The 57671-nt window shown below is 73.1% G+C and carries 48 protein-coding genes (1 of these 48 running past the window's edge); 26 read left to right on the top strand and 22 right to left on the bottom strand.

All coding sequences use genetic code 11. From position 1 onward, the window contains the following. Positions 1-544, bottom strand: partial view of a DUF4129 domain-containing protein gene (locus tag ACYVGN_RS09470; RefSeq protein WP_134745387.1) — the 5' portion only. It extends 113 nt beyond the left edge of the window; the window shows 544 of its 657 coding nt (coding positions 1-544); it begins with the start codon at positions 542-544; its stop codon lies off the left edge, out of view. Next, on the bottom strand, positions 541-1839 hold the full coding sequence (locus ACYVGN_RS09465; protein ID WP_460790355.1) for a glycerophosphoryl diester phosphodiesterase membrane domain-containing protein: 1299 nt from the start codon (positions 1837-1839) through the stop codon (positions 541-543). Before ACYVGN_RS09465 ends, ACYVGN_RS09470 begins: the two co-directional genes overlap by 4 nt. Positions 1840-2027: 188 nt before the next feature. Between ACYVGN_RS09465 and mtrA the strand changes: the two genes are divergently transcribed. The 5 genes from mtrA to hpf all read left to right on the top strand — a co-directional run bounded on the left by mtrA (position 2028) and on the right by hpf (position 7870). Next, on the top strand, positions 2028-2723 hold the full coding sequence (mtrA, locus tag ACYVGN_RS09460; protein WP_134745389.1) for an MtrAB system response regulator MtrA: 696 nt from the start codon (positions 2028-2030) through the stop codon (positions 2721-2723). A gap of 2 nt (positions 2724-2725) precedes the next feature. After that, positions 2726-4534 carry an MtrAB system histidine kinase MtrB gene (gene mtrB, locus ACYVGN_RS09455; protein WP_460790353.1) on the top strand — a complete coding sequence of 603 codons (1809 nt, stop codon included), beginning with the start codon at positions 2726-2728 and terminating at the stop codon, positions 4532-4534. Further along, complete coding sequence (locus tag ACYVGN_RS09450) at positions 4531-6252, top strand: LpqB family beta-propeller domain-containing protein (protein WP_460790351.1); 1722 nt, start codon at positions 4531-4533, stop codon at positions 6250-6252. The genes mtrB and ACYVGN_RS09450 overlap by 4 nt, the downstream gene beginning before the upstream one ends. Before the next feature lie 90 nt (positions 6253-6342). After that, a complete protein-coding gene (locus ACYVGN_RS09445; protein ID WP_460790349.1) occupies positions 6343-7050 on the top strand; it encodes a ComF family protein in 708 nt (235 codons plus the stop codon). Between the two features lie 154 nt (positions 7051-7204). Further along, a complete protein-coding gene (hpf, locus tag ACYVGN_RS09440) occupies positions 7205-7870 on the top strand; it encodes a ribosome hibernation-promoting factor, HPF/YfiA family (RefSeq protein WP_134745393.1) in 666 nt (221 codons plus the stop codon). Positions 7871-7937: 67 nt separating this feature from the next. Here hpf and ACYVGN_RS09435 read toward each other — a convergent pair whose 3' ends face one another. The 3 genes from ACYVGN_RS09435 to ACYVGN_RS09425 all read right to left on the bottom strand — a co-directional run bounded on the left by ACYVGN_RS09435 (position 7938) and on the right by ACYVGN_RS09425 (position 10690). After that, positions 7938-9293, bottom strand: coding sequence for a hypothetical protein (locus ACYVGN_RS09435; RefSeq protein WP_460790347.1), 1356 nt, complete (start codon positions 9291-9293; stop codon positions 7938-7940). A gap of 44 nt (positions 9294-9337) precedes the next feature. Continuing rightward, positions 9338-9991 (bottom strand): hypothetical protein, encoded by a 654-nt coding sequence (locus ACYVGN_RS09430; protein WP_460790346.1) that lies wholly within the window; start codon positions 9989-9991, stop codon positions 9338-9340. A gap of 102 nt (positions 9992-10093) precedes the next feature. Next, complete coding sequence (locus ACYVGN_RS09425; RefSeq protein WP_134745397.1) at positions 10094-10690, bottom strand: PadR family transcriptional regulator; 597 nt, start codon at positions 10688-10690, stop codon at positions 10094-10096. A gap of 165 nt (positions 10691-10855) precedes the next feature. Between ACYVGN_RS09425 and ACYVGN_RS09420 the strand changes: the two genes are divergently transcribed. Genes ACYVGN_RS09420 through ACYVGN_RS09410 form a run of 3 tightly spaced genes read left to right on the top strand, consistent with a single transcriptional unit; the run spans position 10856 to position 14545 of the window. Then, a complete protein-coding gene (locus ACYVGN_RS09420; RefSeq protein WP_460790344.1) occupies positions 10856-11449 on the top strand; it encodes an RNA polymerase sigma factor in 594 nt (197 codons plus the stop codon). Further along, entirely contained in the window at positions 11424-13565 is a 2142-nt protein-coding gene (locus ACYVGN_RS09415) for a hypothetical protein (RefSeq protein ID WP_460790343.1), read from the top strand. Before ACYVGN_RS09420 ends, ACYVGN_RS09415 begins: the two co-directional genes overlap by 26 nt. Before the next feature lie 35 nt (positions 13566-13600). Continuing rightward, complete coding sequence (locus ACYVGN_RS09410; RefSeq protein WP_460790341.1) at positions 13601-14545, top strand: phosphodiesterase; 945 nt, start codon at positions 13601-13603, stop codon at positions 14543-14545. Here ACYVGN_RS09410 and ACYVGN_RS09405 read toward each other — a convergent pair whose 3' ends face one another. Beyond that, positions 14546-16012, bottom strand: coding sequence for a stealth conserved region 3 domain-containing protein (locus tag ACYVGN_RS09405; protein ID WP_460790339.1), 1467 nt, complete (start codon positions 16010-16012; stop codon positions 14546-14548). 404 nt (positions 16013-16416) lie between these two features. Here ACYVGN_RS09405 and secA point away from each other — a divergent pair, with 404 nt between their 5' ends. Together secA and ACYVGN_RS09395 are read left to right on the top strand one after the other, a co-directional pair. Further along, positions 16417-19221 (top strand): preprotein translocase subunit SecA, encoded by a 2805-nt coding sequence (gene secA, locus ACYVGN_RS09400; protein ID WP_460790337.1) that lies wholly within the window; start codon positions 16417-16419, stop codon positions 19219-19221. A gap of 82 nt (positions 19222-19303) precedes the next feature. Further along, a complete protein-coding gene (locus tag ACYVGN_RS09395; protein WP_460790336.1) occupies positions 19304-20563 on the top strand; it encodes a pyridoxal phosphate-dependent aminotransferase in 1260 nt (419 codons plus the stop codon). 20 nt (positions 20564-20583) lie between these two features. Here the strand turns inward: ACYVGN_RS09395 and ACYVGN_RS09390 are convergent, their stop codons facing one another. Further along, positions 20584-21045 (bottom strand): Rv3235 family protein, encoded by a 462-nt coding sequence (locus ACYVGN_RS09390; protein WP_460790334.1) that lies wholly within the window; start codon positions 21043-21045, stop codon positions 20584-20586. A gap of 155 nt (positions 21046-21200) precedes the next feature. Between ACYVGN_RS09390 and ACYVGN_RS09385 the strand changes: the two genes are divergently transcribed. Beyond that, complete coding sequence (locus tag ACYVGN_RS09385; protein WP_134745404.1) at positions 21201-21806, top strand: hypothetical protein; 606 nt, start codon at positions 21201-21203, stop codon at positions 21804-21806. A 33-nt stretch (positions 21807-21839) separates the two neighbouring features. Here the strand turns inward: ACYVGN_RS09385 and ACYVGN_RS09380 are convergent, their stop codons facing one another. Then, on the bottom strand, positions 21840-22100 hold the full coding sequence (locus ACYVGN_RS09380; RefSeq protein WP_055990163.1) for a helix-turn-helix domain-containing protein: 261 nt from the start codon (positions 22098-22100) through the stop codon (positions 21840-21842). A gap of 98 nt (positions 22101-22198) precedes the next feature. Here ACYVGN_RS09380 and ACYVGN_RS09375 point away from each other — a divergent pair, with 98 nt between their 5' ends. From ACYVGN_RS09375 to ACYVGN_RS09365, 3 genes are read left to right on the top strand one after another with little or no spacing between them, the layout of a single operon-like run. After that, the gene (locus ACYVGN_RS09375; protein WP_460790331.1) at positions 22199-22954 is read left to right on the top strand and encodes a hypothetical protein; all 756 of its coding nucleotides are present in this window, start codon (positions 22199-22201) and stop codon (positions 22952-22954) included. Beyond that, complete coding sequence (locus tag ACYVGN_RS09370) at positions 22951-24243, top strand: AAA family ATPase (protein ID WP_460790329.1); 1293 nt, start codon at positions 22951-22953, stop codon at positions 24241-24243. The genes ACYVGN_RS09375 and ACYVGN_RS09370 overlap by 4 nt, the downstream gene beginning before the upstream one ends. Positions 24244-24252: 9 nt before the next feature. Further along, positions 24253-25773: a sensor histidine kinase gene (locus ACYVGN_RS09365; RefSeq protein ID WP_055990158.1), complete on the top strand. Its 1521-nt coding sequence runs from the start codon at positions 24253-24255 to the stop codon at positions 25771-25773. Positions 25774-25857: 84 nt separating this feature from the next. On the opposite strand, the gene ACYVGN_RS09360 is transcribed toward ACYVGN_RS09365, so the two are convergent. Beyond that, on the bottom strand, positions 25858-26106 hold the full coding sequence (locus ACYVGN_RS09360) for a WhiB family transcriptional regulator (RefSeq protein WP_029152980.1): 249 nt from the start codon (positions 26104-26106) through the stop codon (positions 25858-25860). Positions 26107-26349: 243 nt separating this feature from the next. Here ACYVGN_RS09360 and ACYVGN_RS09355 point away from each other — a divergent pair, with 243 nt between their 5' ends. Next, a complete protein-coding gene (locus ACYVGN_RS09355) occupies positions 26350-26742 on the top strand; it encodes a histidine kinase (RefSeq protein ID WP_460790326.1) in 393 nt (130 codons plus the stop codon). 283 nt (positions 26743-27025) lie between these two features. Next, entirely contained in the window at positions 27026-28336 is a 1311-nt protein-coding gene (locus ACYVGN_RS09350) for an HNH endonuclease signature motif containing protein (protein WP_460790324.1), read from the top strand. Between the two features lie 12 nt (positions 28337-28348). Here ACYVGN_RS09350 and ACYVGN_RS09345 read toward each other — a convergent pair whose 3' ends face one another. Next, positions 28349-29104, bottom strand: coding sequence for an EI24 domain-containing protein (locus tag ACYVGN_RS09345; RefSeq protein WP_230667858.1), 756 nt, complete (start codon positions 29102-29104; stop codon positions 28349-28351). Between the two features lie 139 nt (positions 29105-29243). Here ACYVGN_RS09345 and ACYVGN_RS09340 point away from each other — a divergent pair, with 139 nt between their 5' ends. Together ACYVGN_RS09340 and ACYVGN_RS09335 are read left to right on the top strand one after the other, a co-directional pair. Then, entirely contained in the window at positions 29244-31772 is a 2529-nt protein-coding gene (locus ACYVGN_RS09340) for an ATP-dependent Clp protease ATP-binding subunit (RefSeq protein ID WP_460790321.1), read from the top strand. 98 nt (positions 31773-31870) lie between these two features. Continuing rightward, on the top strand, positions 31871-32284 hold the full coding sequence (locus tag ACYVGN_RS09335; RefSeq protein WP_134746378.1) for a VOC family protein: 414 nt from the start codon (positions 31871-31873) through the stop codon (positions 32282-32284). 17 nt (positions 32285-32301) lie between these two features. Here the strand turns inward: ACYVGN_RS09335 and ACYVGN_RS09330 are convergent, their stop codons facing one another. Beyond that, positions 32302-33345, bottom strand: coding sequence for a winged helix DNA-binding domain-containing protein (locus ACYVGN_RS09330; RefSeq protein WP_460790319.1), 1044 nt, complete (start codon positions 33343-33345; stop codon positions 32302-32304). Positions 33346-33391: 46 nt separating this feature from the next. On the opposite strand from ACYVGN_RS09330, the gene ACYVGN_RS09325 reads away from it, so the two are divergent. Beyond that, positions 33392-34183: an LLM class flavin-dependent oxidoreductase gene (locus ACYVGN_RS09325; protein WP_055990137.1), complete on the top strand. Its 792-nt coding sequence runs from the start codon at positions 33392-33394 to the stop codon at positions 34181-34183. Between the two features lie 37 nt (positions 34184-34220). On the opposite strand, the gene xylB is transcribed toward ACYVGN_RS09325, so the two are convergent. The 5 genes from xylB to ACYVGN_RS09300 all read right to left on the bottom strand — a co-directional run bounded on the left by xylB (position 34221) and on the right by ACYVGN_RS09300 (position 40028). Next, on the bottom strand, positions 34221-35636 hold the full coding sequence (gene xylB, locus ACYVGN_RS09320; RefSeq protein ID WP_460790317.1) for a xylulokinase: 1416 nt from the start codon (positions 35634-35636) through the stop codon (positions 34221-34223). Positions 35637-35744: 108 nt separating this feature from the next. After that, the gene (xylA, locus tag ACYVGN_RS09315) at positions 35745-36935 is read right to left on the bottom strand and encodes a xylose isomerase (RefSeq protein ID WP_460790316.1); all 1191 of its coding nucleotides are present in this window, start codon (positions 36933-36935) and stop codon (positions 35745-35747) included. Between the two features lie 81 nt (positions 36936-37016). Beyond that, positions 37017-37763 carry a sulfite exporter TauE/SafE family protein gene (locus tag ACYVGN_RS09310; RefSeq protein ID WP_460790314.1) on the bottom strand — a complete coding sequence of 249 codons (747 nt, stop codon included), beginning with the start codon at positions 37761-37763 and terminating at the stop codon, positions 37017-37019. A 50-nt stretch (positions 37764-37813) separates the two neighbouring features. Then, complete coding sequence (locus ACYVGN_RS09305; RefSeq protein WP_460790312.1) at positions 37814-39001, bottom strand: endo-1,4-beta-xylanase; 1188 nt, start codon at positions 38999-39001, stop codon at positions 37814-37816. 1 nt (position 39002) lies between these two features. Continuing rightward, complete coding sequence (locus ACYVGN_RS09300; RefSeq protein WP_460790311.1) at positions 39003-40028, bottom strand: LacI family DNA-binding transcriptional regulator; 1026 nt, start codon at positions 40026-40028, stop codon at positions 39003-39005. Between the two features lie 148 nt (positions 40029-40176). On the opposite strand from ACYVGN_RS09300, the gene ACYVGN_RS09295 reads away from it, so the two are divergent. From ACYVGN_RS09295 to ACYVGN_RS09275, 5 genes are all read left to right on the top strand, one after another. Beyond that, positions 40177-41472: an ABC transporter substrate-binding protein gene (locus tag ACYVGN_RS09295; protein ID WP_460790309.1), complete on the top strand. Its 1296-nt coding sequence runs from the start codon at positions 40177-40179 to the stop codon at positions 41470-41472. Positions 41473-41476: 4 nt separating this feature from the next. Next, complete coding sequence (locus ACYVGN_RS09290; protein ID WP_460790308.1) at positions 41477-42493, top strand: carbohydrate ABC transporter permease; 1017 nt, start codon at positions 41477-41479, stop codon at positions 42491-42493. Continuing rightward, complete coding sequence (locus ACYVGN_RS09285; RefSeq protein ID WP_460790306.1) at positions 42490-43368, top strand: carbohydrate ABC transporter permease; 879 nt, start codon at positions 42490-42492, stop codon at positions 43366-43368. The genes ACYVGN_RS09290 and ACYVGN_RS09285 overlap by 4 nt, the downstream gene beginning before the upstream one ends. Continuing rightward, on the top strand, positions 43365-45812 hold the full coding sequence (locus ACYVGN_RS09280; RefSeq protein WP_460790304.1) for a beta-xylosidase/alpha-l-arabinosidase: 2448 nt from the start codon (positions 43365-43367) through the stop codon (positions 45810-45812). Before ACYVGN_RS09285 ends, ACYVGN_RS09280 begins: the two co-directional genes overlap by 4 nt. A 102-nt stretch (positions 45813-45914) precedes the next feature. Continuing rightward, positions 45915-47096, top strand: a complete 1182-nt coding sequence (locus tag ACYVGN_RS09275) for an ROK family transcriptional regulator (RefSeq protein WP_460790302.1) — start codon at positions 45915-45917, stop codon at positions 47094-47096. 10 nt (positions 47097-47106) lie between these two features. Here ACYVGN_RS09275 and ACYVGN_RS09270 read toward each other — a convergent pair whose 3' ends face one another. Both ACYVGN_RS09270 and ACYVGN_RS09265 read right to left on the bottom strand, forming a co-directional pair. After that, on the bottom strand, positions 47107-48546 hold the full coding sequence (locus ACYVGN_RS09270; protein ID WP_460790300.1) for an aldehyde dehydrogenase (NADP(+)): 1440 nt from the start codon (positions 48544-48546) through the stop codon (positions 47107-47109). 31 nt (positions 48547-48577) lie between these two features. Further along, positions 48578-49609 (bottom strand): LacI family DNA-binding transcriptional regulator, encoded by a 1032-nt coding sequence (locus ACYVGN_RS09265; protein ID WP_460790298.1) that lies wholly within the window; start codon positions 49607-49609, stop codon positions 48578-48580. A 139-nt stretch (positions 49610-49748) separates the two neighbouring features. Between ACYVGN_RS09265 and ACYVGN_RS09260 the strand changes: the two genes are divergently transcribed. Beyond that, complete coding sequence (locus ACYVGN_RS09260; protein WP_460790296.1) at positions 49749-50711, top strand: acetylxylan esterase; 963 nt, start codon at positions 49749-49751, stop codon at positions 50709-50711. Positions 50712-50729: 18 nt separating this feature from the next. Here the strand turns inward: ACYVGN_RS09260 and ACYVGN_RS09255 are convergent, their stop codons facing one another. From ACYVGN_RS09255 to ACYVGN_RS09240, 4 genes are all read right to left on the bottom strand, one after another. Next, positions 50730-51695, bottom strand: coding sequence for an NYN domain-containing protein (locus tag ACYVGN_RS09255; protein ID WP_055990099.1), 966 nt, complete (start codon positions 51693-51695; stop codon positions 50730-50732). Between the two features lie 25 nt (positions 51696-51720). Next, entirely contained in the window at positions 51721-52734 is a 1014-nt protein-coding gene (locus ACYVGN_RS09250; protein WP_460790294.1) for a Gfo/Idh/MocA family protein, read from the bottom strand. An 87-nt stretch (positions 52735-52821) separates the two neighbouring features. Next, positions 52822-53763 carry an NADP-dependent oxidoreductase gene (locus ACYVGN_RS09245; protein ID WP_460790292.1) on the bottom strand — a complete coding sequence of 314 codons (942 nt, stop codon included), beginning with the start codon at positions 53761-53763 and terminating at the stop codon, positions 52822-52824. A gap of 75 nt (positions 53764-53838) precedes the next feature. Further along, a complete protein-coding gene (locus ACYVGN_RS09240) occupies positions 53839-56049 on the bottom strand; it encodes an NADP-dependent isocitrate dehydrogenase (RefSeq protein WP_460790290.1) in 2211 nt (736 codons plus the stop codon). Between the two features lie 93 nt (positions 56050-56142). On the opposite strand from ACYVGN_RS09240, the gene ACYVGN_RS09235 reads away from it, so the two are divergent. Next, the gene (locus ACYVGN_RS09235) at positions 56143-57342 is read left to right on the top strand and encodes an aminotransferase-like domain-containing protein (RefSeq protein ID WP_460790289.1); all 1200 of its coding nucleotides are present in this window, start codon (positions 56143-56145) and stop codon (positions 57340-57342) included. The last annotated feature ends 329 nt before the right edge of the window (positions 57343-57671 follow it).

Here is a 57671-nt window from a genome sequence, read left to right as displayed (position 1 = left end):
CGAAGGCGCGCGCGGCGTCGTGCAGCGCGGCCTCCTCAGGCGGGAACGCCGGGACGGCGCGCCGCGCCAGTCCCTGCGCGGTCGTGCCGGGCGGCGCCTCGAGGACCCCGCGCTCCTCGAGGCCTCGGGCCAGTGCGCGGAAGCGGACGACGACCGCGGCATCCCATTCGCCCGCGGCAGCATGCGAGGCCGCGGCCGCGCGCAGCTCGGCCGCCGACCGGGACTCCGCCTCGCCGAACAGCAGCGCGGAGCGCTCGGCGGTGCGGTGCGCCAGGCGCGGACGGCCCCAGATCAGGACGGCGGCCACCACGAGCCCGATCGCGAGCACGACCGCCGCGACAGCGAGCACCGGGCTCCACTCGAGGTCGCCGCGCGGCGTCAGCAGGTCGGTGAAGAAGTCGGCGATCGTCCGCGCGATGCGGTCGATGAGCGTCGGCTCCGCCGCGTCGTACGCGGGATCCGCCAGCTCACGCTCGGCCCACTCGCGCGCCTCGTCGCGGTCGGGATCCAGACCGCCGGGCACGGGAGCCGCGAGCGCCGTCACGAGCCTCCCGCCCCGGGCGGCGGGGGCGGCGCCGGCCAGGCCGGCCCGGGCGCGGCCGGCGGATTCCCCTGCACGGGCGGATACGCGGCCGGCGGGTGCGGCTGCGCCGGCGGATACGCCGCCGGCGGGTACCCCTGCGTCGGCGGGTGCTGCGCTGCCGGGTACCCCTGCGTCGGCGGGTGCTGCTGCGGCGGGTATGGCTGCCCGGGCGGGTACGCGCCCGGATGATAGGTCGCGCGCGGCGGCGCCACGTGCGACGGGTCGTAGGCCCAGGGGTCCGGGAGCGCGGTCGCGCCCAGCTCGCGCTGCTCGATGTACGCCTGCAGCCGCAGGTCGAGCCCCTCACGCCGCATCCGGGCGTCGACGTACATGAGCGCGCCGCCCGTCGCGACCACGATCGTGCCGATCGCCGACACGAGCACCTGGAGCGCGGCGCTCACGACGGCGACCGCGACAGCGATGCCGATCGCGGGGCCGGGATCGGCCGCGCTCGCGCCGAACGGCATCACGATCGCCGGCAGGAAGGACGACGCGATCTGCAGCGGGAAGCCGACGACGCTCGAGGCGACCCCGACCAGGAGATTGGTCAGGATCATGACGCCGAACGTGGGCCAGAAGCGCCCGCGCGTCAGGACCCAGGAGCGCCGGATGCCCGTGATCGGGCCGACCGCCTCGAGGACGATCGCGGACGGGACCAGATACAGCTTCGTGCCGAGCCACGCCCACAGCGGGAACAGCGCCAGCAGCAGCGGGATCGCGAGCATCATGAGGCCCCACTGCTCGGTGGCCGCCCCCGCGACCATGGGCACCGCGACGACGAGCGCGATGACCGCCCCGGCGAGCAGCTGCAGCGCGAACCAGCCGGCGAGGCGCCAGAACGCGGGGCGCACGACGGCCCAGAGCTGGCGCAGCGTGGCGCGCTCCCCGACGACGGCGCGGGAGACCTCCGCCACGACCACGCCCTGCACGATCACGCTGACGGCGCTCAGGGCGAGCGAGGTCAGGATCGTCACGACCACCGTGATGGCGGTCGACCCGGCGAAGATCGCCTCGAAGTCCTCGGACGAGGGCGCGACGGTGTCGAGACGGCCGAACGTGAGCGCCGCGACGCCGCCGATGACGGCGAGCCCGATCAGCGAGGCGGCCGCCTGCACGCCCACGGCGAAGCCGAGCAGCACCTTGGGATTGCCGCGCAGGGCCGTGAACGAGCGACCCAGCGCCGTGCCGAACCCGTACGGATACAGGGGCACGAGCCCGGCCCGCGGGGCCGGCGTCCACCCGGGCGTGCTGGTCACGTGTTCCTCCTCGACGCCGCCCGGCGGCACTCGTCCGCCCGGCGCTGCTGGCAGGGGAGTCGCAGCAGCCACTCCCGCGTCAAACGTTACAGAACAGGGGTCGTCGTCTAGGCTGATCGGGTCCCTGACCTTCCGCGGCCAGGGATCCGTTTTCAGTCGCGGATTCGAGCAAAGGATCTTCGCACTCCATGACCGCCCGCATCCTGGTCGTCGACGATGACACCGCCCTCGCCGAGATGATCGGCATCGTGCTGCGCACGGAGGGCTTTGAGACGCTGTTCTGCGCCGACGGCGAGCTCGCCGTCGACATGTGGCGGCAGGAGCGTCCGGACCTCGTGCTGCTCGACCTGATGCTGCCCGGCAAGGACGGCATCGAGATCTGCACCGAGATCCGTGCCGAGTCGGGCGTGCCGATCATCATGCTGACCGCGCGCGCCGACACCGCCGACGTGGTCAACGGGCTCGAGGCCGGCGCGGACGACTACATCGTCAAGCCGTTCAACCCCAAGGAGCTGGTCGCGCGCATCCGCACGCGCCTGCGGCCGACGCCCGAGGCGTCGAGCGCCATCCTGCGGATCGGCGACCTCACGGTCGACGTGGCCGCTCACGAGGTGCGCCGCGGCCAGACCGCGATCGCCCTGACCCCGCTCGAGTTCGAGCTGCTCGTGGCGCTGGCGTCCAAGCCGCAGCAGGTGTTCTCGCGCGAGGAGCTGCTCGAGCAGGTGTGGGGCTACCACTACAAGGCCGACACCCGGCTCGTGAACGTGCACGTGCAGCGCCTGCGCGCCAAGATCGAGCTCGACCCCGACAACCCCAAGATCGTCACCACGGTGCGGGGCGTCGGCTACCGCGCCGGCGCCGTCACCGGCGCCGCCGCGTCCTAGTCATGCCGGGCGCAGCGGCACCGGCGCTGTTCGCGTGGCGTTCGCCGCGCACCTGGCCCGCCCGGCTGCTGCAGCTCTGGACGCGCTCCCTGCAGTTCCGCACGATCCTCATCACGACGGCGCTGACCGCCATCACGATCACGGTCGCGTGTCTCTGGATGGCGCTGGCGATCCAGAACGACCTGTTCCAGAACCGGCGCGACGAGGTGCTCAGCGATGCGCAGCGCGCCGTGCAGGACGCCCAGGCGACGCTCGACGCGTCGGAGCTGGCGACCAGCCGCGCCCAGATGCAGCAGCTGTGGAGCGCCACGATCGACGACATCGCGCGGCTCGCGACCACGGACCTGATCGCCGGCTTCCGCATCGAGGACGAGCCCGTGCCGCTCGCGCCGCCCGACTTCGGACTGGGGGGGCTGGCGGCCGAGGCCGTCTCGCCCGGGCTGCGCGAGCTGGTGCGCGAGAACGGGGACGAGCGCCAGTGGTGGCAGTCGATCGGTCTGCAGGACGCCGAGGGCGACGTGCTCGCGGGCATCCTCGTCGGCCAGCAGCTGCGCGTTCCCGGCGTCGGGGCGTACGAGCTGTACCTGGCGTACGACCTCGCGGAGGAGGCCGAGACCCTCGAGTTCGTCCAGCGCACGCTGTGGGGGTCGGGCGTTGCGATGGTGCTGATCGTCGTCGCGATCCTGTGGCTCGTGATGCGCGCGCTGTCCATCCCCATCGTGGAGGCCTCCGCCACGAGCGCGCGACTCGCGGCGGGAGACCTCAAGGTGCGGATCCCCGTGCACGGCGAAGACGAGCTCGCCACGCTCGGCCGCTCGTTCAACGCCATGGCGGACAGCATCGAATCGCAGATCCAGGAGCTGGCGGACCTGTCGCTCGTGCAGCAGCGCTTCGTGTCCGACGTCTCGCACGAGCTGCGCACGCCCCTGACGACGATCCGCCTGGCGGCCTCGATCATCCACGACCGCCGGGGCGAGTTCGACCAGGCCACCGCGCGCGCCGCGGAGCTCCTGCACGCGCAGGTCGCGCGGTTCGAGGGGCTGCTCACCGACCTGCTCGAGATCAGCCGGTACGACGCGGGCTCCGTCCAGCTCGAGCTCGAGGCCACGAGCCTCGCGCACCTGGCGGAGGACGTGATCGAGTCCATGCGTCAGGTGGCCGAGCAGCACGGGACCGAGCTGCGGTTCGTGGCCCCCGGCGGCTACTCGCCGGTCGACATGGATCCGCGCCGCGTGCGGCGCATCCTGCGGAACCTGCTGGGCAACGCGATCGAGCACGGCGAGGGACGCCCCATCGTGGTCACGGTGGACAGCAATCCGCACGCGGTCGCCGTGGGCGTGCGGGACTACGGCATGGGCATGTCGGCCGCCGACGCCGAGCGCGTGTTCGACCGGTTCTGGCGCGCGGATCCGTCGCGCAAGCGCACGCTCGGCGGCACGGGCCTCGGGCTGTCGATCGCGCTCGGCGACGCCAAGCTGCACGGCGGCACGCTCGAGGTGTGGTCGCAGCTGGGCGCCGGCACGAACTTCGTGCTGACGCTGCCGCGGCGCGACGGCCGCCTGGACGGTCCGTCGCCCGTCCCGCTGGAGCCGTCGGAGGAGTCTCTGTCGGCGGCGCTCGGAGCGACCCAGCCGATCCTGACGCTCGATCCCTCCGAGGTGGAGGAGCTCGACGACGTCGGGCAGCTGCGCGACCTGCGCGAGCTCGACGGCGTGGCGGAGCGGGGCGCGCCGGAGGCGCGGCGCCACGGCGACGAGCCGGGCGGCGGGTCCCACGACGGGCCCCAGGACGACGGAGGGGAGCGGTCATGACCGGGCGGAACACCACGCGCCGGGGGCGCGCGCGGCTCCTGCTGCTCGCGCTCGCCGTGGCGCTGACGGGATGCACGGGCCTGCCGACGTCGGGCGAGGTGACCGCGGGCCTGGTCCCCGGGGCGGCGCCGGAGGAGCCCGACACCCAGTTCTTCCCGCTCGCGCCGACGGCGGGCGCCACGCCCGAGCAGATCGTGACGGGCTTCATCGAGGCCGCGCTCTCGCCGGTCGACGGATGGGAGACCGCGCGGCTGTTCCTCTCGAGGGACCTCGCGGCGACCTGGCGGCCCGAGGCGGGCGTCACGGTCGATGCCGCCGACGCGCGGCGCACCCAGGTGGACGAGGAGACCGGTCTCGTGACCATGACGGTCGCGCCCACCGCGACCGTGGACGAGCACGGCACATACACGACGTCGGCATCCGGCTCGGTCGACCTGCAGTTCCGCGTGGCGCAGCGCGAGGACGGCGAGTGGCGCATCGTCGAGGCGCCCGACGGCGTCGTGCTCGACCGCCAGAACTTCCCCGTGGTGTTCAACCCGCACCCGCTGGCGTACTTCGACCCGACGTGGCGCTTCCTGGTGCCGGATGTCCGGTGGTTCCCGACCAGCGGCAACACCGCGACGTCCATCGTCCGGGAGCTCGTGGACGGCGCGCCCAGCCCGTGGCTCGCGGGCTCGGTGGCCAGCGCTTTCGCGCAGGACATCGACCTGCAGACCGACGCCGTGCCCGTCGACACCGATCAGGTGGCGCACGTCGAGCTGAACTCGGTGGCCGCCGGCGCCGACGCCACGGCCCTCGGGCGGATGCTCGCGCAGCTCGACGCGAGTCTGGCGAACACGGGCGTGCAGAGCGTGCGGCTCACGACCGGCAGCGACACGCGGCCCGTCGATGTCGAGCCCGTGCCCGTGTCGCAGACGCGGCCGGACTCCCGCGCCCTCGTGCTGCGCGAGGACGAGTTCGGCTTCCTGTCGGGATCCGAGCTCACCCCCATCGACGGACTGAGCCCCACCCTGCTCGACATCCCCGCCGACATCGAGGCGATCTCGGTCTCGCCGGACCAGCAGGTCGCGGCGGTCAAGCTCGGCACCGGCCTGGTGTCGCGCGTGACCTCCGACGGCAACGTCGACACGGTCGACGAACGCGGCGGCCAGATCGAGCCCCTCATCGACCCGTTCGGGTACGTCTGGACGGTCGTGGGCCGCAGCCCCGGCGAGGTGACCGCGTGGAACGCCGACCTGGAGCCCTTCGCGATCGAGGGGGCGTGGCCCGAGGCCGACGCCGTGCGCGCCTGGGCCATGTCGCGCGACGGGTCGCGGATCGCGGCGCTCGTCACCACGGGCGGCCAGCACCTCGCGGTCGTGGCCAGCGTGCGTCGGGACCGCTCGGGCAACCCCGCCGGGCTCGGCCCCGCCATGCGGGTCACCGAGCTCGCGCAGGCGGGGGTCGCGGTCGCCTGGATCGAGGACGCGCGCATCGGCGTGGTCACGAGCGACGGCGAGACCTGGCGCGTGGTCGAACAGCAGATCGGCGGCCCCGCCGAGGTGTCCGACGCGCCGGCCGGCACCGCGTCGATCGCCTTCGGGACGCAGGACTCCTCCGTGCGGCTGCTGACGGAGGAGGGAGTGATGTACATGCGTCGGGGCTCGTCGTGGCAGCAGACCGGGGCCGATGTCCAGGTGCTCGCCACTCAGATGGGCACGCCGCCGCGCACGGGCTGACCGCTCGTCCCCAGCGCGACCTCGCCGGCGGCTCTCCGAACCGGACAGGGGGGCTCATCCGGCGCGCTCCGCGCCGGACATCCTCGAGTCATGGACGGCTTCCGGGAGCGGCTCCCGCCGGGCCTCCGCGACGCGCTCGCGGGGGCGCTCACGCTGCTCCTGCCGGTCTCGTGCGCCGGGTGCGGCACCGGCGGGATCGCACTGTGCCCGCCGTGCGCCGACCAGCTGCGGCCGGCGCCCCGGAGCAGGGAGCTGGCGGGGCTGACGGTATGGGCGGGGCTGGCGTTCGACGGGCCGTGCGCGAGCGCGGTGCGAGCGCTCAAGGAGCGCGGCCGCTCCGACGCCGCGCGGGCCCTCGCCCCGGCGCTGCGCGAGGCGCTGCGCGAGGCGGTCGCATCGGCCGCCTCGCCGGTGCTCGCGGTGCCCGTGCCGACCTCGGCGGCGGCCATGCGGCGGCGCGGCTATCGCGTCCCCGAGCTGCTGGCTCGCCGCGCGGGCGTGCGGACCGCGCGCCTGCTGCGGGTCGCGCGGGCCACGCGGGACCAGCGGATCCTCGGCCGCGCTGATCGGGCGAGCAACGTGGCGGGGAGCATGCGCGCCCGCGAGGGCACCGCGGGGCTCGACGTCGTGCTCGTCGACGACGTCGTCACGACCGGTGCGACCCTCCAGGAGGCGCGTCGCGCGCTGGAGGCCGCCGGGGCGCGGGTCGTCGGCGCGGCGGTCGTCGCCGCCACGCCGCTCACGGGCGTCCGGACCCGCGCGCGGCGGCTTCCGGATTCCCCTGACACATCCCGGTGAATGGGATCCGGCCTGACGGCAAATAGTGCGTGACACTTGCCCGAAGGGGGTCTACGGTAGGGCATCACAGACCCGAGGTGCGCCTCGGGGATCGACCGAGGTCCGCGCTACCGGACAGGTGCCGGTGACCGGGCGGACCGGACAGGGAGGCACGATGGAAACGCACATCTCCGGAGTCGGCGTCGGGATCACCGAGCGCTTCCGATCCGTGGTCGAAGAGAAGATCGCGAGGATCGCCGGTCTCGCGCCGCGCGCGCTCCGTCTCGAGGTCAAGGTCACCCACCAGGCCCACCGCAACGGCCGCCTGGAGGACGACGTGGTCGAGCTGACGGTCGTCGGCAAGGGCCCGGTCGTCCGCGCCGAGGCCTGCGCGGGGGACAAGTTCGCCGCCCTCGACATCGCGCTCGACAAGCTCGCCGAGCAGCTGCGCCGCGCCAAGGACAAGCGCGTGGCGGGCCGCCTGCACCCGCGCGGCGCCCACTACGAGAAGGGCTCGGGAGCGCTCGAGGGGATCGACGTCCAGCCGGCCCCGGCCGACGTCATCCGCGCCGTCACGACGGGCGAGGTGCCGGTCGTCGAGGAGGGGGAGGACGAGGAGGACTACAACCCGGTCGTCATCCGCACCAAGACCTTCGAGCCCGAGTGGATGACGGTCGAGGAGGCCGTGGACCGCATGGAGCTGGTCGGCCACGACTTCTTCCTGTTCATCGACGCGCGCACAGACCACCCGAGCGTCGTGTACCGCCGCCGCGGCTGGGACTACGGCGTGATCTCGCTCACCGCCACGGCGCCGCCGGAGGAGGAGGCGCTCGCCTCATAGGCGCGCGGACCCAGGGAGGGGACGATGAGGGCTCGGTCTGCGGACCGGGCCCTCGTCGCGTCGCGCCTCAGTCGAACATGTCGCCCATCAGGCCGCCGAGCAGGACGCCGCCGAGCACGGGACCCAGGAGGTCGCCGCCCCCGCCGAAGCCGGAGCGCGGGCGGCGGCGTCCGCCGCCGAAACCGCCGTAGCCGCCCCAGTCGTCGCCGTCGGGGCGACCCGAGTCGATGTCGCGCTGCGCGGCCTGCAGGGCCTCGCCGGCCAGCTGCTGGACGCGCCGGGCGAGCACGAGCGCCTGCTCGCGGGTGTCCTCGGGCACGACGAGCGGGTCGATCTCGGGACGCAGGCGCTGCGCCTCCACGAGGCGGGTGCGCGCATCGGCGCCGATCCAGCCGCGGTGTCCGTCGATCACGCTGCGTGCGACCGCGATCGCGTGGTCGGCGGCCTCGACGGCGTGGCGGACGTGATCGAGCGGGGGCACGGGCCGGGAGGCGCGCTCACGCGCCTTGTCGACAGCGGCGTCCAGCGCGGCGTTGGCCTCGCGCAGCGTCGCCAGATCCTCGAACGGGTCGCTCGGTGTGCCGGGGCCGGGCAGAGCCGCGAGCGCGGCCTCGAGGCGGGCGACCGCCGCGGACACCTCGGAAGCGTGCGGCGCGCCGCTCTGCGTGAACGGGCGGGCGGCGACGATGTCCTCGCGGGAGTCCGCGATCACGTCGGCGAGCGTGGACTGCGCCCGCAGCGCCTCGATCTCGAAGTCCTCGACGGCGTCCAGGATGGTCCCGGCACGGCGCACGGCCTCCGTGGCCGTCTCGAGGGCCACGTTCGCCTCCTCGAGCCGGCGGGCCTCGCGACGCCGCACCGAGATGTCGGCGCTGTGCAGCGCGAAGTCCAGCAGCTGCTCGGCCTCGGCGGGATTCGCCGCGACGCGGTGCAGGGCGGCCTGGCTGTACCGGCCGGCGAGCCTGTCCACGGTCTCGCGCGCCTGCGGCAGGCGGGCGCGCAGGCGCTCGACGTCCGATCGGATCCCGTCGATGATCTTGGGCGCCTGGCGCACGAGAGCGATCTTCTCCCGCAGCGCCTCGGTGCGCTCGTCGAGCACGTCCTCGGCCCAGTCGCACAGCTGCACGATCCGCGCGTTGCGGGTGCGCAGCTCCTCGGCCGTGTCGGGGATCTCGTCGTGGTTCAGCTGGTGCAGGTGGAACGCCTCGGCCATGTGCGTGCGCACGGCCTCGAGACCCTCCCGCAGCGGCTTCGTGGCCGTCTCGCCGAGCTCGGCGAGGGCGAACTCGACCTCGTCGGACGTCGTGCGGATGCGCTCGTCGGCGGCGACCAGCGCGGCGCGCGCGCGTCGCGCCAGGTCGTCGTCCTGCGCCTGCCGTGCCGCCTCGTCCTCGCGCCTGCGCCTGCCCCAGAATCCCGCCATGGTCCGATCCTACGGTCGGCGCGTCCGGGGCGGGCGGCGGCCCATCAGACGGGTCGGCTCTGCTCCGACGCCTCGGACTTCAGGTTCGCGAGCCGGCGCTTCGTGAAGCGGCGCGACACGAACAGCCAGGCCCAGAACAGGAACGCGATGCCGCCGATCACGGCGCCCCAGATGCTGGCGCCGCCGAACGAGAAGGCCTCCGTGTCCAGGATGCGGTCCGCCGCGTGCGTCGCACCCGACGCGCCCAGCTCGATCCAGAGCGTGAGCAGGTTGGGCGCCGCCAGGAACACCGCCAGGACCACGATCACGACCTTGACCCACACCGGGGAGCGGTACATCAGCAGCAGGAGCATCATGAGCGGCACGAGCGTGAAGCAGAACCCCACGATCAGCCCGACGAGCATCGACCGGCCGAAGTCCTCCTGCGCGAAGTCGCCGATGATCCGCGCCCACCACACGGGCGCGAAGTTGTAGACGATCACGAACAGGATGCCGAGCGTCACGAGGGCGACGGCCGTCAGGATGCCCACGCGCTTCCAGTCGATGCGCTTCCGCGGCTTCTCGGGTGCGGTCGGCGCGGACGCGGCGACCGGCCGTCGGTCCGCCGGCACCCGGTCCGTCGGGGCCGAAGCGGTCGGCGCGGCGTCCGCGTGTCGCGGCGTGGACGTCGGCTCGTGCGGCGAAGTCGGCTCGCTCATGTTCTCCCCCTCGATCGGTCGCGCTCGGGCGACACCCCTGCGCTCATCCTGGCATCCGGGCGCGCGATCGCACGAGAACCGCACCCGGGGAGGGGCCCCGGCTCAGGCGACCGCGAGCGGCGCCTTCGCGGGGCGACCGCGCTTAGGGCGCTCGGTCGCGAGCTCGAGGCCGATCGCGTGGTCGGGGTGCGCGGCCAGGCGCTCCTCGACGTGATCGAGCCAGCGCAGCTCGGCCTCGGCCTGGAACGCGAGGTGGTCCACGACGAGCGAGCCCGCGAGCTCCTCGGGGCCGGGCCGCGGGGCCGGTCGGGGCTCGCGCAGGCGCTGCAGGTGGGCGAGCGTCGCCTGCCGCTGGCGCCGGATCAGCACGCCGACGTCGACGCCCGGCAGCGTGGCCGCGAGCGCGAGCTTGATCGCCAGCTCGTCGCGCGCGCCGGGCGCCCGCAGCACGGGGGAGTCCAGCCAGTCGCGCGCCTCGATGCGCCCGGTGTCCGTGATCCGCCAGTACACGTGCCCGTGCTCGTCCGCCTCGCCTCGCGCGACCAGCCCGTCGCGCTCGAGGCGCTCGAGCGTGTTGTAGATCTGGCCGACGTTGAGCGGGGAGGTCGAGCCGGTGCGGCGCTCGAACTCGGCGCGCAGCTGGTAGCCGTAGCAGGCGCCCTGATCCAGGATCGCCAGCAGGCTCTGTCGCACGCTCATCCGAAGCTCCTTCCGGGCCGTCGGGCCCCGTCCGAGAATATGCATACCGGGAAAGCACGGCGCGCAACGATGCGATCGCGGCGCGTCGCCCGGCCGCCCGACACGCCCGGGACGGAGGATCATCGCGAGCGTGAAGGGGATTCGCATGGACGGGCAATACCTCACGTGACCACCGATGCCGAGATCATCCGGCTGTCGCTCGCGCGACCGCAGGAGTTCGCCGCGCTGTTCGACCGGCACGCCGTGGCGGTCGGGCATTACGCGCGCCGGCTCGTCGGGGCGGACGCCGGCGACGACGTGGTGAGCGAGACGTTCCTCGTCGCGTTCCGCCGTCGGGCCGACTTCGACTTCTCGCACGAGTCCGCCCTGCCGTGGCTGTTCGGCATCGCCACCCGCCTCGCGCACAAGTCGCGGGCCGCCGAGGCGCGGCGCTGGCGCGTGCTGCAGGCGTCGGCGCGCGTCGCGGTCGAGACGGCCGTGAGCGACATCGAGGCCGCCGCCGAGCGCGCGGACGCGTCATCGCGGCTGCGCGCGCTCGTGCCCCGCATCCGCCGGCTGTCGGACGACGACCGCGACACGCTGCTGCTCGCCGCGTGGGGCGACCTCACGACCGAGCAGATCGCGACCGCCCTGGGCGTGCCCGTCGGCACCGTGTGGTCGCGGCTGAACAGGATCCGCCGGAAGCTCCGCATGGAGGACCCGATCGCCGGCGACCAGGACCAGGAGGAGAACGATGGACGCGCTCACGTTCGTGCGTGATCTCGGGCGCGACGTCCCGCCCCCCACCCGGGAGGACCTCGCCCCCGCGCGTGACCGCCTGCTGGCGGAGATCGCCGACGCCCCCGCGCACCTGCCGCTCGCGCGCCCCGACCGCGACACGCGTCGCACCGAGGGCATCGCGCCCGTCACCGACCTCGAGCCCCGCCGCACCCGCGGCCGTCGCGTCGCCGAGATCGCGCTCGCCGCAGCGGCCGTGGTCGCCGTGGGCGCCGCGGCCGTGGTCGCCGTGGGCGCCGCGGCCGTGGGCGGCGTGGCCCTGTTCCGCGAGCTCGCCCCCGACGAGCGGTCGACCGGCCCGGTGCAGACGACCAAGCCGGATCCGACGCCGCCGCCCGCGCTCGGGGACGCGCCGTACTTCCGGCTGGATCGCGTGGTCGAGTACACGACGCCGTGGGACGTCGACACGGGCGCCATGGCCATGTCGTGGGCGGATGCCGAGGCGGCCGTCGTGACGGAGGCCACCGTGTCCCTGTACGTCCCGAGCGACCCGCGCGGCGACGCCGAATGGGTGTGGCGGTACGGCGACGACTGCCGCCTGGTGGACGTGTTCGGCGAGCAGATCGATCCCGCGCCGGCGCTCCAGCAGTGCCGCGAGCGCGACCTCGAGGCGCCGGGCGTCGAGCACCGCGCGGCCTGGCCGGACATCGCGACGGGCGATGCCGCGCAGGGCGCCGACGGCGCCTACATCCCGCTCGCGCTGGTCGACGGCGGTCACGGCGTGTGGGACGAGCTGCCGCGCGAGCCCGCGGCGCTGCTCGAGTGGTACGAGAGCCGTGCCGACACGTTCGAGCGCTCCTGGCTGGGCGTGATGACCGAGGCCCTGGCGCTGAACCAGATGCCCGACGACCTCGCGGCCGCCATGATCGAGGCCGTCGCGCTGGTCCCCGCCGCGGAGGTCGAGCGCGACGCCGACGGGGACATCGCGCGCCTCGTCGTGTCCGAGCAGCTCGGGCCGGACGCCGCGCAGCGCACCGTGATGACAGTGGACGACGCGACCGGGTTCGTGGGCATAGTCGAGGAGCGCTCCTTCGGCGGCGACCCCGGCGCGTTCGCCGACCAGATCCCGGGCGGCGACGACTGGACCGTTCGCACCACGATCAGCGCCACGCCGGTTGAGGAGGCGCCCACGGCGTCGGAGGAGCCGCAGGCCGGCGCGCCAGCGCTGGAGGACCTGGTCATCTCGCCGGCGGGGCTCGGTCCGCTCGCGCTCGGACAGCCGGTTTCCGGCCCGGGGCTCGAGATGGTCAGGGAGACGACCGAGGGCTGCGCCCACCCGTACTGGCGCACGAACGATGCGTACCACGCGGCGGACGGCGACTACGGCGGCGGCGGCGGGCCCGCCTTCGCGATCGCGGCCGACGGCGGCGTGCAGCGGATCGACGTCGTGTCGTCGGCCATCCACACGCCAGAGGGCATCCGCGTCGGCGCATCGCTGGCCGACGTGCAGTCCGCCTACCCGTCCGCATCTCGGATCGACGGCGGGCTCTCGACGCTGTTCGTCGTTGCGGGCGACCCCGGGCAGCTGATCGTCGAGGTCGCGGGCACGGACGCCTCCTACTGGGGTGCCGAGGTCGAGACCGTCCAGTACCTCCGCGTCATCCCGGCCGACCGCACCCCGACGCCGATCTCCGCCTCCGACGACGTGGTGGGCATGTGCACCGCCCGCGAAGCCGGCGCAGGCGCGGCGGAGGGCGAGTGGACCGGCTGGACCATCGACGAGGACGGCTTCGGGCCGTTCGCGTTCGGGATGGCCTGGAGCGAGGCGGTGCGGATCGCACAGGAGCTCGGATGGAACACGGCGCCGAACGCGTGTCTTCCGGCGCTGACCCCGTCGGACATGAGCGGGATCTACGTGTGGCGCGACCCCGCCATCGACCAGGTGCGCGAGATCACCGCGTGGGACTCCTATGCGGACGACTCCTCACCGCTGACGAGCGTGGGCACGAAGCCCGGCATCACAGCACTCGCCGCATGGTGGGATCGCGACGATCCGGGTGAACGCCGCGTCGTCGATGTTCCTCGCCTGCCCTCCCGCCTGACGGAGCGCGGAACGGTCCGGGCACCGGCGCTTCACCTCGCGTTCAGCGTGTGTTGACGGCGGGCCGCCGCGGGCGGAGTAGCATCGCGGCCATGTCCGACACGCCCGACGTCCGGATCGCAGAGTACGCACGCCCGAGTCACCTGCTCGTCCACCTGAGCGACACGCACCTGAGGGCCCAGGGAGGGGTCTTCGGGATCGACGCGGCCGCCCATGTGGAGCGCATGCTGACCGACCTGGTCGCGGCCGGAGGCCGGCCGGATGCGCTGGTCTTCACGGGGGACCTCGCCGACCTCGGCGAGCCCGACGCATACGCACGGCTGCGCGAGATCGTCCAGCCGGCCGCCGAGCGCCTGGGCGCGCGCGTGATCTGGGTGATGGGCAACCACGACTCCCGCGACGTGTTCCGCCGCGAGCTGCTGGGCGAGCCGGGCGACGCCCCGGTCGACGCCGTTCACGACCTCGATGGGCTGCGCGTCATCGTGCTCGACACGTCGGTCCCGGGGCAGCACCACGGCGAGATCACCGACGCGCAGCTCGACTGGCTGGCGCTCGAGCTCGCGGTGCCCGCGCCGCACGGCACGATCCTGGCGATGCACCACCCGCCCGTGCCGTGCGTCCTCGACCTCGCGACGCTCGTGGAGCTGCGGGACCAGCAGCGCCTGGCCGACGTGCTGCGCGGCAGCGACGTGCGCTCCATCCTGGCCGGACACGTTCACTTCTCGACCTCGGCGACCTTCGCGGGCATCCCCGTGTCGGTCGCATCCGCCACCTGCTACACGCAGGACCCGGGCATCGCCGACGGGGGCATGCGCCCGCGCGACGCCGCCCAGTCGTACAACCTCGTGCACGTGTACGACGAGACCGTGGTGCACTCGGTCGTGCCGCTCACGGCCGCCCCGCCGGCCGAGGTCACGACGGCCGCCGAGACGCGCCGCCGTCTGACCGACGCGGGCGTCGTGATCCCGGATTCCGCGGCCCGGGCGCGCGTCGACGGCATCGCGCCGCCGACGTCGCCCATCCCCGTCGTCGGCTGATCAGTCCTCGTCGGGAGAGATCCGCTCCCACGGCGCGGCGACCGGGAAGTACGCCTCGAGCATGTCGCGCACCGCGCGCTCCCGCAGCTCCTCCGGCAGCTCCGGCACGCTGCCGTCGTTGAGGCAGAACATGTCGGCGTCGCGGCGCGCGAGCAGTCGCTCCATCCGGTGCAGCGACTCCTGCAGCGTGGTCTGGATGTACTCGGTCCGCGGCGCCGTGGTCGGCAGGGCCCGGCCCGTCATCAGCGCGTAGTAGTGGTAAAGCGAGTTCGTGACCGACACGTCGGTCGCGCTGCGGAACCGGGCGGCCGCCGTGCGGGCGAACTCCTCGGGGAACTCCCGCTCCAGCTCGAACATCACGCTGCGCCGGTGGGGCGTCGCGCAGTGCTGCAGGTCGCGCGTGATGACGCGGCCGAAGCGGCGGCGCAGCACCTCGCGGTTCACGCGCGCGGCGTTGTCGTGACCGCTGCGCGAGGGGTCGGTTCCGCCCACGCCGATGCGGATGTCGGCCTCGACGAACTGCGTGATCCCCGCGGCCGTGAAGAACAGCTCGGGTCGCACGGGGCGGCCGAAGAACATGTCGTCGTTCGAGTAGAGGAAGTGCTCGGCGATGCCCGGGATGCGGTGCAGCTGCGCCTCTACCGCGTGCGAGTTGTGGGTGGGGAGCACCGAGGGGTCGGCGAAGAACTCCTCGCTCCGGACGATCCGCACGCGCGGGTCGTCGCGCAGCCACCACGGCGCGGGGCTGTCGGTCGCGATCCAGATGGTGCGGATCCACGGGGCGAACATGTGAACGCTGCGCAGGGCGTATCGCAGCTCGTCGACCTGCCGGTAGCGCGCGGCGTGATCGTCGCCGTCGCCGACGACGTACGCGTTCATGCGCTTCGCGCGCTCGCGCTGGAACTCGTTGGACGAGCCGTCCACCCACGAGAAGACGATGTCGACCTCGCCCGTGAACTCGTTGGGGAGCGGATCCCACATGCCCTCGATCGTGCGCCAGTCGCGTCCGAAGCGGCGCACGGTCTCGAGGCCGAGGTCGTCGATCGCGACCGTGCGGCGGGTCAGCGCGTTCGGCCGCGGGGCCTGCAGCAGGCGGCCCTCGCGCCGCCAGAACTCGAGCCGGATGCCGCGCTCCGCGCCGTAGCGCAGGGTGCCCGACGCGGTGGTGCGCGGCCGGAAGAGGATGGCGACGTCCCCGCCGCCGAACGCGCGCGCCGCCCCGGCGGTGAGCGGGCGGGCGGTGCTCTTCTCGCGCCGGGCTGCGGTCCACGGGGCGGTCTCGGCGGCCGCGTCCAGCGCGGCGAGGGCGGCCTCGCGCGCCTCCGCGGGCAGGGCGAGCGCCGGGCGTCCGCTCGAGCGCCGCAGCAGCCAGGGCTCGAGGCCGGCCGACTCCAGCAGCTCTGCGAGCGCCAGGAGGTCGCGCGCCTCGGCCTCGGCGGGCGTCGCGTCCTCGATGAGATGGGGCACGCCGGCGAAGAGCCGCGTGTCCGTCGTCAGGGGGCGGGGGGCGGATGCGTCCGCGGACGGGGCGGCGGCAGCCGGGGGAGGACTGAGCGGCGTCATCGGTCACCTCTGTTCAGGAATGATCGAGTCGTCGGCCCCGTGGGGCCGGCGGCCGCTCGGATGAGGGCCGGCGAAGCGCCGGGAGCGCTCGAGAGCGGCAGCGGTGCGACCGGCGTGGAGAAGCCGGTGGAGTGATTGTAGAACCCCTGCGCTTCCGGCATATCACCGGGGCCGAAACCGGGGGCGCGCGCCCAGACGACGCATAGGTCACGGACGGATAACATGGGTCCGTATGCCCGCCGCCGGTCGGCGGGGACCCGGCGCCGCCCATCCTGGAGCGCGATGCCGCACGAACGAGGAGATGTCACGTGGCCAACCCCTTCGAGAAGCTGCTCCGCGCCGGAGAGGGACGCGTCCGCCGGCGCCTCCAGCAGGTGGTCGCCGCCGTCGGCGCCCTCGAGGAGGACTACACGCAGCTGACCGACGAGGAGCTGCGCGGCGAGACCGCCGAGCTGCGCGCCCGCTTCGAGGCGGGCGAGACCCTCGACCAGCTGATGCCGGAGGCGTTCGCGGCGGTGCGCGAGGCCGCCAAGCGCACGCTCGGCATGCGCCCGTACGACGTTCAGATCATGGGCGGCGCGGCGCTGCACCTCGGCAACATCGCCGAGATGAAGACCGGTGAGGGCAAGACCCTCGTCGCGACCCTGCCCGCCTACCTGAACGCGATCGCGGGCAAGGGCGTGCACGTCATCACGGTCAACGACTTCCTCGCCTCGTATCAGGCCGAGCTGATGGGCCGCGTGTACCGCGCGCTCGGCATGACCACGGGCGTGATCGTGTCGGGCCAGACCCCGGCCGTGCGCCGCGAGCAGTACAACGCCGACATCACGTACGGCACCAACAACGAGTTCGGGTTCGACTACCTGCGCGACAACATGGCGTGGCGCAAGGAGGACCTCGTCCAGCGCGGCCACTTCTACGCGATCGTCGACGAGGTCGACTCGATCCTGATCGACGAGGCGCGCACGCCCCTCATCATCTCGGGGCCCTCGTCGGGCGAGGCGAACCGCTGGTTCGTGGAGTTCGCGAAGATCGCCCGCACCCTCGAGGAGGGCGTCGACTACGAGGTCGACATCAAGAAGCGCACGGTCGGCGTGCTCGAAGCGGGCATCGAGAAGGTCGAGGACTACCTCGGCATCGACAACCTGTACGAGTCGGCGAACACCCCGCTCATCTCGTTCCTGAACAACTCGATCAAGGCGCTCGCGCTGTTCAAGCGCGACCAGGACTACGTCGTCATGAACGACGAGGTCATGATCGTCGACGAGCACACCGGGCGCATCCTGGTCGGCCGCCGCTACAACGAGGGCATCCACCAGGCGATCGAGGCCAAGGAGGGCGTGCCAGTCAAGGCCGAGAACCAGACGCTCGCCACGGTCACGCTGCAGAACTACTTCCGCCTGTACGAGAAGCTCTCGGGCATGACCGGCACGGCCGAGACCGAGGCCGGCGAGTTCATGTCGACCTACAAGCTCGGCGTGATCCCGATCCCGACGAACAAGCCCATGATCCGCGTGGACCAGCGCGACCTCGTCTACCGCAACGAGGCGGGCAAGTTCGCGCAGGTCGTGGAGGACATCGCCGAGCGCCACGAGAAGGGCCAGCCCGTGCTGGTCGGCACCGTGAGCGTCGAGAAGAGCGAGCACCTCTCGCGCCTGCTGGCCAAGAAGGGCATCCGTCACGAGGTCCTGAACGCGAAGAACCACGCGCGCGAGGCCGAGATCGTCGCCCGCGCGGGCAAGCTCGGCGCCGTCACGGTCGCGACCAACATGGCCGGCCGAGGCACCGACATCATGCTCGGCGGCAACGCCGAGTTCCTCGCGGTGCAGGAGATGAAGGCCAAGGGCCTCGACCCGGCCGGCACCGACCCGGAGGAGTACGACGCCGAGTGGAACGTCGTGTTCGACCGCGTCCGCGCCGAGGTGTCGGCCGAGGCCGAGAAGGTCGTCGAGGTCGGCGGCCTGTATGTGCTCGGCACCGAGCGCCACGAGTCGCGCCGCATCGACAACCAGCTGCGCGGTCGCGCCGGCCGTCAGGGCGACCCGGGCGAGAGCCGCTTCTACCTGTCGCTCGAGGACGACCTGATGCGCCGCTTCCAGTCCGGCGCCGCCGACGCGCTGCTGGCGCGCACGGACCTGCCGGACGACGTCGCGATCGAGTCGCGCCTGGTCTCCAACCTCATCAAGAGCGCACAGGCCGCGATCGAGTCGCGCAACGCCGAGGCGCGCAAGAACGTCCTCAAGTACGACGACGTGCTCAACCGTCAGCGCGAGGCGATCTACTCGGATCGCCGGCACATCCTGTACGGCGACGACATCGCCGACCGCGTGCAGCACTTCATCGAGGACGCGATCACCGCCGTCATCGACGAGCACACGTCGGGCGGGCACAACGAGAGCTGGGACTTCGACGCCCTGTGGAGCGAGCTGAAGACCCTGTACCCGGTCGGCGTGACGATCGACGAGGTCGTGGCCGAGGCCGGCGGCCGCAAGGGCGGCATCACGGCGGACGCGCTCAAGCGCGAGCTGCTGAGCGACGCCCGGATCGCCTATGCCAAGCGCGAGGAGCAGCTCGGCGCGTCCGCGATGCGCGAGCTCGAGCGCCGCGTCGTGCTGCAGGTGCTCGACCGCCGCTGGCGCGACCACCTGTACGAGATGGACTACCTCAAGGACGGCATCGGCCTGCGCGCGATGGCGCAGCGCGATCCGCTCATCGAGTACCAGCGCGAGGGCTACTCGATGTTCCAGGCCATGATGGGCCAGATCAAGGAGGAGGCCGTCGGCTACCTCTTCAACCTCGAGGTGCAGGTGCGTCGCGTGGGCGAGGGCGAGCAGGCCGAGGTCGAGGCCAAGGGCCTGTCGGAGCACCCCGCCGACACGCAGCTGGAGTACTCGGCTCCGAACGACGCGGGCGAGGTCGAGGTGCGCAACGACCGCGGCCAGGTGCAGAAGGCCGCCACGGACCGCGTGCGCCGGGCCGCGCAGGCGACGCAGGCGACGGCGCCCCAGGCCGGTCCCGGCGCGAGCGCGTTCGGGCACGCGGCGGATGCCGCGCAGGCCGACGAGGCGCCGCTGAACCGAGAGCAGCGCCGCGCGCAGAAGAAGGGGAAGTAGCCCCTCGGCGAATCTCTCCGGCCGGGCCGACCGGTCCACACCTCGGCGCGTGGACCGGTCGGCCCGGCCGTATCCTGGGGCGATGACCATCCCTGTCCCGTCCAGCGCCCCCGGCAAGGGCCGGCTGCGCCCGCTGGACCAGTCCTCGAAGCTGAAGAACGTCCTCTACGAGATCCGGGGCGCGGCCCTGGACGAGGCGGCTCGGCTCGAGGCGGCAGGCCACACGGTCCTGAAGCTCAACACCGGCAACCCCGCCGTGTTCGGCTTCGAGGCGCCGTACCAGATCGTGCGCGACATGATCGCGGCGGTGCCCACGGCGCACGGCTACAGCGAGAGCCGCGGCATCCTCGCGGCCCGGCGCGCGATCGTCAGCCGGTACGAGGACACCCCGGGCTTCCCGCGCGTGGACCCCGAGAACGTGTACCTGGGCAACGGCGTGTCCGAGCTCATCACGATGACCATGCAGGCGCTGCTCGACTCGGGCGACGAGGTGCTCATCCCGGCGCCCGACTACCCGCTGTGGACCGCCATGACGAGCCTGTCCGGCGGCACGCCCGTGCACTACCTGTGCGACGAGCAGAACGGCTGGCAGCCGGATCTCGACGACATCCGCTCGAAGATCACCGAGCGCACCAAGGCGATCGTGATCATCAACCCCAACAACCCGACCGGCGCCGTGTACTCGCGCGAGGTGCTCGAGGGCATCGCGGATATCGCCCGCGAGCACTCGCTCCTGCTGCTCAGCGACGAGATCTACGACCGGATCCTGTACGACGGGGTGGAGCACATCCCCACGGCCACGGTCGCCCCCGACCTGCTGTGCCTGACCTTCAACGGCCTGTCCAAGACCTATCGGGTCGCGGGCTACCGCTCGGGCTGGATGGTGATCACGGGCCCGCAGGATCACGCCAAGGGCTTCATCGAGGGCATCACGCTGCTTGCGTCGACCCGCCTGTGCCCGAACGTGCCCGCGCAGCACGCGGTGCTCGCGGCGCTGACCGGGGTGCAGTCGATCGAGGCCCTGATCGCGCCGAGCGGTCGCCTGCACGAGCAGCGCGACGTGGCGTGGCAGAAGCTCAGCGAGATCCCGGGCGTGACGTGCGTGAAGCCCGAGGGGGCGCTCTACGCGTTCCCGCGCCTCGACCCCGAGGTGCACGACATCCGGGACGACGCCAAGCTCGTCTACGACCTCCTGGTGGCCGAGCACATCCTGCTCGTCCAGGGCACGGGCTTCAACTGGCCGACGCCCGATCACCTGCGCATCGTCACGCTGCCCGAGGCGCGCGTGCTGGGCGAGGCGATCGAGCGGCTGGGCAACTTCCTGAGCTCGTACAAGCAGTAGGCCCCGCGGCCTGAACGGGCTTACAGGATCGAGAGGCTCGTCGCGCGCCAGCGGCGGTCGATGCCCTCGAGGCGCATGGCGACCGCGCGGGTGCGCTGGGGCGTCTCGACGATCACCACGCCCTCGACCACGCCGTCCGCGGGCGACGAGTGGTGGATCGAGCGGATGGCGTAGACGGGGCGTCTCACGGGCGTGCGGCGCGCACTGCGCGCCCGGACGGCCATCCCGGCGCGCGTGACGAGCGACCGGTACGGCTCGTCCGTGAGCCACCGCGCCATCTGCTCCGGCTCGCGCACCCCGGCCAGCACCTCGAGCACGCCCCGCGTCAGCGCGGTGAGCAGGGGCTCGGGGTCGGGGAGGCTCTGGCTCGGCGTGCGCTGCGGGGCGAAGTGCTCCTCGACGTCGGCGAGGCTGCGCAGGGGCCGGTCGGTGGGGCGACGCCCGGCTGGCACGGGCGGCACGGACGGCAGTGGCTGGGACATCGAGACCCCCTCTTCTCGGTGCGTGGCGAGTCGCCAGTCCAGCACCGCGTCGCACGGGGCACCGAGGCGGCAGGTATGTCCGTGGAGAGGTCTGCGGGCGCCGGGCTGTGGACAGCCGTGGGTGCCGGCGCGCCCGCTGGCCTACGCTCACGCTCGTGCGATGGGAGCGATTCTTCGACGACCTCGAGGACCAGCTGGCGGCCGAGTGGGAGGCCGAGCGGGCGGCCCTCGAGTCCGAAGCCGAGCGGCTGCGCCTGGCGCGGGTCGACCTGCGCACGCGACTCGCGGGCCTCGCTCACGACGGCGAGGACGCCGTCACGCTGGAGCTCGCGGGAGGGGAGTCGCTGGAGGCGCGCATCACAGCGGTCGGAGCCGACTGGCTCGCCGCTCCCGAGGCCGACGGAGGCCGCCGCCTGCTGCTCGTGCCGCTCGCCGCGATCCGCGCGGTCCAGGCGAGCCACGGCGACCTGCTGCGCTGCGCGCGCCCGGCCGAGCGCGGCGACCGGCTCGCGGAACGGGTCACGTTCGGCCTCGCGCTCCGCGACCTGGCCCGGCGCAGGATCGGCGTGGCGGTCGGCACCGGGCCCGAGCGCACGCTGACCGGGACGATCGACCGGGTCGGATCGGACCACATCGACCTGGCCCTGCACGACGCGGGCGCACCGCGGCGGGCCGCGGACGTGCGCGGGTACCGGATGATTCCGCTCGGCGCGGTGTCCTGGGTGCGGATCGATGCGTCGGCGGGCGTGCCGGTGGTCTGACGCCGCAGCGGGGGCCCGGGTCTCTGCGCGGGCTCAGCCCCGCGTGCCCCAGAGCTCGGGGAAGCTCGCGGCGTTCGACTGGCGCCACAGAGCCATGCGCCGCGCCTCCTCCACCTGGGCGTCGAGGTACTCCGCGACGCTGTCGTGCTCGATCCGCCAGCGCGCGGGGGTGCCGAGGCGGGTGCCGCGCAGGCGCCCCTCCTCGACCAGGGCGATCACCTCGTCGACGTCGATTCCGAGCAGCTCCGCGACCTGCGCGGGCGGCACGTGACGGCGTGCGACATCCTCGACCATGCCCCCATTATGGGTGCCCGGGCATCCGGGTGTGAGGGCGAATCGGGGCCTGTGGACAAGTCTCGGGGACCGTGACGCGGATTTGCCACGATGACCCCATGAGCAGCAGCATCGGCCACCCCGGCAGCGGACGGCACGCCGCCCCCGCGAGGCCCGGCCGTCGCGCCTTCTGGGCGGACGCGCGCTTCCTGATCGGGGTCCTCCTGGTGGCGGCGTCGATCGCCGGCGTGTGGTTCGTGGTGGCGGCCTCCCGCCAGACCGTCTCGGTGCTGGCCGCGGCCGACACGCTCGTACCGGGCCAGCCCGTCACGGCGGCCGATGTCGCGGTCGTCGACGTCGCGCTCGGGCAGGCGCGCGACGCCTATCTCGCCCCGGATGCGCTGGGGGAGGGGCTGGTGGCGCTGCGCACGATCGAGGTGGGCGAGCTCGTCCCCGCGGCGGGTGTCGGGGAGTCGGAGCTCAGCGACCGCACCTCGGTCGTGGTGCAGAGCTCGGTCGACGTGCCGGCGGGCCTGGACCGCGGCGCGCTGGTCGAGCTGTGGGAGACGCCCCCGGTCGACCCGGCCGACCCCGGCGAATTCGCCGAGCCGCGCATTCTGGTCGGCGACGCCGTGGTGGCCAGGATCACACGGGACGACGGCGTGATGGCCTCGGGCGGGGCATCGCTCGAGCTCGTGATCGAGCGGTCGCGGGTCGCTGACGTGCTCGCGGCGGTCGCGGCCGGGTCCGTGCTCTCGGCCGTGCCGACCGCGGGCGGCGCGGCGGCCGACGCTCCTGCGGACGGCGCGGACGAGCCGGCTGCGGGCGAGGACGTGCCGGAGGGCGAGAGCGCGAACGAGGAGCCGGCGGGGTGATCGCGCTCGTCGCGGCCGATGACGGCGAGCGCATCGCGGAGGAGCTCCGCGACGAGGGCGTGATCGTGCCCGCCGTGCTCGAGCCCGGCGCTCTGGCGGCCGCCGGGAGCCGGCGCTCCGGACCGTCCGACCTCCTGCAGGGCGTGGACGCGCTCGTGCTCTCGGCCGATCGCGGCGAGCTGACCGCCGCCCTCGTGTCGGCGTGCGATCGGCTCGGCGTGCGCATCGTGCTCCTCGCCGAGAGGCCGGGCGACCTGCGGGCGGCGAGGGCGTTCGGTCTGGCGGAGCCGCTTCCGCCGGACGCGCCGGGATGGCGGATCGCCGCGGCGGCGGGGGAGGCGGGACTTCCGTCCCCCGGGGTGGAATCCGGCGACCGGGAGCCCAGGGGCGGCCGGATCATCGCGGTGTGGGGTCCCGAGGGCGCGCCTGGCCGGACCACGATCGCGATCGAGCTCGCCTGCGCGATGGCCCGGGCGGGCCGGCACGTCGCGCTCGTCGACGCGGACGGCCGCGCGCCGTCCGTCGCCGTCGTGCTCGGCCTCGCAGACGAGAGCCCGGGGTTCGCGGCGGCCTGCCGGCAGGCGGAGCACGGCCTGCTCGACGCGGGTGAGCTGCTGCGCGTGAGCGTGCCGCTGGGCGACCCCGACGGGCGCGTGGATGTGCTGACGGGCATCAACCGGGTCTCCCGCTGGCCCGAGCTGTCGGCGCCGCGCGTCGCGGCGGTGCTGGCCGTGATCCGCGAATGGGCGGACGTCGTCGTGGTCGACGTGGGCGCGTCCCTGGAGGCGGACGAGGAGATCGTGAGCGACCTGGACGGCCCCAGGCGGAACGCGGCGACTCTCGCAACGCTGCGGGCGGCGGACGAGATCGTGGCGGTGGCGGCGGCCGACCCCGTCGGGCTGTCCCGCTTCGTGCGCGGGCATTCCGAACTGCGGCAGATCGTCGGGCAGACGCCCGTTCGCGTGGTGGTGAACCGGCTGCGCCCGGGCCCGCTCGGTCTCGATCCACGGGGGCAGGTGCGGCGCGCGCTCGAACGGTTCTCGGGGATCGCCGACGTCGCCTTCGTGCCCGACGACCGTCGCGCCGCGGATGCCGCGCTGCTCGCGGCGCGACCGGCGTCGGAGGTGAGCCCGCGCTCGGCGCTGGCGCAGGCGGTCCGGCGCCTGGCGGCCGGAATGCAGCCCGCCGCACGGCGCCTCGAGCCTGTCACCTCCCGCACGCGCGGCGGGGTGCTGCGGCGCGGCGCCTCGCGGGCCCGCGCGTCGGCCGGGCCGGGCGGCGACCAATAGGCTGTATGCGTGTCGACCCTCAGTGATCTCGTCTTCGCCCAGGGCATCGCGACCGAGGCGGATGTCGAGTGGCTGCATCGCGTGGCCGGCGACGGACAGCTGCTCGCGGACCTGTCGTTCGCCGACATCGTGATGTGGGTTCCCACGAGCGACGACTCGTTCGTCGCGGTGGCCCACACCCGCCCCGGCGGCTCGGCGACGCTCTTCTACCGCGACATCGTGGGGGAGCGCATCCGCCCGCAGTGGCAGGCGCAGGTGCGCGAGGCGTTCCACGCGTCCGACATCATCGACTCGTCGTCGCCCGAGTGGTTCGAGGAGACGCCGACGCGCGTGCGCGCGGTGCCGATCGTGCGCAAGGCCGAGGGGTCGTCGAGCGTGCTCGGCGTGCTCACGCGGCACACCAACCTCGGTGACGTGCGCGCCCCCTCGCGGCAGCAGATCACCTTCAACGAGTGCGCCGACGACATCTTCCGGATGATCTCGAACGGCGACTTCCCGGACCTGTCGGCCCCGACCGGCCCGCGCCGCGGTGCGCCGCGCGCGGCCGACGGCCTCATCCGGCTCGACGTGGACGGCGTCGTGACGTTCGCGAGTCCGAACGCGCTGTCGGCCTTCAACCGCGTCGGATTCGCGGACGAGCTCGAGGGCGAGTCGCTCGCCGAGGTGACCAGCCGCATCCTGCCCGCCTCGCGCGACACGGACGAGTCGCTGCCGGTCGTCGTGACCGGGCGCGCGCCGTGGCGCACGGACATCGAGGCCCGCGGGGTCACGGTGTCGCTGCGGGCGATCCCGCTGCGCGACCGCGGCCACCGCACCGGCGCCATCGTGCTGTGCCGCGACGTCACGGAGCTCCGCCACCAGGAGCAGGAGCTCCTCACCAAGGACGCGACGATCCGCGAGATCCACCACCGCGTCAAGAACAACCTGCAGACCGTGGCGTCGCTGCTTCGGATCCAGGCGCGCCGCACGAAGTCCGAGGAGGCGCGGGAGTCGCTCACCCAGGCCATGCAGCGCGTGGCGGCGATCGCGGTCGTCCACGACACGCTGTCGGAGGGCCTGTCCCAGAACGTGGACTTCGACCAGGTGTTCGACCGCGTGCTGCGGCTCGTCGCCGAGGTCGCGGCGGCGCCCAACACTCTCGCCCACACTCATTCGGTCGGCAAGTTCGGCGTGCTGCCCAGCGAGTACGCGACCCCGCTGGCCCTGGCGCTCACCGAGCTCGTGACCAACGCGGTCGAGCACGGCCTGAAGGGCCAGGAGGGCAAGGTCGAGATCATCGCCGAGCGCGACGACGAGAAGCTCCTCGTGCGCGTCCGCGACACCGGCAGCGGCCTCCCCGAGGGCACGGTCGGGCGCGGTCTCGGCACGCAGATCGTGCGCACGCTCATCCAGGGCGAGCTGAGCGGATCCATCGAGTGGCACACGCTCGGCGGCGCGTCCGCCGATGGCGACGCGGCGGCGGACGGCGAGCCGGCGGCCTCGGGGACCGAGGTCGTCATCGACATCCCGCTGCGCTGGATCAAGCGCTGACGCGGACAAGCGAGAGGCGCCCCTCCGGATCCGGCGGGGCGCCTCTCGCTGCTGTGTGTGCTGTGTGGTGCGCTGTGATGCAGATCAGCCGGCGCGGCGTGCTCGCGCGGCGCGGCGCTTGAGGGCGCGGCGCTCGTCCTCGCTCAGGCCGCCCCAGACGCCCGAGTCCTGACCGGTCTCGAGGGCGTACTGCAGGCACACCTCGGTGACCGTGCAGCGGGCGCAGACCGACTTCGCCTTCTCGATCTGGTCGACCGCCGGGCCGGTGTTGCCGACCGGGAAGAACAGTTCGGGGTCGACGGTGAGACAGGCAGCCTTGTCGCGCCAATCCATGGTGGGAGCTCCTCGCAGGGGTGGTGGGTTTCCGAGCAACGGGCACGCTCGGGGGAATCGGGAAAGCGCACCCCGGGTTCGGATACGCTGGCCATGTCGCGAGTCTGATCTCGCGACCCACCACGCCGTGGGAAACAAGCCGTTAACAATCGTCATACAGTTGGAATCCGAAATCAAGGGTTTTCGGCGAAATGGATCCCTCGAAGGCCTCCGAAACCGCCGGATGACGACAGGAGCCGCCGGATGAGCGTCCCCATCGCGCGCGCAGCGGGCGCGCTGCTCGCGATCGAGGCCGTCGGCCTGCTCGCCCTCGCCGGCTGGCAGGTCGTCGCGCTGCTGGGCGAGGACACCATGGCGGCCGCCAGTGCGATCGCGCTCATCGTGCTGACCGTGGTCGGGGCCGTCGCGGTCGCCGCCTTCGCCGGGGCCGTGTGGACCGCGCGCTCATGGGGGAGGTCGGGCGGCATCGTGACGCAGCTGCTCATCCTGGCCGTCGCGGTCGGCGCCGTCACGGGACCGTACCCGCAGGTGGGCACGGCCCTCCTGCTCGCCGCCCCCGCGCTGCTCGGAATCGGGCTGCTCCTGGCCGCCGCACGATCCGCCCACCGCGAGTCCCCGGACCCCTCCGGTCGCTGACCCGCTCGGCCCGTGGCCTCCGGTCGTTGAGCGGAGGCGCGCCAGCGCCGCCCCCACCCTGTGGTCGTTGAGCGGAGGCGCGCCAGCGCCGCCCCCACCCTGTGGTCGTTGAGCGGAGGCGCGCCAGCGCCGGAGTCGAAACGTGTCCGAACCTCCCTGCCGACCAACCCACCGCTCGTCCACAGGGCGCCGCCCGCGAGGACTTGTCCACAGATTCGGTTTGAATCGCTGATCTGCGCTTTCCGGCCCGGTGAATGTCGGTGGCCCGGAGGAGAATCGGGCCATGACGGCACAGGCGACTTCGACCCGGTGGGCTTCCACCGCGGGCGAACGTGCCCGCATGTCGGAGCTCGTCGACGATTACCTGGAGCAGCAGGTGATCATCGCCCAGGCGAAGGCCCGGCAGGCGTGGATCCTCGCCGAGGGTCGCGCGATCGCCGAGGCCCAGACCCGCCGGGGTGGGACGGGTTCGGAGTTCGAGCACCCGCTGAGGTCCATGGCCGCGGAGTTCGCGGTCGCCGGGCGGACGTCAGACCGCACGATCCGGGCCCGGATGGAGTGGGCAGTCGACCTGGTGGACGGGTTCCCGGCCACGTTCGCCCTGTTCGAGGAGGGCCGGATCAGCGAGGCCCATGTCCGAGCGATCGTCGACGCCGGGTCACGGCTGGAGGATGAGGACGCCCGGGCGGAGTTCGAGCGGATCATCCTGCCGCGAGCGGAGAAGCTCACCGCGGGGCAGCTGGGCTCGCTGGCGCGGAAGCTCGCGGACGACATCGAGCCGCTGCCGTTGGAGGAGCGTCACGAGGAGGCGATGGCCGACCGCTCCGTGCGGGTGGCGCCGCTGCCGGACGGGATGGGGGAGTTCACCTACATCGGCCCCGCCGTGACGGTGTACGCGATGCACGACCGGGCCACCCAGATGGCCCGCACGATCCACCGCACCAAGGGCGAGGGCGACGAGCGGACGTTGGATCAGATCCGGGCGGACGTGTTCGCCGAGATCACCCTCGCCGGCCTCCCCACCGCCGAGCTGATCGACCAGCACGGCGGCGACGCCCTGACGAAGATCAAGGCGACCGTTCAGGTCACTGTCCCGTGGCAGTCACTGACCGGCGTCGGCGACGAGTCCGCGTTCATCGCCGGCTACGGACCCATTCCCGCCGACGCGGCCCGACGCCTCGCAGGGGAGGCCGCCAAGTGGACGCGCCTGTTCCAGAACCCGGACACCGGGTGCCTGAAGACCGTCGACACCTACACGCCGACCCAGGCCCAGCGCCGCTTCCTCATCGCCCGGGACGAGCACTGCCGCTTCCCCGGCTGCCGGCAACCCGCGATCCGGTGCGAGGACGACCACACCATCCCGTACTCCCACGGCGGTCCGACGGACGTCCGCAACCTCGCCAACCTGTGCCGCGCCCACCACGTGCTGAAACACAACTCGAACTGGGACTTCAGACACGGCCCGGGCGGGGTGATGGAGGTCATCAGCCCTACCGGCAGGGCCGTCAAGCACAAACCCACCCCGGTGGTCCGATTCGAGGCATCAGCGGAGATCGCCCGCCCCGACTTCGGCTCAGACCCGCCGCCCTTCTGAAGGTGGTGTCGATCAGGCGCGGCGCGGTGAGGGGAGCGTGGTCGCCTCGCCGACGACGTGGCGCGCGAGGAGCGCGGCGCCGGCGACGGCTGCGGGCATCACCACGATGGCGGCGAGCGGCACGAGGAAGCACACGTGCACCGCGACCCCGAAGCCCAACACGCGGGCGCGGTGCGCGCGCAGCAGGCGCGCGCGGGCCGAGGCGTCGAGGCCCCGCGCGGTGAGCCCGTGAGAGGCGAGTTCGTCGGCCAGCACGCGGCCGTTGAGCAGTGCGCCCACGACGGCGCCCGCGGGGCCGCCGACGACCGGCACGAGGGCCACAGCGCCCGCGCCCAGTGCGGCGAGCACGCCCTTCCCGAACAGCCCCAGGCCGTCGGCGACCGAGGCGAGGAAGCCGTATGGCGTCTCGGGCACCGCGCCGCCGATCTCCCGCTCGACCGAGCGCCAGATCCGGTCGTAGAACGACTCGCCCACCACGAGGGTGAGCGCGGTGAACGTCGCGATCGAGAGCACGACCGCGCCGCCGAACAGCGCGATCCCGATCACCGTGCGGAAGAGCCCGGCCCACGCCTCGCCCCAGCCGTCGGCGAACGGCGTGATCAGCTCGACGAAGCCGGCAAGCGCGAATCCCAGGGCGACGAGCGCGCCGGTCAGCAGCGCCCCGACGATCGCTGCCGGGACGAGGCCCGCCGCCATGACGCCGGGTCTGCGGCGCCACCATCGGAAGCCGTCGACGAGCGTCTTCACACCCCGCCAGAACTCGCGCACGAGCCCAGGCTAGGCCAAGCCGGCAGAGCGGCGCCGGGAATAACCCGGGGTGACCGTGGTTGAAGTTGATATCAGTCGGCTCAAGTTCTTAGGCTTGATACGACATCACGCAACTTCACGTCCATCGAGGAGATCCGCGATGCCCGACAACACGTTCCCTCTGGGCGGCCCGAGCGCCTTCGACGAGTTCCTCGCCCGCTACCTGCAGGGCGAGCGCGCCCGTGCCGCGCGGTCGCTCGACCTGGCCCGCTACCTCAGCGCGCGCACGCAAGAGCTGCTGCAGCGCGCCGGGCGCTACGCCCTCGAGCGCGGACAGCACGAGCTCGACGCGCTCCACGTGCTGCGCGTGCTGATCGAGGACCCCACGGTCGCGTCGGCCGTCACGCGCATCGGCGCCGACCCCTCGGCGGTGGCCTCTGCGGCGGAGATGCGACTGCCGGCCGCCGGCGAGGCGGCCGACGCCGAAGCCGCCGTCGTGACGCCCGCCGTGCAGCGCGCGCTGTTCCACGCGTTCCAGGTGGCCCGGGCGTCGGGATCGACGTACATCGACCCCGAGCACGTCTTCTTCGCGCTCGTGCTGGCGCAGGACACCCCGGCCGGCCAGATCCTGACCGCGGCCGGGATCACCGCGGAGGCCCTCACGCAGGGGATGCGCGAGGCGATCGCGGCCGGCGAGACCGAGACCCGCACGGAGACCCCGGAGCCGCGGCAGCCGGGCGGCATGCTCGACACCTACGGCACCGACCTCACGGCGCGCGCCCGGGACGGGCTCCTCGACCCCGTGATCGGCCGCGCATCCGAGATCGAGCAGACGATCGAGATCCTGTCGCGCCGCACCAAGAACAACCCCGTGCTCGTCGGCGAGGCCGGCGTCGGCAAGACCGCGATCGTGGAGGGCCTGGCGCGCGCGATCGTCGCGGGCGAAGTGCCCGTGCAGCTGCGGGGCAAGCGCGTGATCGCGCTCGACCTCCCCGCCATGCTCGCCGGCACGCGCTACCGCGGCGACTTCGAGGAGCGCCTGACCAAGACGATGGAGGAGGTCGCCGAGCAGCGCGACGAGATCATCCTGTTCGTCGATGAGATCCACACGGTCGTCGGCGCCGGGGGCGGCGGCGAGGGCGCCATGGACGCGGGCAACATCCTGAAGCCCCGCCTCGCGCGCGGCGAGCTGCACCTCGTCGGCGCGACGACGCTGAAGGAGTACCGCACGATCGAGAAGGACGCCGCGCTCGAGCGCCGTTTCCAGCCGGTGCGCGTGGGGGAGCCCTCGATCGAGGACGCGATCGAGATCCTGCGCGGCCTGCGCCCGGCGTACGAGGAGCACCACCGCGTGAGCTACACCGACGAGGCTCTGCGCGCGGCCGTCGAGCTCGGCGACCGCTACCTCACGGAGCGCGTGCTGCCGGACAAGGCGATCGACCTGATCGACCAGGCCGGTGCGCGCCTTCGGCTGCGTCTGGGCGCCCCGACCGACGTGAGCGCGCTCATGGAGAAGCTCGCCACGCTCGAGGCCGAGAAGAACGCCGCGGTGGCCGCCGAGCGCTACGAGGAGGCGCTGCGCCTGCGCGATGAGATCGCCGAGGTCCAGCACCGGATCGACGAGGCGTCAGGCCAGGGCGGCACGCGGGCGGTCGTGGACGAGGCCGAGATCGCCGCGGTCGTGAGCCGCGCCACGGGCATCCCCGCCTCGCGCCTGACGGAGACCGAGCGCGAGCGCCTCGCCGCGCTCGAGGACGAGCTGCACCGGCGCGTGATCGGGCAGGACGACGCGGTGACCGCGGTCGCGAAGGCCGTGCGCCGCAGCCGCACCGGCATGGGCGACGCGCGGCGCCCCGTCGGCTCGTTCCTGTTCCTGGGGCCGACCGGCGTCGGCAAGACCGAGCTGGCCAAGGCGCTCGCGGCGAGCCTGTTCGACGACGAGGGCGCGATCATCCGGTTCGACATGAGCGAGTTCGGCGAGCGTCACACGGTCGCCCGCCTTGTGGGCGCCCCTCCCGGCTACGTCGGCTACGACGAGGCCGGGCAGCTGACGGAGCGCGTGCGCCGCAACCCGTACTCGATCGTGCTGTTCGACGAGATCGAGAAGGCGCACCCCGACGTGTTCAACCTGCTGCTGCAGGTGCTCGACGACGGCCGCCTCACCGACGGCCAGGGCCGCACGGTCGACTTCCGCAACACGGTCGTCGTGATGACGTCGAACCTCGGCTCGGAGTTCCTCGCCTCGCGCGCGGGCGCCATCGGGTTCACGACGGGCGGACGCGAGTTCGACGACGAGGACCTGCGCGCCCGGGTCATGGGCCGCCTGCGCGAGTCGATGCGACCGGAGTTCCTGAACCGGATCGATGAGATCGTGCTGTTCCGCAAGCTCGACCGGCCCCAGCTGCGTCGCATCGTCGACCTCATGCTTGGTGACACGCGCGATCGCCTCGCGGGCCGCGAGGTGTCGCTCGAGATCTCGGCGGCCGCGGTCGACTGGCTCGCGGAGCGCGGCTACGAGCCCGAGTACGGCGCCCGGCCGCTGCGCCGCCTGATCCAGCGCGAAGTGGACGACCGCATCGCCGACCTGTTCGTCTCGGGTGACCTGGCCGACGGCGGCTGCGTGACGGTGGACGTCCGGGACGGCGCGCTGACGGTCGGCGCCGCCGCCCGCATGCCCGCGGCGGCCTGAACCCGCCGGCGAGGCCCCGGAGCCGAGCGCTCCGGGGCCTCGTCGCGTTCGCGGGGCCGCCGCTACCGGATGTCCCGCCCGCGTGGGAGCATGCGGAGATGGAACAGCGCATCAGCTTCATCACGCTCGTGGTCGACGACGTCGAGGCCAGCCGGGCCTTCTACGTCGACCGGCTGGGATGGCACGAGGAGCTGCATGTCGAGGGCGAGGTGCTGATGCTCCGGGTGGGCGACAAGCTGATGCTCTCGCTCTGGGACCGCGCGCACGCGGAGGCCGAGCTCGGGCCCGTGAAGGCCGACGGCGTCGCGCCCATCACGCTCGCCCACAACGTCGCGAGCGAGTCGGAGGTCGACGCGGTCATCGCCGAGGCGCGCGCGGCCGGGGCCACCCTCGTCTCCGAGCCCGTCCGCCGCTCCTGGGGCGGGTACACCGGCTACATCGCCGACCCCGACGGCTATCGCTGGGAGGTCGCGTACAACCCCGGGCCCATCGGGGAGTCCGTGCTTCCCTGATCCGCGGGGCGCCGAGCTCAGCCGTGAGGCCAGGTCGCGAGCGCGTCGTCGATGGCGCGCCGGGTGGCCGCGTCGACCGGTGCGACCAGATCCAGGAGGGGCACGCGCGGCGCCGAGGCGGACCGCGCGGGCGGCAGCCGCCACGTCCCGACGGCCACGCCGTCGACCAGGACGGTGGGGCGGAAGATGCCGTTGCCGCCCGGCACCAGCGCCGCCAGCACCTCGGGCGTCGCGACCAGGGAGCGGTCGGCGTAGCCGAGGATCCACTCGTCGAAGCCCGCCGTGAGCGTCACGCCCGAGGGCCCCGGCACGGGAGGGTCGCCGATCACCCAGGCGGGGGCGCCCTCGACCGTCGCCTCGACGAGATCCGCGATGCGCGCGGCCTCCCGGCGCACCTGCGTCTTGGGCAGCTTGAGCCACCAGGCGGCGTCGTCCGGTGTCACCGGCCCGTGCGACAGGATGTACCCCCGCAGGACGCCGACGAGGTCGTCCGGATGCGTCTCGATCGCGGGAGGGAGGACCAGCTGCTGCTGAGCGCCCGCGAACGGCCCCCAGTGCATCAGGCCGTCGATCGCGAGATGGAACAGCAGGTGGTACCCGCGTCCCCCGCCGGCGGGGATGCCCGCCGCCTCCCACAGGGCGACCGCCTCCGCGCGCGTGCGCGGCCGCTCCTGCAGGGCGTCGCGCAGGATGCCGCGCGCCCGGTCGATCGTGGTGTCGTCGAGGCCCAGCTCGGCGCGGCGCCGGGTCGCTGAGCGCTGCACGCGGTCCGCCGTATGGTGCAGGATCGCCGCCAGGTGGCGCGGCGTCGTCGCGAACAGCGTGCCGCGCATCGGCCACGAGCGCACGAGCCGCCCCGTGTCGAACGCCGCCCGCACGTCGTCGAGCGTCGTGCCCGGCCGGGAGCGGATGGCGATCGCGCGCAGCACGGCCGGCAGGTCCTGGCCCTGCAGCGCGACGCCGCGAGCCACCACCTCGGCGGGCGAGAGGTCGGAGCCGCCGAGCAGCTGGGCGGCGTGGCGCATGCGTCGGGCGTCGACGCCCGAGAGATCCCTCGTCACGCCCCCACGCTAGACCCGCCCGCGGACACCGGGCAGGATCGGGGACATGGAAGAGCAGCGCGTATCCATCGGCATCGCCGCCGCCGTCGGGCCGGAGGTCGCCCGCCGCATCGCCCCGGCGATCGAGCAGGCCGGCTTCGGAGCCCTCTGGGTGAACGACACCCCGGGTGCCGATGCGCTGGAGGTCTCGGCGGCGGCCGCGGCGGTCACGTCCCGCCTCCGGGTCGCGACCGGCGTGATCGCGGTCGACCGGCGCCCGGCGCCCCAGCTGCTGGCGGACCTCGCCAGGCTGGACATCCCCGCCGACCGGCTCGTGCTCGGCATCGGCTCCGGCGCCGCGCGGAGCGGCGCGCTCGGCCTCGTCCGCGACGCGGTGGACGAGCTGCGGCAGGGCGGCGTGGGCGACATCGTGGTCGGCGCGCTCGGCCCCCGCATGCGCCGGCTCGCCGCCGATCGCGCGGACGGGGTCCTGCTCAACTGGCTGACGCCCTGCGCGGCCGCGGAGGAGGCGTCCGAGCACCGCGCGAGCGACGGCGCCGGCCGCGTCGTGCTCTACGTCCGCACCGCGGTGGAGGACGACGCGGTCCCGCGTCTCGAGCACGAGGCGGCGCGCTACGAGTCGATCCCGTCGTACGCCGCCAACTTCGCACGGCTGGGGCTCGCGCCCATGGACACGGTCATCCTGCCCGACGGCCTTCCCGGCCGCGTCGAGCGCTACGCCGACGTGGTCGACGAGGTCGTGCTGCGGGCGGTGGTCGCGCAGGACGGCCCCGACGACTACGCGCGCTTCGTCGACCGGGTGAGCGAGAGCATCCGCGAGACCGCCGACGCCGTCTGACCTGTCCGGCGGCCCCGCGGGCGGAGGACCGAGGCGGTCAGCGGCGCGCGGCGTACTGCTCGCGGATCACCGCGCGGGTGTCCGGAGCGGGCTCCGCCGAGAGGGACACCGGCCACGACGGGCGCTCGCCGGTCAGCGCCCACGCCGCCTGAACGGCGGCCCCCGCCGCGACGTACTCGCCGGGCTCGGGCACCACGACCGGTGCGTCGAACACCTGCGCGGCGATCGCCGCGACGGCCGGGTTCTGGGCCGCGCCGCCGACGAGCAGGATGCGGTCGGCCCCGACGCCGTGTGCGCGCACCGCGTCGAGCCCGTCGGCCAGGCCGCACAGCATTCCCTCGATCGCGGCGCGGGCGAGGTTCTCGCGGGTGGTGGAGGCGAGCGTCATCCCGAACAGCGTCGCGGTCGCGTCCGGCAGGTTCGGCGTGCGCTCGCCCTCGAAGTACGGCTGCAGCACGAGGCCGCCGGCCCCCGGCTGCGCCGACAGGGCCAGTCGGCCCAGCTCGTCGTGGTCCACGCCGAGCAGCTTCGCGATGCCGTCCAGCACGCGCGCGGCGTTGAGCGTGGCGATCAGCGGCAGGAAGGCGCCGGACGCGTCGGCGAAGCCCGCGACCGTCCCGCTCGCGTCCCGGACCGGGGCGTCGGTCACGGCGAACACCGTCCCCGAGGTCCCGATCGACACCGCGACGTCGCCCGTGGCCGCCCCGAGGCCGAGGGCCGCCCCCGCGTTGTCTCCGCAGCCCGGGCCGATCACGAGTCCGTCGGCGAGGGATCCCGCCCCGCCCGCGACGGACTCGGACGGGCCGAGCACGCGCGGCAGGACGACGTCGGCGGCGTCGCGGCGCAGCGCGAGCGACAGCAGCTCGCGGTCGTACGCGCCGCTCTCGCCGTCGAAGTACGCGGTGCCGCTCGCGTCGGAGCGGTCGGTCACGAGCTCCTCGAGCACGGGGCCGAGCGGCGACTCGTCCGTGGGGCCGTAGCCCCGCAGACGCCACGTCAGCCAGTCGTGGGGGAGCGCCACCGCCGCCACGCGGGCCGCGTTCTCCGGCTCCGCGTCGGCGAGCCAGCGCAGCTTCGTGGCCGTGAACGACGCGACCGGCACGACTCCGGTGCGGCGCGCGAACGCATCCGCCCCGACCTCGTCCCGCAGCGCGGCGGCCGCGTCGGCCGAGCGGGTGTCGTTCCACAGGAGCGCGGGCCGGATCACGCGACCCTCGGCGTCGAGCGCGACCATGCCGTGCTGCTGGCCGCCGATCGAGATCGCCGCCACATCGCCGAGCCCACCGGCGGCGTCGAGCGCCTCCCGCAGCGCGTCCCACCACGCCGCGGGATCGACCTCGGTGCCGTCCGGGTGGGACGCCCGGCCCGAGCGCACGACGGCGCCCGTGCCGAGGTCCCGGACCACGACCTTGCAGCTCTGGGTCGAGCTGTCGACTCCCGCGACGAGGGTCATCGCCGTCCTTTCCGATGTATCCGTGACGAGACTGGTTCCGGGCGACGAGACTGGTCTTCCCGACACCGGTCTCGTCCCCCAGGACCAGTCAACGTCCGAGGGCTGGGCTCAGCGCGCGCCGAGCAGGTGCTCGGTCGCCAGCTGCTGCAGGCGCACGAAGCCGAAGCCCTTGCCGCCGAGGTACGCGTCCGCGTCGAAGTCCTCGAACGCCGAGCGGTCGGCCAGCAGGTCGTCGTACGACTCGCCCTCGCCCAGCGTGGGCTCGGCGAGCTCGAGCACCTTGGCGGCCTTCAGCGCCTCCTGCACCTCGGGGTCCGCGCGGAAGGCGGCCGCGCGCTCCTTGAGCAGCAGGTAGGTGCGCATGTTCGCCGTGACCGAGTCCCACACGCCCGTCTCGTCCTCGGTGCGGCTGGGCTTGTAGTCGAAGTGACGCGGGCCGTCGTAGGCGGGCACGCCGCCGGGGCCGCCGTTCTCGAGCAGGTCGACGAGCGCGAACGCGTTGTGCAGGTCGCCGTGGCCGAACACCAGGTCCTGGTCGTACTTGATGCCGCGCTGACCGTTGAGGTCGATGTGGAAGAGCTTGCCGTGGTACAGCGCCTGCGCGATGCCGGCCGCGAAGTTCAGCCCGGCCATCTGCTCGTGGCCGACCTCGGGGTTCAGGCCGACGAGCTCGGGGCGCTCGAGCGAGTCGATGAAGGCGATCGCGTGGCCGAGCGTCGGCAGCAGGATGTCGCCGCGCGGCTCGTTCGGCTTCGGCTCGATCGCGAAGCGGATGTCGTAGCCCTTGTCGGTGACGTAGTCGCCCAGCAGGTTGACGGCCTCGCGGTAGCGCTCGAGCGCGGCGCGGATGTCCTTGGCCGAGTCGTACTCGGCGCCCTCGCGGCCGCCCCACATCACGAAGGTCTTGGCGCCCAGCTCGGCGGCGAGGTCGATGTTGCGCAGCACCTTGCGCAGCGCGAACCGGCGGACCTCGCGGTCGTTCGACGTGAACCCGCCGTCCTTGAAGACCGGGGCGCTGAACAGGTTGGTGGTGACCATCGGCACGATCAGGCCGGTGTCGGCGAGCGCCTGCTTCAGGCGGTCGATCTGGGTCTGGCGCTCGGCGTCCGTGGAGCCGAAGGCGAACAGGTCGTCGTCGTGGAACGTGAGGCCGTAGGCGCCGAGCTCGGTGAGCTTCTCGACCACGTGCACGACGTCGAGCGGCGCGCGGGTCGGGCCTCCGAACGGGTCGGTGCCGTTGTACCCGACGGTCCAGAGACCGAACGAGAACTTGTCGTCCTTGGTGGGGGTGAGCGCCATGGGAGTGCCCGCTTTCAGCATCGTCGGTGAATTGTTGCGGAGCCAAACATATCAACCGACGCGCGTCCGCGCAACGCGGGATCAGGCGACCAGCAGATAGAGCGCGCCCAGGACGGTCAGGGCGATCACGATGCGCTCGAAGGTGCGCTGATCCAGCCGGTCCAGGAGCCAGCGTCCCAGCAGCGCACCCGCGACGACACCCGGGATCAGTGCCAGATCCATCAGCAGGGTCGGGACGTCGATGATGCCGAGCGCCACCGAGAACGGCACCTTGGCCAGGTTGATGCCCGCGAAGAACCACGCCGCCGTGCCGAGGAACTCCCGCATCGGGAACCGCGCCGCCAGGAAGTACATCGACATGACGGGCCCCGCGGCGTTCGCGACCATGGTCGTGAAGCCGCCGAGGGTGCCGTACGCCGCGGCGGCCAGCAGGCCCGCGCCGGGGGCCTCGGTCTCCTCGCGCGCACGCCGCCGCCGCCACAGGGTCACGCCCACGACGAGCAGGAGGATCCCGCCGATGACCCGGCGGGTCCACGCGTCGGACGCGAACGCCAGGAACGCGGTCCCCAGCAGCAGGCCCGCCAGGACCGCCGGGATCAGCGGCAGCAGCGCGTGCAGGCGCGCGTGCCTGCGATGCAGCCAGAGGGCGAAGCCGTCGCCGACGATCAGCAGCACCAGCAGGGCGCCGGTGGACTCCTTGGCCGGGAGCGCGGTCGCGAACAGCGCGATCGCGAGCGTGTTGGCTCCCGGCAGCGCCGCCTTCGAGACTCCGACGATCACGGCGGCGGCCGCGAGCGCGGCCCAGGCGAGGAGGGTGAGCTCGGGCATCGTCTCAGGCTATCCGCGGCGCCGGATGCGGGCGCCGGCCGGGTTCGCGGTCAGGTGAGCTCGACGTCGACGACCTGCTCGCCCGCGGTGATCCGGTACTCGCCCTTCCAGCCCTCGACGCGCACGCGCCCGTCCGCGTCGGTGCGCATCGTCGTGGGCGGCAGCCACCACTCGTCGCGGATCAGCCCGCGCAGACGCTCGTACGACGGCTTCCGGCTGCCGTCGGAGCGGAGCAGTCCGATCGGCGCGCCGAGCCACGCACCGGCGTCCGTGATGCCCCAGTATGTGATCGCCTCGACCGCCGGGTGACCGGTGAGCGTGCGATACAGGCTCTCGAGCTGGTCCGCCTGCCGTGCCTCGCTCTCCGGGGTCGAGGGCCAGCTGTCCACGACGTAGTCGTTCAGGTCCTCGATCTCGGGCGGCATGAGGTCGCCGGAGACGAGGCTGACCTCCGTGAAGTGCAGCGGCAGCCCGAAGCGCGCGAAGCGGTCGGCGATCTCCAGCAGCTGCTCCTCGCCGCGGTAGCCCTGGTGCATGTGGGTCTGCAGGCCGATCGCGTCGATCCGGACGCCGGCCTCGAGGGCGTCCTCGATCACGCGCTCGTACCGCGCGGAGAGGTCGAAGTCGTTGATCAGCAGCGTCGCATCCGGGTTCGCCGCGCGCGCCGTGTCGAGCGCGAGCCGGACGATCCCGGTGCGCCCGAGCTCGCGCGCGAGCCGCGAGACTGCGTTCGGGACGCCGTCGGGCTCGTTCTCGAACACCGGCATGATGGCGACCTCGTTGATCGCGTCCCACGTGTCGATCAGCCCGGCGAAGTCGCCGACCTCGCGTGTGACGCGCTCGCGGATCAGGCGCTCGACCTCGTCGCTCGGCAGCGGGTCGAGCCACCGCGCCTTGACCGTGTGCCACACGAGGGGGTGCCCCTTGAGGCGCACGCCCCGGTCGGCGAACCAGCGCGCGGCGGTGAGCAGCCGCGCCGTGTCGGGGTTCCCCCGCTGGGGCTCGAAGTCGCCCCAGTAGAACGGCAGCGTGGCGGTGTCGAACAGGCCGAGCCAGTCCTCGGCGAGCTGAGACAGGTCGGCCTCGCCGTTCGCATGGGGCACCAGCTCGAAGCCGATGTTGCCGAACCCGAAGGCGTGGCGCGTCTGCTCCACGACGACCTCGCGGTCGGCGAGCGGGGTGCCCTCGGCCGAGGTCACGACGACGTCTGCGGCGGCGGTGCGGGGGGAGGGGGTCACGTCACTCCTTCGGGCGTGCGGTCGAGCCGCGCAGCACGAGCTCCGCGGGCATCCGGATGTGCTCGGGCTGCGAGCCTCCGAGCATGTCGAGCAGGATCCGCACCGCGGCCGCGCCCATCTCGGGCAGCGACTGGCGGATCGTGGTGAGGCCGGGGGAGGAGGCCACGGCCTCCGGGATGTCGTCGAAGCCGACGACGGAGAGGTCCTGCGGGATGCGCAGTCCCCGCGCGGTCGCGACCCGGATGGCCTCGATGGCGGAGAGGTCGTTCGCCGCGAACACGGCGGTCGGCGGCTCGGCGAGGTCGAGCAGGGCGGTCGCCGCGGGGGTCGACTCGGCCGTGCGGTACGCGCCGACGGTCACGAGGCGCGGGTCGAAGGGGATGCCCGCGGCCGCGAGCGCCTCGCGGTATCCCTGCTCGCGCAGCCGCGCGGACTCCAGGTCGCCGCGGCCGCGGATATGGCCGATCCGGCGGTGGCCGAGCGAGATGAGGTGCTCCGTCGCGGCACGGGCGCCGCCGAGGTTGTCGGTGTCGACGGTGGCCGGCCCGGTGGGCCCGGTGTGGGGGTCGACCGCGACCGTGGGCACGGACGACTCGGGCAGGGCGACCGTCGGCGTGACGATGATGGCGCCGTCGATCAGCGTCCCGCCGAGCCGGGACAGCGACCGGCGCTCCCACCCGGTGTGCTCACCGGCCGACACGCTTCCGGCGTAGGCCAGGATGTCGTAGTCCGTGCCCTGAAGCGCCGACGAGGCGCCGCGCAGCAGCTGGAGCGCGAACGGCTCGAACTCGGCCACCAGCACGCCGATCACGTTGGTGCGGCGCCGCCGCATCGAGGTGGCGACCAGCGAGCTCTCGTAGCCCAGCTCGGCGACCACGCCCAGCACGCGCGCGCTGGTCGCGTCCGCGATGCCGTCGCGCCCGTTGATCACCTTCGAGACGGTCGCGACGGAGACTCCGGCGGCACGCGCCACGTCGCGGATCGTCACCCGCCCGGACGGGGTGCCGGCGACGTCGAGATCGGTCATGCGCGTCAGCATAGTCACAGGATGGAAAACGATATCGATAACGATTGACATTTGTTGGAGCCGGTGACAAAGTCATCCGAGACGCATCGGAGGCCTCGGCGATCCGACCCGGGCGGTGCGTCCCACTCAACGAAGAGGAGCAATGCCCATGAATGTTCGCAGGACATGGATGGCCGCGGCGGCCGTCGCCGTCACCGCGGGCCTCGCCCTGACCGGCTGTGCCGGCGGCGGAGGACAGAGCGGTGAGGACGGCGGACCTGTCGAGCTCGAGGTCTGGCACAACTCGACCACGGGCCCCGGCAAGCAGTTCTGGGAGGACGCCGCGGCGGCGTTCACCGAGGAGAACCCGGACGTCACGTTCAAGATCACCGCGATCCAGAACGAGGACATGGACGGCAAGCTGCAGACCGCCGTGAACTCGGGCGACATGCCCGACGTGTTCATGGCGCGCGGCGGCGGCAAGCTCGCCGACATCGTCGACGCGGGGGCCGTCAAGGACCTGACCGACCTGATCTCGGACGACGCGCGCGCGGCGTTCGGCGACGCGCCGTTCAGCGCGTTCAGGATCGAGGACAAGACGTACGCCGTCCCGATGGCCGTGCTGCCCGGCGGCTTCTTCTACAGCCAGGACCTGTTCGCGCAGGCCGGCATCGACGCGCCGCCGACCTCGATCGACGAGCTGAGCGACGCGGTCGACAAGCTCAAGGGGGCCGGCATCCAGCCCATCGCGCTGGGAGCGAAGGCCGCCTGGCCCGCCGCGCACTGGTACTACTTCTTCGCGCTGCGCGCCTGCAGCCAGGACACGATCGAGAACATCGCCGTGACGATGGACTTCTCGGAGCCGTGCTGGCTCGAGGCGGCGGAGAACCTCGAGGAGTTCGCGGCCACCGAGCCGTTCCACGAGGGCTTCCTCACGACCGACCCGCAGGAGGGCGCGTCGTCGTCCGCCGGCCTGATCGCCAACCACCAGGCGGCCATGGAGCTCATGGGCGCGTGGGACGTGGGCGTGATCGCCTCGCTCACCCCGGACCAGCAGCCGCTGGCCGACCTGAGCTGGTTCCCGTTCCCGGCCGTCGAGGGCGGCGAGGGCGACCCGACCGCGATGATGGGCGGCGTCGACGGCTTCTCGTGCGCGGCCGACTCGCCCTCAGCGTGCGAGGACTTCCTGAATTTCCTCGCGACCGAGGAGCAGCAGGAGGCGTACGCCGTGGCGTACCAGACCATCCCGGCGAGCGCCGACGCTCAGGACGCGGTCGAGGACCCCGCCCTGCAGCCGCTCATGGAGGCCTCGAGCGAGGCCGCGTACGTCGTGGTGTGGCTCGACACGCTGCTCGGCCAGAACGTCGGCAACGCGCTGAACACCGCGGTCGTCGAGATGCTCGCCGGTCAGGGAGACGCGCAGTCGATGGTCGACGCGGCGGCTCAGGCGGCGGCGCGAGGCTGACATCATGACCGGAACCCAGGCCACGCCGCTCGCGGCGCGACCTGTGGGGAGTGCGCCCTCCGGGGCCGGCGCCCGCGCGTCGGCCCCGGGGCGGCGGCCGCGACGAGCCGACTGGCGCATGCGCGGCGAGATCGCGCTCCTCGCAGGCCCCGCGATCGTCATCTTCGTCTTCTTCGTGATCCTGCCCGTCGTCATGGCGGCGGTGTACGGATTCTTCCGTTGGAAGGGCTTCGGCTTCCCCGACGACTTCGTCGGGTTCGGCAACTACGAGCTCATCCTGCAGGACCCGACCTTCCGCGACGCCCTCTGGCACAACGCGATCGTCGTCGTGTTCTCCCTGCTGCTGCAGGGGCCGCTCGCCATCCTGTTCGCGCTGCTGATGAACCAGAAGATGCGCGGGCGCTCGCTCATCCGCGTGCTCATCTTCGTGCCGTACGTGATCTCCGAGGTCGTCGTCGGCACGGGCTGGGCGCTCATGCTGCAGGACACCGGAGCCATCAACTCGCTGCTCGCCAAGATCGGGCTCGAGGCGTGGCAGAACTCCTGGATCGCCGACCCGTCCGTCGCGATGGGCACGCTGATGTTCATCCTGACGTGGAAGTACATCGGGTTCGCGGTGATCCTGATGCTGGCGGGAATGCAGTCGATCCCCGAGGAGCTCTACGAGGCAGCCGCGATCGACGGGGCCGGCTTCTGGAAGATCCAGTGGAGCATCACGCTGCCGCTGCTGGGCCCGACCATCCGCATCTGGGCCTTCCTGTCGATCATCGGCGCGCTGCAGCTGTTCGACCTCGTCAACATCATCTGGGGGCAGTACGTCTCCGCGACGGCCGGCACCTCGACCATGGCGACGTACATGTACCTCAACGGCCACCTCGCGGGCAACTACGGCTTCGGCAACGCGGTCGCCGTCGTGATCTTCCTGATCTCGCTCGTCGTGGCCCTCGTCTACCAGCGGTTCGTGCTGCGGCGCGACACCGACGGCGCCCTCACGGGCGACAGTGGAAGGAGCCGCCGGTGAGCACCGCGACCTCTGTCCTGGTCCAGCCGCTCGACCGCCGGGGCCGGCGACGTCCCCGGCGCGACTGGGGCAACCCCTGGGTGTACCTGATCGCGGTCATCCTGATCTCCATCTGCATCGGCCCCGTGCTGTACATCATCATCGGCGGCTTCCGCACCAACTCGCAGATCACGGCCGACCCGTCGGGCTGGCCGGGTCCGTGGGAGACCGGCAACTACACGGACGTGCTGGCGAGCGGCGAGTTCTGGACCGCGATGCTCAACTCGACCGTGGTGGGTCTCGGGACGACGGCCGGCGCCGTGGTGCTCGGCATCATGGCGAGCTACGTGATCGCGCGCTACGACTTCCGCGCCAAGGGAGCGATGTACGCGCTGTTCGCGGCGGGCCTGATGTTCCCGATCACGGTGGCCATCACGCCGCTGTACCTGCTGATCCGCAACCTGGGGCTCGTGAACAACCTGGGCGGTCTCATCCTGCCGCAGATCGCGTTCGCGCTCCCGACGACCGTGATCATCCTGGTGCCGTTCCTGCGGGCGATCCCGAAGGAGCTCGAGGAGGCCGCATCGATCGACGGCGCCAGCCGGCTCGGCTTCTTCTGGCGGATGGTGATCCCGCTCAGCCTCCCGGGCGTCATCACGACCGGCATCCTCGCGTTCGTCGGCTCGTGGAACGGCTACATGCTGCCGCTGTTCATCCTGAGCGACGCCGATCTGTTCACTCTTCCCCTGGGCGTGCAGAACTTCTCGTCGCAGTACTCGGTCGACACCGCACGCGTGCTCGCGTACACGTCGCTGTCGATGCTTCCGGCGCTGCTGTTCTTCAGCCTGTTCGAGCGTCGCATCGTCGGCGGCCTGACCGGGGCGGTGAAGGGATGACCGACGTGCAGACCACCGAGCGCGCCGCCGTGGAGACCTCCGCGCCCGCGGACGTCCGCGCCTACCCCGTGGCGTCCGACCGCGTCGCCGGCCTGCTCGCGCGGATGTCGCTCGAGGAGAAGGCGGCGCAGCTCGTCGGCTACTGGATCGACCAGGGCGGCGGGGTCGTGGCGCCGATGGCGGACGAGATGGGCACGGCCGGCGACGGCCGCGCGCTCGCCGACATCACCGTGCACGGGATCGGGCACTACACCCGCGTGTACGGCACGCGACCGGTCGAGCCGGCCGAGCGCGCCGCCTGGCTGTGGGGCGAGCAGCGCCGCCTGAAGCGCGAAACCCGTCTCGGCATCCCCGCGCTCGTGCACGAGGAGTGCCTCACGGGCCTGGCCGCGTGGAAGGCCGCGACGTTCCCGACCCCGCTCGCGTGGGGCGCGTCCTTCGACCCGGAGCTCGTCGAGGAGATGGGCCGGGCGATCGGCGCCTCGATGCGCGAGCTCGGCATCCACCAGGGTCTGGCGCCCGTGCTCGACGTGATCCGCGACCCCCGCTGGGGGCGCGTGGACGAGTGCATCGCCGAGGACCCCTACGTGGTGGGGACGATCGGCACCGCGTATGTCCGTGGCCTGCAGGGCGCGGGCGTGCACGCCACGCTCAAGCACTTCCTCGGCTACTCGAACTCGCGGGCGGGGCGCAACCACGCGCCCGTGCACGCCGGCCCCCGCGAGGTGGCCGACGTGTTCCTGCCCCCGTTCGAGATGGCGATCCGCGACGGCGGCGTGCGCTCCGTCATGAACAGCTACGCGGAGATCGACGGCGTGCCCGTGGCCTCCGACCCCGAGCTGCTCACCGGCGTGCTGCGCGAGCGACTCGGCTTCGACGGGGTCGTGGTCGCGGACTACTTCTCCGTGGCGTTCCTCGAGGTGATGCACGCCATCGCGGCCGACCGCGGCGCGGCGGCCGCGCTCGCGCTGCGGGCCGGTATCGACGTCGAGCTGCCCTCGGGCGACGCCTACCTGGAGCCGCTCGTCGAGGCGGTCCGGTCCGGCGCGCTCGAGGAGGCGTACGTGGACCGCGCGGTGCTGCGCGTGCTCGCGCAGAAGGAGGAGCTGGGCCTGCTCGACCCCGAGGCCTTCGAGGACGAGCCGCCCGCGAGCGTCGATCTCGACACGCCCCGCCACCGCGAGATCGCGCGGCGCCTGGCGGCCGAGTCGATCGTGCTGCTGTCGAACGACGGCGCGCTGCCCCTGGCATCGGGTGCCCGCCGCGTCGCGGTGATCGGCCCGAACGCCGACCGCGCCGACGCGCTGCAGGGCTGCTACTCCTTCGCGAACCACGTGCTGGCGCACCACCCGGGGTACGAGACCGGGTTCGCCATCGCGACCGTGCGCGAGGCGCTCGCCGCCGCGCTGCCGGACGCGGAGCTCGTGTACGCGCGCGGCTGCGAGGTCGAGGGCGAGGACCGCTCGGGCTTCGACGAGGCCGTGGCGGCCGCGGATGGCGCCGACGTCGCGATCGTGGTCGTGGGCGACCAGGCAGGCCTGTTCGGCCGCGGCACGGTGGGCGAGGGGAACGACGTCGAGTCGCTCGACCTGCCCGGCGTCCAGCGCGAGCTCGTCGAGCGGCTCACGGAGACCGGGACCCCGGTCGTCATGGTGCTGCTCACCGGCCGCCCGTACGCGATCGCGTGGGCGCTCGACGAGGAGGGCGCCGGTGCCGCGCGTCCCGCGGCCGTGCTGCAGGCCTTCTTCCCGGGCGAGGAGGGCGGCACCGCGATCGCGGATGTCATCACGGGCGCCGTCTCGCCGTCCGGCCGGCTTCCCGTGAGCCTGCCGCGCTCGGCCGGCGCCCAGCCGTACTCGTACCTGAGCCCCATCCTGGGTGGTCCGTCCGACGTCACCTCGACCGATCCGACGCCCGTCCGGCCGTTCGGCTTCGGCCTGTCCTACACGACGTTCGCGTACGACGACCTCGCGGTCGACGAGACGGTGCCCGCGGACGGCCGGCTCAAAGCGTCCGTGACCGTGACGAACACCGGCGCGGTGGCGGCCGCCGACGTGGTGCAGCTGTACGGCCGCGACGTCGAGGCGACCGTCACGCGCCCCGTGGCGCAGCTGCTCGGCTACGCGCGCGTCGAGCTGGAGCCCGGCCAGTCGCGCCGCGTGGCGTTCGACGTGCCGGTGCAGCGCTTCGCGTTCACGGACCGCAGTCTGACCCGCGTGGTCGAGCCGGGCGACGTCGAGGTGTGGGTCGCGGCGCACGCCGCGGTGTCGAGCCGCGCGGCCGATGTCAGCGACTCCACGGGCGGCGTCATCTCGAACGCCAGGGCCCGGGGCGCGCGCGAGCTCGCGGGCGACGCGACGCCGCGCGCGCGGGTCACGGTGACGGGCGACGTCCACGTCGTCGGGATCGACGATCCTCGCGTCGTCGAGGTGACCCTCGTCTGATCCGGGGACCGGATGCGCGGCGCCCACCCGGCCGCGCATCCGGCCTCCGGCTCTCGGTGCCGATAGATTGCCTGGGACGGACCGACACGTGCGAGGGCAGGGATGCGACCGCTGACGACGAGCGTCGAGGGGGTGCGGCGCACCAACCTCGGCGAGGTGCTGCGCCTCGTGCACCATGAGGGGCCGCGCTCGCGCGCCGTGATCACCGCGGAGACGGGGCTGAACCGCTCCACGGTCTCCGACCTGGTCACGACGCTCGTGGCCGCCGGCCTCGTGGAGGAGCGCGATCCCGATCCGACCCGGCGCGTGGGGCGTCCCTCGCCGATCGTCGCCGCCAGCGAGGACGTCGTGGCGATCGCCGTGAACCCCGAGGTGGACGCGCTGGAGGTCGGCGCCGTGACCCTCGGCGGGCGGGTCCGCGCGCGGGTGCGCGAGGAGGTGTCCGGCGACGTCCGCGTGGACGACGTGGCCGCGGCCGTGGCGAGGGTCGTCGACGGCTGGCGCGGCTCGGAGCTGCGCGGCTGCCGGATCGTCGGGGGCGGCGTGGCCGTGCCCGGTCTCGTGCGCGCGGCCGACGGCACCGTCCGCCTGGCGCCGCACCTCGGATGGCGCGACGTGGACGTCGCGGGCCCGCTCCGCTCGGCCACCGGGCTGGCGTTCTCGGTCGGCAACGACGCGTCGCTCGGCGCGCGGGCGGAGAAGCTGTTCGGCGCCGCGCGGGATCACGCCGACGTCGTGTACCTCAACGGCGGCGCCTCGGGCATCGGCGGCGGGCTGATCCTGCACGGCACCGCGATCGGCGGCGCCCGCGGCTACGCCGGGGAGTGGGGCCAGAACCGTCCGAGCATCCTGGACCCGGCCGACCGCCGCACGGACGACGGCGTGCTCGAGGACGAGGTCAACCGCGCGCGGCTGCTGGGCGCCCTCGGGCTGGGTGCGGCAGACGACGACGAGCTGGCGCGCGCGCTCGCCGCGTCGTCCGACCCGGCCGTGGCCGACGAGCTCGAGCGGCAGCGCCGCATCCTCGCCCCGAGCCTCGCGAACGCGGCGAACGTGCTCAACCCCTCGGTGATCGTGCTCGGCGGATTCCTCGCGATCCTGCACGATCACGACCCGGAGGGGCTCCTCGACCAGGTCCGCGCGCACATGCTCGCCGCCCCGGCCGAGGACCTGGAGATCCGCGCGGCCGCGCTCGGCGCCGACCGCCTGCTGATCGGCGCGGCGGAGGCGGCGCTGGAGCCGCTGCTCGCCGACCCGCTCGGCCTGCCGGCTTCCTCCTCCTGAGGACGGCCCGTCAGGGCAGCACGAGGCGGCCGTCGACGCGGCGGGGGATGCCGAGCGGGTTGTCGTCGCGGAGGGCCGCGGGCAGGAGCTCGGCCGGGGCGTCCTGGTAGGTCACCGGGCGCTGGAAGCGGCGCACGGCGGTCGCGCCGACCGACGTGAACTGCGACGTGCTGGACGGCCACGGGCCTCCGTGCTGCTGCGCCCAGCTCACCGCGACGCCCGTCGGCCAGCCGGCGAACAGCACGCGGCCGGCGAGCTCCTCGAGGCGGCCCACGAGCGCGCCGACGTCCTCGCCGGGCTCGCGGTGCACGGTGGCGCTGAGGCTGCCCGGCATGGCGTCCAGCACGGCGTCGCGCTCGGCCTCGTCGGCGCAGCGGACCAGCAGCGTGAACGGGCCGAACACCTCCTCGAGCAGCTCGTCGGCGTGGCGCAGCAGGGTCGGCGCATCGGTCGCCGCCACGAGCGGGGCCGGACCGTCGCCGGCCTCGCCGGTCGCCACGACCTCGACGCCGTCCAGGTTCGAGACGCGCTCGGCGCCCGCCGCGAAGCCCTCGGCGATCGCGGGCGTGAGCAGCCGCGGCTGGGGCGCGAGGTGCGCAGGCAGAGCGGCCTCGAGGGTCGAACCGTGTGGCAGGAGCACCACGCCCGGCTTGGTGCAGAACTGGCCAGCGCCGAGCTGGAACGACCCGGCCAGGCCCTCCGCCAGCGCGGCGCCGCGCGCGGCGTCGGCGCCCGGAGTGACCACGACCGGGTTGAGCGAGCCGAGCTCGCCGTAGAACGGGATGGGATCGGGTCGCGCCGCGGCGCGGTCGAAGAGCGCGCGCCCGCCGCGCACGGATCCGGTGAAACCGACCGCGCGGATCGCGGGATGGTCCACGAGCGCCAGCCCGGCCTCGAAGCCCTCGACCAGCGCGAAGACGCCGTCCGGTGCGCCGGCGGCGGCGAGGGCCGCGGAGACCACCTCTGCGGTCCGCCGCGACGTCTCGGGATGGCCCGGATGCGCTTTGACGACCACCGGGCAGCCGATCGCGAGCGCGGAGGCGGTGTCGCCGCCCGCGACCGAGAACGCGAACGGGAAGTTCGACGCCGCGAACACCGCCACGGGCCCGATCGGCCGCAGCACGCGCCGGAGGTCGGGCGTCGGGGGAGTGGTGGACGGATCCGGATGGTCGATCGCCGCCTCGAGGTACGAGCCCTCCTCGACGACCCGGGCGAACAGCCGCAGCTGCGCGGTGGTCCGCGCCACCTCGCCGGCGAGGCGCGGCGACGTGGGCAGCGCGGTCTCCCGCGCCGCGAGCTCGACGAGCGTGTCGGCGTCGGCGTCGAGCGCGTCCGCCACGGCGCGCACCCAGGCGGCGCGCGTGCGATCGTCGGCGGCGAGCGTGATGCGGAATGCGTCGCGCGCGGCGCGAGCGATCCGGTCGACCTCTTCGACGGCGGTGTCGGTCATGAGGGGTCCTTTCGGGGACGGACTGCTCCAGTCAACCGCAGACCGGGCCGGCCGGGGCGCGCCGACCCGCGGTCGAGGCCCGCACGACGAGCTCCGGTTCGAACACCACGTTCCGCGGCGCGAGCGAAGGGTCCGCCGCCTCCTCGATCAGGATCGACAGTGCGGTGGCTCCCATCGTGCGGCTCGGCTGCCGGATGGAGGACAGCGGCACGGCGGCCGAGGCCGCGAAGTCGATGTCGTCGTAGCCGATCAGCGCGATCTCGTCGGGTACGGAGACCCCCGCGGCGGTGAGCGCCTGCAGCACGCCGAGCGCCACCAGGTCGTTGGCCGCGAAGATCGCGTCCGCCCGCTCCTGCCGCGAGCGGGCGGCGATGCGCTCGCCGGCCTCACGGCCCTCCGCGACGGTGAGCGTGGCCACCGGGACGATCTCGAGCGTCGCGCCCGGCGTCGCGGAGATCGCGGCGCGCGTCCCCTCGATGCGATCGGCGACGTGGCCCACCGTGGCCGGGCCGCCGACGAACGCGATCCGGCGCCGTCCGCCCTCGAGCAGGTGCCGTGCCGCGAGGGCGCCGCCGCGGATGTCGTCCACGGCGACCGATGAGAACCCGCTCCCGGCTTCCGTGCGATCCACCAGCACGACGGCGATCCCGCGGCTGCGGAGCGCGCGCAGGCGCGGGAGGTCCTCGGCGATCGGCGAGAGCAGGATCCCGTGGGCGCGCAGCTCCTCGAAGTGGGCCAGCAGGCGGCCTTCGCGCTCCGGCCGTTCGTCGCTGTTGCCGATCAGCACCGACAGCCCGCGCTCCGTCGCGACGTCGTCGGCACCGCGCGCGAGATCCGTGAAGAACGGGTTGCGGGCGTCCAGCACGACCATCCCCACGGTGTGCGAGCGCCCGGCGCGGAGCTGCCGCGCGGCGTCGTTGCGCACGTAGCCGAGGGCGTCGATCGCCGCGCGCACGCGCTCCACGGTGGCGTCAGGGACCGACTGCGGTCGGTTGAGCACGTTCGACACGGTCCCGACCGAGACGCCGGCGCACGTCGCGACGTCGCGGATGCTGACACCCATGGTTCCCTCCCTGCGGCACGACGTTACCGCGCGGCGCGCCCCGCGCCGGACGCGCCCCCGCATCGCAGCATGAAACGTCTCATTCGCGCTAGTGTCATCCCGGACGCGGCATCGACGCCGCGACGGAAGGACTCCATCGATGGCCCTGTACGACCTGCCGCTCGACGACCTGCGCGCGTATGCGCCCGATGTCGCCTGCCCCGACGATTTCGAGGCGTTCTGGGCGGAAACGCTCGCGGAGACCAGAGCGGCCGCGTGGGACGCAAGGGTCGAACAGGTCGACAACGCCCTGGAGGTCGTCGACACGAGCGACGTGACGTTCTCGGGCTACGCCGGCGACCCCATCCGGGCGTGGTGGCACGTCCCGGCCGGGCGGCAGCCCCGCGCTGTCGTCGTCGAGTTCATCGGCTACAGCGGGGGCCGGGGCCTCGCGCACGAGGTCGCGACCTGGCCGCTCGCGGGGTACGCCCACCTCGTCGTCGACACCCGCGGCCAGGGCTGGGGCCACTGGCGCTCGGGCGACACCGCCGATCCGCACGGCACCGGGTCGGCGGTGCCCGGAGTGATGACCCAGGGCATCGAGGATCCCGCGACGTACTACTACCGCCGCGTGTACGCCGACGCCGTGCGCGCCGTGGACACCGCGCGGGCGCTTGCTCCGGGGATCCCGCTGTTCGTGACCGGCGGCAGCCAGGGCGGCGGCATCTCGATCGCCGCGGCGGCGCTCGCCGACGACGTGGCCGGCGCCATGCCCGATGTGCCGTTCCTGTGCCACTTCGCGCGCGCGACGACGATCACCGACGCCCGCCCGTACAAGGAGATCGGGGAGTACCTGGCCGGGCACCGCGGCCGAGTCGAGCGGGTCTACCGCACCCTGAGCTACTTCGACGGCGTGAACATGGCCCGCAGGGCTGCCATGCCGACACTGTTCTCGGTGGCGCTGATGGACGTGATCTGCCCGCCGTCCACCGTGTTCGCAGCGTACAACGCCTGGGGCGGCGAGGACCGGCGGATCGAGGTCTATCCGTTCAACGACCACGAGGGCGGCGGTGCGTTCCAGCGCCGCGCGCAGCTCGACTGGCTCGCGGACCGACTGCGCTGAGCCGGCTGAACCGGGGGCTCAGTCCTTCAGACGCACCAGGCGCTCGTGGCCGCTCTCCTGCACCTCGGCCAGGCCCTCCCGCGACTTCACGAAGTCCGTGAAGGAGCGGAAGCCGAGCGCCTTCTCGCTGAAGGAGGGGTCCATGCGGCGCATGTGCTGCTTGACCGCCGACGTGTGCAGCCACTCGGCGTCGTCGCCCTGATCGCGCCCCAGACGCAGCGCGCGCTCGAGGAGGCGGGTCGCCGCCGCGTGCAGGTCCTCGGGCGGGATCTCGTCGAAGGGGACGAGCGTGTCCTCCTCCGCCGGAGGCTGTTGCTTGGCGCGTGACGCGCGACGGCTGCGCTGCTTCGCCGGAGTCTCCTCGGCGGCCGGCTCGGGCTCGGGCTTGGCGGCCGCCGCGGGCTTGGGCTTCTCGGGCAGCGTGACGCCCGGCAGGGTGTCATAGGCCTCGAACTGGTCGCATGCCGCGGCCAGCGACTTCGCGGTCGAGCCGGCCACGCCGAGCCCGATCACGTAGCGCCCGAGCCGCTTGCAGCGCTGGGCGAGCGGCACGTAGTCCGAGTCGCCCGCGACGATCACGACGTGGGTGAGGTCGGGCAGGCGGAACATGTCCTCGACCACGTCGACCGCGAGCCGGATGTCGGCGCCGTTCTTGGCGTACGCGGCGGCCGGGAACAGCTGCACGAGATCCACGGCGCGGCCGACCAGCTGCGAGCGGTAGATCGCGTTGACGGGCGACGACCAGTCGGCGTACGCCCGGGTCAGCACGAGCGTGCCGAACGAGGCGGCGTAGTCGATGACCGCTCCCACGTCGATGGTGGCGAGCGCCAGGCGCTCGGCGATCTCGGGGTCGGTGGGGTTCTCGGCGATCCGCTGGCGGTCGCGGCTGTACGAGTTGCGCCCGTGGACGCGGTCGTACCAGCTCATCACGATGTTGTCGAAGTCGAGGTAGACCGCCACGCGGGCGTCGGGGGAGTCGGCCATGGGTCCTGTTCCGGAAGAGGGGAGGTCAGCGTGCGGCGGGGGCCGCGACCTCGAAGGGATACTGCACACCGATCTGGCGGCGGATCTCGTCGAGCGCGCCCATGATCGCGACGGACTCGTCGATCGGCAGCTCGTCGCCCTGCAGCAGGCCCTCGGCTACGAACCGCTCGGCCGCGAGCGCCTGGTACTGCATGCCGCGGCCCTCGACGTGCGATTCGTAGCGCTCGGTCACGGTGCCGTCGGGCGTGGTGACGGTGAACGACGTGGGGGTGTACCAGACGCGGTCGATGTCGATGCGCGCCTCGGTGCCCACGATGTGCGCCGTGTTCGGACCCACGGCGCGCGAGGACGAGACGGTCGTGGACACGGCGCCCGAGGCGTGGGTCATGAGCGTGGCGACCTCGGCGTCGGCGCCCGTGTCGGCCAGACGAGCGGCGGCCTGCACGGCCGCCGGCTCGCCCAGGATGTCCCACACGAACGAGATCGGGTAGATGCCGAGGTCGAGCAGCGCGCCGCCGCCCAGGCTCAGCGCGTTGATGCGGTGCGACGGATCAACCGGCAGGCTCTGCGTGTGGTCCGCGAACACCGTGCGGACCTCACCCAGGGTGCCGGCGTCGATGATCTCGCGCACGCGCGCCATGTGCGGCAGATAGCGCGTCCACATCGCCTCCATCACCAGCAGCCCGCGGCTCGCCGCGAGATCCCGCAGCTCCTCGGCCTCCCGCCGGGTCACGGTGAACGGCTTCTCGACCAGCGCGTGCTTGCCCGCCTCGAGCACGAGGCGGGCGTTCTCGGCGTGCATCGGGTGCGGCGTGGACACGTACACGATGTCGATGTCGGGGTCGGCCGCGAGGTCCTCGTACGAGCCGTGGGCGCGGGCGATCCCGAAGTGCGCGGCGAACGCGTCGGCGGAGGCCTGCGAGCGCGAGCCGACGGCCGCGAGGTCGAGGCCCGCGGTGCGCAGGTCCGAGGCGAACGCGTGCGCGATGCCGCCCGTGGCGAGGATCCCCCAGCGCAGTCCGGATGTCGAATCGGTCACTTCGCTCCTTCGCTCGGTCGCGTCGCAGCAGGCGACGCATCACGTTCGAGCCTAGGCGCACCCGCCGACGCGGAGCACCCCACGCAGTCAGGGGATCACGAGGAGCTTGCCGGGCGCGCCCGCGCGGCTGTCCCGCTGGGCGTCGGCGGCACGCTCGAGCGGGTAGCGCTCGCCGAGCTCGACCGAGAAGCGACCGGCCGCGAGCAGCGCGAGGCAGACCGGGATGGCCTCCAGGCGCCACGCCTCCTGCCGCGGGGTGAGCGGCTCGGGCGAGCCGCCGCTGAAGGCGCGGATCCCGAGGCCCGCCGCATCCGCACCGCGCACGATGGTCGCGATGCGGTCGCGGTCCGTGAGCAGCTCCAGCGAGGCGTCCAGGGCCTCATCGGTACCCGCGCAGTCGAGGATCACCGTGACGCCCTCAGGAGCGGCGGAGCGCACGCGCTCGACGAGCCCCTCGCCGTAGGCGATCGGCTCGGCCCCGAGGCCGGCCACGCGCTCGGCGCGCGCGTCGCTCGTCGTGCCGAGCACGCGGGCGCCGGCGAGCACGGCGAACTGGATCGCGGCCTGGCCGACCGCGCCGGAGGCGCCGTGGATCAGAAGGGTGTCGTCGGCGCGGACCGCGAGCGAGCGCAGCGCCTGGTACGCGGTGCCGACGGGCGTGCCGAGCGCGGCGCCGACGGCCGCCGAGACGCCGACCGGGCGCGCGAACACCTTCTCGGCGGGCACCGCGAGGGCGGTCGCGTAGGCGCCCATCTTCCCGGTGAAGACCACGGGGTCGCCGGGCCGGAAGCCCTCGACGTCCTCGCCCACGGCCAGGATGTGCCCCGCGCCGTCGGTGCCCGTGCCGCGCGGCTTGGTGATGTCCGCCGAGGGGCGGATCCGCTCGCGCAGCTTCCAGTCGATCGGGTTCACACCGGCCGCCTCGACGCGGATCACGACCTGCCCGGGACCCGGCTCCGGATCCGGGATCTCGTTGAGGGTGAGGACCTCGGGGCCGCCGAACTCGGTGTACTGGATCGCCTTCGCCATACCGTCAGGCTATCGCCGTGGACGCGGGACGGCCCCGGTCCTCGTGGAGGAGCCGGGGCCGTCGTGCGCGACGTGTCAGAGTGCGTCGATCGCGGCGTTGAACGTGGCCGACGGGCGCATCACGGCCGAGGTCTTCTCGGCGTCGGGGCGGTAGTAGCCCCCGATGTCCACCGGCTGCCCCTGCACGGCGATCAGCTCGTCGACGATCGTCTTCTCCTCGGCCGTCAGCTTCTCCGCCAGCGGCGCGAACGCGGCGGCCAGCTCGGCGTCCTGCGTCTGCTTCGCGAGCTCCTGGGCCCAGTACAGGGCCAGGTAGAAGTGCGAGCCGCGGTTGTCGATCGTGCCGATCTTGCGGCCCGGCGAGCGGTCCTGGTCGAGGAACGTCCCGGTCGCGCGGTCGAGCGTGTCGGCGAGCACCTGGGCCTTGGCGTTGTCGGTGGTCTGCGCGAGGTGCTCGAACGAGGCCGCGAGCGCGAAGAACTCGCCGAGCGAGTCCCAGCGCAGGTAGTCCTCCTCGACCAGCTGCTGGACGTGCTTGGGGGCCGAGCCGCCCGCGCCCGTCTCGAACAGCCCGCCGCCCGCCATGAGCGGCACGATCGAGAGCATCTTGGCCGACGTGCCGACCTCGAGGATCGGGAACAGGTCGGTGTTGTAGTCGCGCAGCACGTTGCCCGTCACCGAGATGGTGTCCAGGCCCTGGCGGATGCGCGCGAGCGAGAACAGCGTCGCCTCGGCGGGCGCCATCACGTGCAGCTCGAGGCCCTCGGTGTCGTGCTCGGGCAGGTACTGCTCGAGCTTCACGATCAGGTTGGCGTCGTGCGCGCGGTTCGCGTCGAGCCAGAACACGGCGGGGGTGCTCGACAGGCGGGCGCGCGTCACGGCGAGCTTCACCCAGTCGCGGATCGCGGCGTCCTTGGTCTGGCAGGCGCGCCAGATATCGCCGGCCTCGACCTCGTGCGCGAGCAGGACGTCGCCGGCCGAGTTCACGATGCGGACGGTGCCGGGCGCCGGGATCTCGAACGTCTTGTCGTGCGAGCCGTACTCCTCGGCGGCCTGCGCCATGAGGCCGACGTTGGGAACGGTGCCCATCGTGGCGGGGTCCAGCTTGCCGTTGGTCTTGCAGTCGTCGATCACGGCCTGGTAGATGCCGGCGTAGGACGAGTCGGGGATGACAGCGAGGGTGTCGGCCTCCTTGCCGTCGGGGCCCCACATGTGGCCGCCGATGCGGATCATGGCGGGCATCGAGGCGTCGACGATCACGTCGCTCGGCACGTGCAGGTTGGTGATGCCCTTGTCGGAGTTCACCATGGCGAGCGCGGGGCCCTCGTTCATGGCGGCCTCGAACGCGGCCTTGATCTCGGCCCCGTTGGGCAGCGCGTCCAGGCCGGCGAAGATCGCGCCCAGGCCGTCGTTGGGTGACAGCTCGGCGGCCGCGAGGTCGTCGCCGTACTTCTCGAACACGGGCTTGAAGTACGCCTTGACCACGTGGCCGAACAGGATGGGGTCGCTGACCTTCATCATGGTGGCCTTGAGGTGCACCGAGAACAGCACGCCGTCGGCCTTGGCGCGCTCGACCTGCTCGGCGAGGAACGCGTCGAGCGCCTTGGCGCTCATGAAGGTGGCGTCGACGACCTCGCCCGCGAGCACCTTGAGGTCGCCCTTGAGCTCGGTCACGGTGCCGTCCGTCGCGACGTGCTCGATGCGCAGCGTGTCGTCGGAGGGGATCACGACCGACTTCTCGTTGGAGAAGAAGTCGTCGTGGCCCATCGTCGCGACCGCGGTCTTCGAGTCGGCGCTCCAGTCGCCCATCGAGTGCGGGTGGGCCTTGGCGTACGCCTTGACCGACGCGGGCGCACGGCGGTCCGAGTTGCCCTGGCGCAGGACCGGGTTCACGGCCGAGCCCTTGACCTTGTCGTAGCGCGCGGCGAAGTCCCGCTCCTCGTCGGTCTCCGGGTTCGCCGGGTAGTCCGGGACGTCGTAGCCGAGCGCCTGCAGCTCGGCGATGGCCGCCTCGAGCTGCGGCACGGAGGCCGAGATGTTGGGCAGCTTGATGATGTTGGCCGACGGGTCGTTGGCCAGCTCGCCGAGCTCCGCGAGGGCGTCGCCGATGCGCTGCTCCTCGGTGAGACGCTCGGGGAACTGAGCCAGGATGCGGCCGGCGAGCGAGATGTCGCGGGTCTCGATGTCGATGCCCGCCTTGGCCGCGTATCCCGCGACGATGGGGAGCAGCGAGTACGTCGCCAGGAGCGGCGCCTCGTCGGTGTGCGTGTAGATGATCTTGGACATGCGGATGAGGCTCCAGGGATCGCAGGACATCGACGTCGAGCCGTCGACTCTCTCGATATGAAGATACCCGAGCGCGTGAGAGCATCGAGTCCGATGACCTCCCACCCCCTCGCCTACGCGGCCCGCGCGGCGCGCTTCCGGCCGTCCGGCGTCCGCTCCGTGTTCGACATCGCGATGCGCCCGGGGATGATCTCCCTGGCCGGCGGCAGCCCGGACCTCTCCGTGCTGCCGCGCGAGCAGGTGGCCGAGCTCGCGGCCGGGATGATCCGCGGCGCGGGCCCCGACGCGCTGCAGTACCAGCCGGCCCAGGGGCTGGACGGAACGATCGAGGCGATCCGCGAGGTCATGCGGGCCGAGGGCGTCGACGCCGCGCACGACCGGATCCAGGTGACCGCCGGCTCGCAGATGGGCCTGCAGGTGGTCACGACGCTGCTCGCGGACCCGGGCGACACCGTGATCGCGGAGGCGCCGACGTACGTGGGCGCGCTGTCGGTGTTCGGCGGGCTCGAGGCTCGCGTGGCGCAGGTGGAGATCGACGAGCACGGCATGCTCCCGGACGCGCTCGAGGCGACGATCGCGCGCGTCCGGGCGACCGGGTCGCGCATCCCGTTCCTCTACACGGTGCCGACGTTCGGCAACCCGTCCGGCGCGTCGATGAGCGCCGCGCGGCGCGAGGCGGTCGTGGAGCTCTGCCGTCGCGAGGGCATCCTGATCGTCGAGGACAACCCGTACGGGATGCTCGCGTTCGACGACGAGCACCGGCTGCCGCTGTATGCGCGCGATCCGGAGAACGTGGTCTACCTGGGGTCGTTCTCGAAGATCTTCTCGCCCGGCGTGCGGGTCGGCTGGCTCGCGGCGCCGCCCGAGCTGCGGGGGCGCGTGCAGCTCGCGGTCGAGGCCATGACCATCCACGCGTCCGTGGTCGGGCAGGTGCTGGCCCAGCGGTTCATCACGGAGACCGACTGGCGCGGGCACGTGCGCCGCAGCGCCGACGTCTACCACGCGCGCCGCGACGCGCTCATGGCGGCCCTCGACGAGCACATGCCCGCGGGCACGACGTGGACGCGGCCGCACGGCGGGTTCTTCACGGTCGTCACGCTGCCGCCCGGGACGCCCGTCGACGGCCTGCTCGACGCCGCGATCGACGCCCGCGTGGTCTACGTCCCCGGCAGCGAGTTCATGGCCGACGGGAGCCGCGCGGACACGCTGCGGCTCGCGTACAGCTTCGAGCCCGAGCACCGTCTCGCGGAGGGCGCGCGCCGGCTCGGGGAGGCGATCCGCGCGCTCGGCTGAGGGTCGCGCGGGGTCGCCGACCCGTGGGATATCGGTAGCACGATAGACCTCGTGATCGTTCGATCATCGCGATTGATCCGGTCTTCGGGTGCGACTTATGGTCGCTTCCAACCTTTTTCGGCGCGTCGCACGGAGCTGTGCGATGCCGATGACCCGAGGATCCGCCGTTGAATCCCATCGCCGCCCGATCGACCCGCACCCGCATCCGCAGTCGCGCTCAGGCGCTCGCCCTCGCCGGCGCGCTCGCCGGCGCCCTAGGTGTACTGCCCAGGGACGTTGTTTGATCTGGCTTCCCTGATGTGACGAGAACCTCCCGGCAGAGTGGAGCT

The organism is Microbacterium lacusdiani (genome assembly GCF_054779895.1).
Note: the sequence above shows the minus strand (reverse complement) of the source record. Positions and strands in the feature narration are given on the sequence as shown.

Excerpts from the sequence above, each read along its gene's own strand:
- mtrA (WP_134745389.1), top strand. The coding sequence starts at position 2,028 with ATGACCGCCCGCATCCTGGTCGTCGACGATGACACCGCCCTCGCCGAG.
- mtrB (WP_460790353.1), top strand. The coding sequence starts at position 2,726 with ATGCCGGGCGCAGCGGCACCGGCGCTGTTCGCGTGGCGTTCGCCGCGC.
- ACYVGN_RS09450 (WP_460790351.1), top strand. The coding sequence starts at position 4,531 with ATGACCGGGCGGAACACCACGCGCCGGGGGCGCGCGCGGCTCCTGCTG.
- ACYVGN_RS09445 (WP_460790349.1), top strand. The coding sequence starts at position 6,343 with ATGGACGGCTTCCGGGAGCGGCTCCCGCCGGGCCTCCGCGACGCGCTC.
- hpf (WP_134745393.1), top strand. The coding sequence starts at position 7,205 with ATGGAAACGCACATCTCCGGAGTCGGCGTCGGGATCACCGAGCGCTTC.
- ACYVGN_RS09435 (WP_460790347.1), bottom strand. The coding sequence starts at position 9,293 with ATGGCGGGATTCTGGGGCAGGCGCAGGCGCGAGGACGAGGCGGCACGG.
- ACYVGN_RS09430 (WP_460790346.1), bottom strand. The coding sequence starts at position 9,991 with ATGAGCGAGCCGACTTCGCCGCACGAGCCGACGTCCACGCCGCGACAC.
- ACYVGN_RS09425 (WP_134745397.1), bottom strand. The coding sequence starts at position 10,690 with ATGAGCGTGCGACAGAGCCTGCTGGCGATCCTGGATCAGGGCGCCTGC.
- ACYVGN_RS09415 (WP_460790343.1), top strand. The coding sequence starts at position 11,424 with ATGGACGCGCTCACGTTCGTGCGTGATCTCGGGCGCGACGTCCCGCCC.
- ACYVGN_RS09410 (WP_460790341.1), top strand. The coding sequence starts at position 13,601 with ATGTCCGACACGCCCGACGTCCGGATCGCAGAGTACGCACGCCCGAGT.
- ACYVGN_RS09395 (WP_460790336.1), top strand. The coding sequence starts at position 19,304 with ATGACCATCCCTGTCCCGTCCAGCGCCCCCGGCAAGGGCCGGCTGCGC.
- ACYVGN_RS09390 (WP_460790334.1), bottom strand. The coding sequence starts at position 21,045 with ATGTCCCAGCCACTGCCGTCCGTGCCGCCCGTGCCAGCCGGGCGTCGC.
- ACYVGN_RS09380 (WP_055990163.1), bottom strand. The coding sequence starts at position 22,100 with ATGGTCGAGGATGTCGCACGCCGTCACGTGCCGCCCGCGCAGGTCGCG.
- ACYVGN_RS09375 (WP_460790331.1), top strand. The coding sequence starts at position 22,199 with ATGAGCAGCAGCATCGGCCACCCCGGCAGCGGACGGCACGCCGCCCCC.
- ACYVGN_RS09360 (WP_029152980.1), bottom strand. The coding sequence starts at position 26,106 with ATGGATTGGCGCGACAAGGCTGCCTGTCTCACCGTCGACCCCGAACTG.
- ACYVGN_RS09355 (WP_460790326.1), top strand. The coding sequence starts at position 26,350 with ATGAGCGTCCCCATCGCGCGCGCAGCGGGCGCGCTGCTCGCGATCGAG.
- ACYVGN_RS09350 (WP_460790324.1), top strand. The coding sequence starts at position 27,026 with ATGACGGCACAGGCGACTTCGACCCGGTGGGCTTCCACCGCGGGCGAA.
- ACYVGN_RS09340 (WP_460790321.1), top strand. The coding sequence starts at position 29,244 with ATGCCCGACAACACGTTCCCTCTGGGCGGCCCGAGCGCCTTCGACGAG.
- ACYVGN_RS09335 (WP_134746378.1), top strand. The coding sequence starts at position 31,871 with ATGGAACAGCGCATCAGCTTCATCACGCTCGTGGTCGACGACGTCGAG.
- ACYVGN_RS09325 (WP_055990137.1), top strand. The coding sequence starts at position 33,392 with ATGGAAGAGCAGCGCGTATCCATCGGCATCGCCGCCGCCGTCGGGCCG.
- xylB (WP_460790317.1), bottom strand. The coding sequence starts at position 35,636 with ATGACCCTCGTCGCGGGAGTCGACAGCTCGACCCAGAGCTGCAAGGTC.
- xylA (WP_460790316.1), bottom strand. The coding sequence starts at position 36,935 with ATGGCGCTCACCCCCACCAAGGACGACAAGTTCTCGTTCGGTCTCTGG.
- ACYVGN_RS09310 (WP_460790314.1), bottom strand. The coding sequence starts at position 37,763 with ATGCCCGAGCTCACCCTCCTCGCCTGGGCCGCGCTCGCGGCCGCCGCC.
- ACYVGN_RS09300 (WP_460790311.1), bottom strand. The coding sequence starts at position 40,028 with ATGACCGATCTCGACGTCGCCGGCACCCCGTCCGGGCGGGTGACGATC.
- ACYVGN_RS09295 (WP_460790309.1), top strand. The coding sequence starts at position 40,177 with ATGAATGTTCGCAGGACATGGATGGCCGCGGCGGCCGTCGCCGTCACC.
- ACYVGN_RS09290 (WP_460790308.1), top strand. The coding sequence starts at position 41,477 with ATGACCGGAACCCAGGCCACGCCGCTCGCGGCGCGACCTGTGGGGAGT.
- ACYVGN_RS09280 (WP_460790304.1), top strand. The coding sequence starts at position 43,365 with ATGACCGACGTGCAGACCACCGAGCGCGCCGCCGTGGAGACCTCCGCG.
- ACYVGN_RS09275 (WP_460790302.1), top strand. The coding sequence starts at position 45,915 with ATGCGACCGCTGACGACGAGCGTCGAGGGGGTGCGGCGCACCAACCTC.
- ACYVGN_RS09270 (WP_460790300.1), bottom strand. The coding sequence starts at position 48,546 with ATGACCGACACCGCCGTCGAAGAGGTCGACCGGATCGCTCGCGCCGCG.
- ACYVGN_RS09265 (WP_460790298.1), bottom strand. The coding sequence starts at position 49,609 with ATGGGTGTCAGCATCCGCGACGTCGCGACGTGCGCCGGCGTCTCGGTC.
- ACYVGN_RS09260 (WP_460790296.1), top strand. The coding sequence starts at position 49,749 with ATGGCCCTGTACGACCTGCCGCTCGACGACCTGCGCGCGTATGCGCCC.
- ACYVGN_RS09255 (WP_055990099.1), bottom strand. The coding sequence starts at position 51,695 with ATGGCCGACTCCCCCGACGCCCGCGTGGCGGTCTACCTCGACTTCGAC.
- ACYVGN_RS09245 (WP_460790292.1), bottom strand. The coding sequence starts at position 53,763 with ATGGCGAAGGCGATCCAGTACACCGAGTTCGGCGGCCCCGAGGTCCTC.
- ACYVGN_RS09240 (WP_460790290.1), bottom strand. The coding sequence starts at position 56,049 with ATGTCCAAGATCATCTACACGCACACCGACGAGGCGCCGCTCCTGGCG.
- ACYVGN_RS09235 (WP_460790289.1), top strand. The coding sequence starts at position 56,143 with ATGACCTCCCACCCCCTCGCCTACGCGGCCCGCGCGGCGCGCTTCCGG.